The following is a 56,880-nucleotide window of genomic DNA, read 5'->3' as shown; positions in this document are numbered from 1 at the left end:
CCGTGTAGTCCGCGGCGCGCTGCCAGTCGTCGATGTACGCGACGCGGTCCGCGTCGGAGAACCGGGTCGACACCGTCGCACCGTTCACACCGGGCACGGGATCCTCGCGCGCGCCGTAGACCTCGAGTACGACCGTGTGGTCGGCGTACCGCTCGAGGGCGTCGGCGAACTCCTGGGCGAACAGGCGGGTCCGGCTGTACAGGTGCGGCTGGTGGACCGCGATGATGCGACCGTCGCCGACCACCGTGCGCGCTGCGGCGAGGGCGGCGGCCACCTCGGTGGGGTGGTGCGCGTAGTCGTCGTAGACGCTCACACCGTCGACGACACCGTGCAGTTCGAATCGACGCTGCGTCCCGCCGAAGGCGGTGATGCCCCGGAGCGCGTCCGCCGGGTCGAACCCGACACCGACGAGGACCGCGAAGGCGCCGGCCGCGTTGAGGGCGTTGTGGCGCCCGGGCACGCGGAGGGTGGCCGCATAGCTGGTGCCCTCGTAGCTGAGCTGGAACGAGACCGGACCGGTGGAGCCGACGTCGTGGAGTCGGACGTCCGCGTCGGCTGCCTCTCCGAAGGTCAGCACGCGCTTGCCGTCGGCGGCCGCGCGGAGCGCCGGGGTGATCCGGACCGCGCCGGCGTCGTCCGAGGAGATGACGACGAGTTCGCGAGCCTGCTCGGCGAAGGTCACGAACGCCTGCTCGAACGCTTCGAGCGAGCCGTAGTGGTCCAAGTGGTCGGGGTCGATGTTCGTGATGAGCGCGACGGCCGTGTCGTAGAGCAGGAACGAACCGTCGGACTCGTCCGCCTCGACGACGAACAGTTCTCCGGCGCCTCTGGCCGAGCTCAGCCCGAGGGACTCGATCACGCCACCGTTGACGAAGCTGGGGTCGGCGCCGAGTTCCAGGAGCGCCGTGATGATCATGCCGGTCGACGTGGTCTTCCCGTGGGCCCCCGCGACGGAGATGAGTCGCGTCCCGGAGGTCAGCCACGCGAGTGCCTGTGATCGGTGCAGGATCGTGAGCCCCCGTTCCTTCGCGAGCAGGTACTCGGGATTGTCAGCCCACAGCGCTCCGGTCACGACGAGGGTGTCCGCGTCGCCGACGTTCTGTGCATCGTGGCCGATGGCGACGGGGACGCCGAGCTCGCGCAGGGCGTCGATGTTCTTCGACTCGCGCACGTCGGAGCCGGTCACGCGCGATCCGGCGCTCACGAACAACCGTGCGATGCCGCTCATCCCGCTGCCGCCGATACCGACGAAGTGCACGACGCCGAGGTCGGCGGGGATCTCGACGGTGGGGTCTGGCTTGATCACGGTGTCACGCTTTCTGGGAAGACTGGATCACCGGCCGCGCACGCGCTGCACCGATGGTTGGAGCGCCTCATCGATGAGGGCGATGACGCGAGCCGTGCCGTCGGAGACACCGACGCTCTTGGATTGGGCCGCAAGGTCGTCGACCCGGTGCCGATCGCTCAGCAACGGGACGAGGTGCTCACGCACCCAGGCCGGCACGAACTGCGCGTCATCTACCATAACCGCTCCCCCGGCCCGCACGACGTCCGCGGCGTTGAAGCGCTGCTCGCCGTTACCGACCGGGTAGGGCACGTAGACGGCCGGGAGCCCGACCGCGCACAGTTCGCTGACCGTGGCGCTGCCCGCACGCGACACCGCGAAGTCGGCTGCAGCGATGGCGAGCTCCATCCTGGAGCAGTACTCGAGCAGGTGGTAGTGGTCGACACCCGGATCCGAGATCTCGCTCGTCGCACCCGTGATGTGGAGCACCTGCCAGCCGGCCGCGACGACGTCTTCGGCGCTCTGGCTCATCGTCGCGTTGATCCGTCTCGCGCCGAGCGAACCGCCGGTGACGAGCAGCAGCGGTCGGTCCGATACGAGGCCGAACTCGGCGAGGGCCGTCGGCCGGAGCGTCTCGCGGTCCAGCTCCTCGATCTCTCGACGCAGCGGCATGCCGACGAAGCGTGCGTTGCGGATGGGCGTGTGGTGGAAGGCGACACCGACGTAGGGCGTGTACCTCGCGCCGAGCCGGTTTGCGAGGCCCGGACGCGCATTCGCCTCGTGGATGACCAGCGGGACGCCGGCGCGCCTGGCCGCCGTGTACGCCGGTGCGGCCGCGTAGCCGCCGAAACCGATCACGACGTCCACCCGGTGCTCGCGGATCATCGCGACCACGGCTGCGACCGTCCGGCGGAGGCGACCGGGGAAGCGGAGGGCATCGACGTTCGGCCGACGGGGGAAGGGCAGTTTGGGGATGGTGAGCAGTTCGTAGCCGCGTTCCGGGACGAGTCGCGCCTCGAGGCCCTCCGCCGTGCCGACGACGAGGATCGTCGCTTCAGGGTCTCTGGCGCGGAGCCCGTCGGCCACCGCCAGCAGCGGGTTGACGTGGCCGGCGGTGCCGCCGCCGGCGAGGAGGTAGGTGGTCATCGGGTGGCTCCGGAGGATTGGGGACGTCGAGCGGGCGACCGACGGGACTGCTGGGACGCGGGGCGCCCCCGCTCCCGGGCGAACGACAGGACGATCCCGATCGCGACGAGGGTGGTGAGCAGCGCCGTGCCGCCCGAGGACAAGAGTGGTAACGGCACACCGAGCACCGGGAGGACTCCGAGGACGACGCCGATGTTCACGAGCGCCTGGCCGATGATCCAGGCCATGATGGCGCCGGTGGTGATCCGGACGAAGGAGTCGTCGCTGGTGCGGATCACCCGGATGAACATGACGGCGAGGAAGACGAACAGCCCGAGGACGAGGACGGCGCCGATGAGGCCCAGCTCCTCGCCGATCGCCGCGAAGATGAAGTCGTTCGAGATCGCCGGCAGCCACCCGTACTTCGCGCGCGAGTTGCCGAGACCGACTCCCCAGAGCCCGCCGTTCGCCAGCGCCCACGTGCCGTGGGTCGACTGCCAGTCGGCGTTCTCGTAGTCGCCCTTGCCGTCGCCGAAGAACGCCATGATGCGCTGCATGCGGTTGGCGCTCGTGACGGCCATGATGAGGAACAGCACGGCCCCAGCGACCACCGGGATCGCGATGTAGCGCAGTCGCACTCCGGCGAAGTACAGCGCCGAGAACACGATGAGGGCCATGATCACGACGGTACCGAGGTCGCCACCGAGCAGGACGAGGCCGATGGAGAGACCGGCGAAGGGGATGACCGGGATCAGGGCGTGCTTCCACTCGAGGAGACGCGGTTGCTTGACCGTCAGGACGAGCCCGAGCCACACGACCAGCGCGAGCTTGACGGCCTCCGAGGGCTGCGCGGTGAAGCCGCCGATCTCGATCCAGTTGCGGTTGCCACCGATCTCGTAGCCGAGCGGGGTGAAGACGAGCAGTTGCAGGCCCATGGCGACCAGGAGGAACACCCACGCCCACTTCTTCCAGAACCGTGCCGGGAAGCGGCTCACGATGAGCATGAGCGGAACACCGATCATCGCGAACGTCGCCTGGCGCCAGAACAGCCCGAAGTACCCGTCGCCGGCCTCGTAGGACTCGACGGAGGACGAGGACAGCACCATGACGAGCCCGAGTCCGACGAGGAACAGGGTGACACCCAGCAGGAGGAAGTAGTTCTTCGACTCCGGACGCAGCACCTTGCCCAGCGAGATCCGAGCACTCGACATGCCTCTCGGCGACGTCGGCGCGTCGGGTGTCCCGCTGCCTGAGGCGACCGTCGTCATCCGGGACGACGACGACCGCACGCGGCGCGGGTCAGCGCGAGGCGGATCGATCATCCGCCTCACCTCCCAGCTCTGCTTCGACGGCGGCCTGGAACAGGCGACCACGGTGTCCGTAGTCCGTGAACTGGTCCATCGAGGCGGCTGCAGGAGCGAGGAGCACGGTGTCCCCTGCCTGCGCGACCTCGGCGGCCCGGCGAACGGCCTCCGGCATGACGTGTTCAGTCTCCGCTGCGTCGACCTCGATGACGGTCAGCGTCGGCGCGTGTCGCGCGAATGCCGCGAGGACCTCCGAGCGGTCGGTGCCGATCACGACGGCTGCGCGCAGGTGGTCGGCGTGCCGCTCCACCAGATGATCGATCGAGACGCCCTTCAACAGGCCGCCGACGATCCACACCACCGAGCGGTAGGCGGCCAGCGATGCGTCGGCGGCGTGCGGATTGGTGGCCTTCGAGTCGTCGATCCAGTCCACCTCGAGGCTCCGCGCGACGAGCTGGATCCGGTGCGCGTCGAGGCCGAACGACAGCAGGGTGTCGCGCACCGCCTCGACCGTGATGCCGGCCGCCCGGGCGAGTGCCGCTGCCGCCAGGATGTTGGCGACGATGTGCGGAGCGGCGAGCCCGCGCTGGGCGAGCGCTTCGACCGTCGTGATCTCGAGGGCGCTCGTCCGACGGTCGTCGAGGAACGCGCGGTCGACCAGGATGCCGTCCACGACGCCGAAGTCGCTCGGTCCGGGGACGTCGAGTCCGAACCCGACGGCTCGCGCGCCGTCGACGACCTCCGCCTCCTCGACCATCGACATCGTCGCCGAGTCCGCACGGTTGTAGACGCACGCGACCTTCGTGTTCTCGTACACCACGGCCTTCGCCGCTCGGTACGCCTCGGCGGAACCGTGCCAGTCGAGGTGGTCGTCGGCGAGGTTCAGGCAGACGCTGGCGAGCGGTGAGACGATGCTCCGACCGCCCTGCAGGCCGAGGGTGTGCAACTGGTAACTCGAGAGCTCGACGACGAAGAAGTCGAAGCCCTGCGGATCACGGACGGCGTCCAGGACCGGGACGCCGATGTTGCCGCAGGGCGCCGCGCGGAAGCCCGCCTCGACGAGCATCGACGCCGTCAGCTGAACGGTCGTGGTCTTCCCGTTCGTGCCGGTGACGCAGATCCACTCGGCCGGGGTGCCGACCTTGTCTCGGACCCGCCAGGCGAGCTCGATGTCGCCCCAGACGGCGACCCCGGCCGCCTGCGCCCACGTGACGACGGGGTGATCGGGGTGGAATCCGGGTGAGACGACGACGAGCTCCGGAGCGAAGTCGACGAGCTCGGCCGGCACGGTCGACAGATCCCGCTGGATGAGCCGCGCACCGATGACGCCGACGAGTTCGGCGCGTTCGTCCGCGGCCTCGCCTGCCAGGACCAGTACCTCCGAGCCGAGCTCGGTGAGGGTGTCGGCGACGGAGAACCCGGTCATCCCGAGCCCCAGGACGGCGACCCGGAGTCCGCGCCAGTCGGCGTGCCAACTGCGGAGGCCGTCGAGGCGCTCAGCGCTCATCGGCTCAACCACTCGAGGTAGAAGGAACCCACGCCCGCTGCAACGAGCAGACCACCGATGATCCAGAAGCGGACGACGACGGTCACCTCGGCCCAACCCTTGAGCTCGAAGTGATGGTGGATGGGGCTCATCAGGAAGATGCGCTTGCCGTGGGTCACTTTGAAGTAGGCGCGCTGCACGATGACCGAACCGGCCTCGATGACGAAGAGACCACCGACGAGCACCAGGAGGAGCTCGGTCTTGCTGAGGATGGCCAGGGCCGCGAGCGCTCCACCGAGCGCCAACGAACCGCTGTCACCCATGAAGATCTGCGCCGGCGAGGTGTTCCACCAGAGGAACCCGATGAGCGCACCCACGATCGCCGCGGCGACCACGGCGAGGTCGAGCGGATCCCTGACGTCGTAACACTTGTAGGCCACGTCGGAGGCGAGCGAGGAGCTGAAGCACGACTGGTTGAACTGCCAGAACCCGATGATGATGTACGAGCCGATCGCGAGGATCGAGGCGCCGGTGGCGAGCCCGTCGAGCCCGTCGGTGACGTTCACGCCGTTCGACGTCGCGGCCACGATCACCGAGGTCCAGAGGATGTACAGCAGGATGCCGATCACCGGGATGCCGATCGCCATGAAGTTGATCGGGATGTCGCGGATGATCGAGATGTTGGTCGACGCCGGGGTGAACCCCTCGGTGTTCGGGAAGTTGATCGCGAGGACGGCGAACACCGTCGCGACGATGAGCTGTCCGGCGACCTTCGCCCACCCGCCGAGGCCGAGGCTCTGCTTCTTCCGCACCTTCAGGAAGTCGTCGATGAACCCGACGATACCGAGACCGACCATCATCAACAGGACCAGGAGCGCCGAGACGCCGACCTGCTCCTGGAAGATCAGATAGCTCGCGAAGAAGCCGACGAGGGTGCCGACGATGATGATGACGCCACCCATCGTCGCGGTCCCGCGCTTCGTGTGGTGACTCTGTGGGCCGTCGTCGCGGATGAACTGGCCCCAGGCCAGCTTGCGGAACGCTCTGATGAAGAGCGGGGTCAGGAAGAGGGAGAACGCCAGCGAGATCGCTCCCGCAGCCAACAGGACTCTCATGCGTACAACTCCCCCAGTCGATCGCCCAGCAACCGGAGTCCGGCCGCGTTGGACGATTTCACGAGCACGGTGTCGCCCGGGGCGATCTCCGCGCTCAAGTACGCGAACGCCTCGTCCGCGGTCGCGAAGTACACCGACTCGCCATCCCACGACCCCTCGTTGATCGCCGTGATGTGCATACGACGGGCTTCGGGGCCGACCACGACGAGGCGGCCGATGCCGAGCCGGACGACCTGGAGACCGATCCGGTCGTGTTCCTCACCCGCCCAGTCGCCCAGTTCGCTCATCGCGCCGAGGACCGCGATGGTCCGGCCGCGTTCAGCACCGATCTGGGCGAGGGTCCGGATGGCGGCCGACATCGAATCGGGGCTCGCGTTGTAGGCGTCGTTGATGATGGACACGTCGTCGCGTCCGCCGAGGGGCTCCATCCGCCAGCGCTCCGCCCGGCTCACGCTCTCCAGGGCGTCGACGATGAGGTCGATCTTCACACCGAGCTCGTGGGCGGCTGCGGCCGCGGCGAGGGCATTCATGACGTGGTGCTCGCCGAGCACCTTGAACCGGACGGGCGCAGAGGAACCGTCGGGCAGGTGCACGGTGAACGCGGTTCCGGACGCCGTCGCGACGATGTCGGTCGCTCGAACGGCGGCGCGGTCGTCGAGACCGAACCAGAGCACACGTGCCCGGGTGGCATCGGCCATACCGGCAACCCGTGGATCGTCGAGGTTGAGGACGGCGACGTCCTCCGGGAGCAGCTCGGACACCATCTCGGTCTTCGCCGTGACGGTCGCTTCGATCCCGCCGAACTCCCCCGCGTGGGCGAGTCCGACCTTCAGGACCACGCCGATGTCGGGCTTCGCCATCCGGATGAGTCGAGCGATCTCGCCGATGCCGCTGGCTCCCATCTCCGCGACGAGGAACCGCGTCTCGTTCGTCACGCGCAGCATGGTGATCGGCGCTCCGACCTCGTTGTTGAAGGAGGCTTTCGGGCTGACCGTCTCCCCGACGCGCTCGAGGACCGCGGCGAGGAGGTTCTTGGTCGTGGTCTTGCCGTTGGAGCCGGTGATGCCCACGATCCGGAGTCGTCCGAGCGCACGCACCCTCGTGATGACCTCGGTGGCGAGGGCGCCGAGCGCGGTCACCGAGTCGTCGACGACGATCTGCGGCACGGCGACGGCCAGTTCCCGCTCGACGATCAGCAGGGCGGCGCCGTTCGCGACCGCCGCATCGGCGAACAGATGTCCGTCGGTCTCCTCACCGGGCTTCGCGACGAAGATGTCGCCGGGCGTGATGAGTCGGGAGTCGGTGTCGGCGACGCCGGACACGACGAGACCGGGGTCCGCCGGACCGGGGATCAATCGGCCATCGGTCGCCGCAGCGATCTCGGTGAGGGTCAGGTCGATCATCAGAGCCACCCTGCCTCACGCAGCGCGTCGCGCGAGTCGTCGCGCGCCGAGTACGGGAGCTTCACACCGGCGACCTCGTGGTAGTCCTCGTGCCCCGGTCCTGCATAGAGGATGGTGTCACCCTGGCCGGCCAGCGCGAGCGCCGTGCGGAACGCGGTCGCCGGATCGGCGACCTCGTGCAATTCGCCGTCCGGCGCTGCTTCGCGGGCGGCCTCGAGGAGCACGCGCCGGATCGACGCAGGGTCCTCGCTCCGGGGATGGAAGTCGGTGACCACCACGACGTCGGCACCCCGGGCGGCGATCGCACCCATGTCGCGACGCTTCGTCGTGTCGCGGTCTCCGTCGGCACCGAACACCATGATCACGCGGCCCGGCGTGACGGCCCGGATGGCTGCGAGGGTGTTGAGGAACGCGTCGGGGCTGTGCCCGTAGTCGATGTACACGACCGGGCCACGGTCGCCACTGATCCGCTCGGCACGCCCGGGAATGTACGCGTCGATCCCACCGTCCCGCTCGAGGGCCTGGGCGATCATGTCGAACTCCACACCGGACTCGACGAGCATCACGATCGCGAGCGCGGCGTTCGCCGCCATGAACCAGCCGAGCAGCGGCACGCTCGTCACGAGCTCGCGGTCGCCGGGGCCGTCGAGTCGGAACGTCGTGGAACCGGCGGTCTCCTCGAGGATCGTCATGCGCCAGTCGGCGTCGACCTCCGGGCGGGTCGTCAGGGTCGTCACCGGGATCCGGCTCTGCTCGACGAGCCGGCCGCCCCACTCGGAGTCGATCGTGACGACGCCTCGTCGGGCGCGATCGGGTTCGAACAGCTCCCGCTTGGCCGCGAAGTACTCGTCGAAGTCGCCGTAGTCGTCGAAGTGGTCGTGACTGAGGTTGGTGAAGCCGACGACGTCGAAGACGATGCCGTCGACGCGGTGCCTGGTCAGTGCCTGGGCGGAGACCTCGATGGCGACCGCGCGCACCTCGGACTCGCGCATGCGCGCGAGCAGGGCGTGCAGCTCGCTGGCCTCCGGCGTGGTGAGGGAGCTCGTGACCGCGAGGTCGCCGATGCGCCGCTCCGCGGTCGAGCTCAGCCCGGAGACGATCCCGAGTTGCGCGAGCATGCCGCTCAGGAGGTAGACCACGCTCGTCTTGCCGTTGGTGCCGGTCACGCCGAACAGCGTCGGCGGCTCCTCGGCGGTGCGGTAGACCCAGGCGGCGAGGTGGCCGAGGGCGGCACGCGGCTCCGGCACGACGATGATCGGCAGGCCGGCCGCTGCGGCCAGGTCTCGTCCTGCGTCGTCGGTCAGCACGGCGACCGCGCCGCGTTCCTTCGCCTGCTCGGCGTATGCGGCGCCGTGGGCACGGACACCCGGCATGCCGATGTAGAGGTCACCGGGCTCGACGGCACCGGAGCTGAGACTGACACCACTGATCTCGACGCCGTCGGCAGAGCCGTGGAGGTCGAGGTCGAATTCGGTCACCAGCTGCGAGAGCGCCCGCTGCTGCGGATGTTCCGGCCTGAGGCTGATCGGGCCCTGATTGTTCACGCTGAGCCCATCCTTCATGAGGTCGTTCAAAAACTGAGCGGCAGATTCGGTGCCGGCTCCGTGGACGGCTGCACTCCCCTGCTCTTCAGCACCTGGGTGGTCACATCCCGGAAGATGGGAGCGACTGCAGCCGATGAATTCATCTTAACCGGGTCGGCCAGGTTCACCGAAACGACAAACTGTGGGGCCTCTGCGGGAGCGAAACCGGCCATCGAGACAAGGTAGCTCGAGCTGTAGCCGCCGTCGCCGTCGGGCTGCTGGGCCGTGCCGGTCTTCATCGCGACGCGGTAGCCGGGCACGTCGACGTTCTTCGCGACCCAGCTCTCCTGGTCGACCATCTCGAGCATGTCGCTGACCTGCTTCGCGGCATCGGCGGAGACGACCTGGGTACCGGTCGCATCGGGCACGTCGGTCACGGTGCCGTCGGCGTTCCGGCAACCCTCGACCAACTGGACGGGCATCCGGACTCCGCCGTTCGCGATCGTCTGGTACAGGCTGGCACCCTGGATGGCGGTCGTCGAGAACCCCTGGCCGAACATGGTCGCATAGTCGGTCTGGTTGTCCCAGTCCGCAGCATCCGCCATGAGGCCCCCGGACTCGCTCGGGAAGTTGACCTCGGTCTTCTGCAGTTGACCGAACTTCTGGAAGTAGGCGTAGCGGGTGTCGGCGCTCATCTTCTCGCCGAACTGCGAGATCCCGGTGTTGGACGACTGCACCATGACACCGGCCAGCGTGAGGTTCATGTCCTCGTGGAACTCGCTGTCGTTGATGTCCGCGCCGTTCGACGGCTTGTACCGGAACGGAGCGACCACCTGCGAGTTGGGGTTGGCGACGCCCTGGTCGATAAGTGCCGCGGCGGTCAGCGACTTGTACGTCGATCCGGGTTCGAACGGAGCGGCGAAGGCCCGTGAACCCCGGTCATCGGCCGGGGTCGCGCTGACGTTGCCCGGGTCGACGGACGGGTACTCGGCGACGGCGAGGAGTTTGCCGGTCTTGACCTCCATCACCGTGACGACACCCCAGCTCGCACCGACCGCTTCGGCCTGCGCGGCGAGGGACTGCTGCGCGAACCACTGGATGTCCTTGTCGAGCGTGAGTACGACGTCGCCGCCGTCCTTGGCCGGTTTGGTCACCGTGGTGCCGGGAAGCGGCAGGCCGCCGCTGCCCTTCTCGTACGTCGTGCGACCGTCCTCACCGGCGAGGCAGGAGTTCTCCATGAGCTCGACGCCCGCCTGGGCCTCGCCCTCCTCGCCGACGAATCCGACGATGTTGCCGGCGACGGCACCGTTCGGATACACGCGGAACGGGACCTCGCTGAAGGTCGTCCACGGGATCTCCAGCGCCTTGAGGGCTCGGAGCTGGTCGAGGTTCAGGTTCTTAGCGATGAGCGCGTAGAGCGAGTCCTTGTCCGCGGCGAGGGCGTCCGTGATGAGCGCGAGCACCTCAGGCCCGGGCTTGCCGACGATCGCGCCGATCTCATTGGTCGCCTGCTCGAGCGTGATGGTCTGCTCGGTTCCGTCGACATCGCGTTCGAACGGACCTGCATCCTTCGGCGAGACCTGCACCGTGTATCGCATGACCGCTTCCGCGAGCACCGAACCGTCTGAAGCGAGGATGCTGCCCCGAGTGGCCAGGATCGTGTCACCGGTCTCGGTCTTCTCGAGGGATTCGGCGCTCAAGGCACTCGCGCGGACCACCTGGATGTCGACCAGACGGAGCACGAAGAGGGTCATGACGATGGAGACCGCGACGATGGTGAACGCGAGGCGGCGGCGCGTGGTCTTCGTGTGTCTCACCATGATCCGCGTACCGCGTCCTCTCCTGACGTCGCACCTTCGAGGAGCGAGCCGTCCTCCACCGCGAGCCCTCCGGTCATCGTGTGGTCGGCGACGGCAGCCCGTCCTGCAACGGTACGGGCGGCGTGACCGCTTCCTGGCTCGACGCGCCGTCGGCAGCGGCCGCGTTCTTCCCGCCCACCAACGGAAGCGCCGCGGCCTGTGCGTTCGGCACGAGCGCGGCGTTGAAGATCGGGCTCGTGGTCGCCGACGCCGGCGTGGGCGTGCCCAGCACGGCGCCGTCGGAGAGTCGGAGGTAGGTCGGCAGCGAGTTGCCGACCATGCCGAGCGCCTGCGCGTTCACCGCGAGGTACTGCGGCGAGGCCAGGCGGTCGAGGTCCTCGGCCAACGCGGCCGAGGTGCGGCCGAGTTCGACCTGCTTCCCCTCGAGCTGCTGGATCTGGTACGCACCCTGGCTCAGCCCGACGCTGAGGAGCAACTGGCCGGCGACGATGGCGACGACCGCACCGACGACGATGACCGCGTACATCGGCCGCGGTCGGAGCTTCGAGCGCACCCCGGTCGTGACCGCACGGATGTGCTGCCGTTCTGGCGCCGTCCGGGTCGGCTGCGGCCGGGCGCGTCCGAGCCGTTCGGGCGCGAGATCGAGTGCTGCGGTCGCTCCGCTCATGCTGGCCTCCTCAGCCGTTCAGCCGCGCGGAGTCGCACGGGTTTCGCTCTGGGGTTCTCGTCGATCTCGGCCTCGGTGGCGAGTTCGGCACCCTTGACGAGGAGCTTCAGCTCCGCGCTGTGCTCCGGGAGTTCGACGGGCAGCCCCGCCGGTGTGGTCGACTTCGCCCGCGCCTGGAGCTCGCGCTTGACGATCCGGTCCTCGAGCGACTGGTAGGCCAGGAACACGATCCGACCTCCGACCCGCAGCAGGTCGAGCGCGCGGGGCACGGCGGCCTCGAGGACCGAGAGCTCCGCGTTGACCTCGATGCGCAGCGCCTGGAAGACCCGCTTGGCCGGGTGTCCGGTGCGACGTGCGGCCGCCGGAGTGGCCCGATCGATGAGCTCGACGAGCTGACCGGAACTCGTCAGGGGTCGCTGCTGGCGTTCCTCGACGATGCGGCGTGCGTAGCGCTGCGCCAGCTTCTCGTCGCCGTACTCCCAGAAGATCTTCCGAAGGGCGACCTCGTCGTAGGTGGCGAGGATCGTCTCGGCGGTCAACTCACTCGACGCGTCCATCCGCATGTCGAGGGGGGCGTCCTGCGAGTACGAGAATCCGCGTTCGGTCCGATCGAGTTGCAGCGAGGAGACGCCGAGGTCGAACAGGATCCCGTCCACCTGCGGGAAACCGAGCTCCTCGGCCGCCTCGTCGATGTCGTCGTAGACGGCTTTGACGAACCGGGCTCGCGACCCGAAGCGCGCGAGCCGCTCCTGAGCGATGTCCAGCGCGTCGAGGTCGCGGTCGAGCCCAATGAGGGTCAATTGCGGGAACCGCTCGAGCATGGCTTCGGCGTGGCCCGCCATGCCGAGCGTGGCGTCGATGAGGACCGCGCCCTCGTGGGACACGGCGGGGGCGAGCAACTCGATGCATCGCTCGAGCAGGACCGGGGTGTGGATGTCGTTGATGGCCATATGCGTATTCCGGACGGTCCCTGACCCCTGATCCCCATCCGTTCCGACCTGGCACCGGGGAAGTGTGTCAGGGCGGGCTCCGACCTGGCACCGGGGAAGTGTGTCAGGGCGGGACGGCTGGGAGTCAGGGGGCAGGGCACTAGAAGAGTCCGGGGATCACCTCCTCGGCGGTCTCGGAGAAGACGCTCTCCTGTTCGGCGAGGTAGGACTCCCATGCCTCGGCGTCCCAGATCTCCGCGCGGCTGCCGGCGCCGATGACCACGAGGTCGCGGCTGAGCCCGGCGTACTGGCGGAGGTTGGACGGAATGGTCACGCGGTGCTGCTTGTCGGGGGTCTCGGCGCTCGCTCCGGAGAGGAACACGCGCAGGTAGTCGCGAGCCTGCTTGCTGGTGACCGGAGCCTGGCGGATCTTCTCGTGGAGCGCCTCGAACTCCCGCGTACTGAAGACGTAGATGCAGTGCTCCTGGCCTCGAGTCATGACGACCCCGCCGGAGAGCTCATCGCGGAACTTCGCCGGCAGGATGATGCGGCCTTTTTCGTCGAGTTTGGGGGCGTGACTACCGAGGAACATACGCCCCCGCCCCCAATCGTTCTGGCCAACATCTTGGTTGGGCTCCACTTTACTCCACTTTGCACCACCATTGCAGCACATTCCTCCATATTGGACCACTTGCCCATGAAAAAACCCCGCAAAGTCAGGACTCTGCGGGGTGGAGGGAAATGGAGGGATATTGACGCACCCGGGACGGTCAGGGAGGGCCCGAAACGACGAAACGGGGCCGATCCGAAGATCGGCCCCGTTTGGAGTCGTGGTGCGGCGGCGCCGCGAGGGAGGGAAGTGGAGTCAGGTGGCCGGCCGCGGAGCGACCTGGAGGCCGGGTCTCGCTACTGCTCGTCGCCCGACTGGCGCTTGTCCCAGCGATCGTTGAAGCGGTCCATCAGACGCGAGGACTTCTGGCCGGCGGGAGCCGCCTGACGAGGACGCGGCTGTTCGAGTGGAGCCCGGGTCGGTTTCGTCGCCACGAGCACGCCCGTGAGCATGATCGCGAACCCGAGCAGACCGACGATGGGCTGCTGGATCACGACTCCGAGCACGAGGCCGATCGCCCCGACCACCGCGATGAGGGAGCCGAGCGCGATTCCGCGGTAACTCGGTTTGCCCGCGCCAGCGCTGACCTTGGAGACGAAATCGGCATCGCTGCGGTAGAGGTGGCGTTCCATCTCATCGAGGAGCCGTTGCTCCTGCTCTGAAAGTGGCATCTGATTCCCCTCAAGGTCACACGACGCGACGTTGTTGATCGAGTCTAGCCACCGAAGCATGACTAGGCTAGGTGCGTGATCGAAAGCAATGAACTCGCCACCCTGGTGGGCCGCGGGCTCTCCGACTTTCTCTCCTCGCGAAGCTCCATTGTCGCGCAGATCGGCCCGGAGCTCTCCCCGTTCCTCGACTTCTCCCGGGAATTTCTCAGCGGTGGGAAGCGGTTCCGTGCACAGTTCTGCTTCCGGGGCTGGCAGGCCGTCTCGACCGGGAGGCACGCCAGTGGTCAAGGTGGCCTCGAGACCGTCATCGCGACCTGTGGAGCACTCGAGCTGTTCCACGCCGCAGCGCTCGTCCACGACGACATCATCGACAACTCCGACACCCGCCGGGGCGCACCGTCGGCACACGTCTCCTTCGCGGAGTTGCACCGTCGCAGCCGATGGGACGGCGACCCGACCACCTTCGGCACCGGAGCCGCCACGCTCCTCGGCGACCTGCTCCTCGGGTGGAGCGACGAACTCCTCGACGACGGGCTCGACCAGCTCGACGACCGCACCGCCGCTCGCGCAGCGCGGGCCGAGTTCAACCGCATGCGGACCGAGGTCACGGCCGGCCAGTACCTCGACATCCTCGAGGAACGGGCCTGGCGCGACGCCGCCGACGACGAACAGCGTCGCCGCGCCGAGCGCGTCCTGATCTTCAAATCGGCCAAGTACAGCATCGAGTCCCCGCTCGCGCTCGGGGCACTCCTCGGCGGCGGGAACGAGCAGCAGCTCGCGTCGCTCCGTGGGTACGGCCTCCCCCTCGGCATCGCCTTCCAGCTGCGCGACGACCTCCTCGGCGTCTACGGCGATCCCGCCGTCACCGGCAAGCCGAGCGGCGACGATCTCCGCGAGGGGAAGCGCACCATCCTCATCGCGCTCACGAGGGAGGCACTCCAGCCGGGCGCGCGTGCCATCCTCGACGAGCTGCTCGGGGATCCCGAACTCGACGACGACCAGATCGGCCTGCTCCAGGCGACCATCCGCGACAGCGGAGCCGTCGACCAGGTGGAGAAGCTCATCCAAGACCACGTCGCACGGGCGCTCTCCGCGCTGGGTGAGGCTCCGATCAACGACGACGCCCGGGCCCACCTGCGCGGCCTCGCGGTCGCGGTCGCACGCCGCGAGACCTGAGCCGTCCACTCGGACGGCGCGGGGATCAGGCGAGCGCCTGAGCCACCCGGCGCACCTCGGAACGACGTCCCTCGCGGAGGGCTTCGATCGGCGAGGTCCCGATCGCGTCGTCGTCCTCGAGCATCCAGACCATCGCCGCCTCGTCGTCGAAGCCGTTGTCGGACAGCAGCGTGAGCGTGCCGCGCAGATTGTGCACCGGCCCGCCGTCCGCGATGAACGACGACGGCACCTGCAGCACACCGTCACGTCGGACGGCGAGGAGGTCGCGCTCCTCGAGGTACTGGCGGATACGGCGGATCGGCAGCCCGAGTTCGGTCGCCAGATCGGGAAGGGTGAACCACACGAGTTCGGAATTCTGCTCAGTCACGCACAGCAGTCTGCCACGACCTCGCTCCGCTCGGCGCCGTCGGATCGCGTTCGGGTAACGATCCAGGCACCTCGCCGCCCTCCCGGGGTGTTGACAGCTCTTCGCGCTCGACGTTCCATACACTCGACTGGTGAGTAGCAACCAGCAGACCGATCCGATGATCGGCCGTCTCCTCGACGGGAGATATCAGGTGCGCTCACGCATCGCCCGGGGCGGCATGGCGACGGTCTACCTCGCCACCGACCTCCGGCTCGAGCGGCGCGTCGCGATCAAGGTCATGCACGGGCACCTCTCGGACGACACGACGTTCAAGAACCGCTTCATCCAGGAGGCGCGCTCCGCCGCCCGACTCGCGAACCCGCACGTCGTCAGCGTGTTCGACCAGGGCCAGGACTCCGACATGGCGTACCTCGTCATGGAGCACCTGCCGGGGATCACCCTCCGCGACCTCATCCGCGACAACGGCACGCTGACCCCGCGGCAGGCTGCCGACATCCTCGACGCCGTGCTGTCCGGTCTCGCCGCCGCACACCGCGCCGGCATCGTCCACCGCGACGTCAAGCCGGAGAACGTCCTCCTCGCCGACGACGGACGCATCAAGATCGGCGACTTCGGACTCGCGAGAGCCGCGAGCGCGAACACGGCCACCGGTCAGGCACTCCTCGGGACGATCGCCTACCTCTCCCCCGAACTCGTCACCCGTGGACAGGCCGACGCCCGGAGCGACATCTACGCGCTCGGGATCATGCTCTACGAGATGCTCACCGGTGAGCAGCCGTACAAGGGCGAGCAGCCGATGCAGATCGCCTACCAGCACGCCAACGAGTCGGTCCCCGCACCGAGCGCCAAGAACCCTGCCGTCCCGAAGGAACTCGACGACCTCGTCTTCTGGGCCACCGAGCGCGAACCGGACGATCGTCCGTCGAACGCCGGCGAGATGCTCGAGCGCCTGCGGTCCATCGAGTCCAGTCTCGGGTTCACCTCGGTCGCCACCGGGGCGCAGCCCACGATCGTCATGCCGGCCTCGTACTCGAGCGAACATGCCGACGACGTCACCCAGGTCATCGGCCGCAACACCAAACCGCAGCAGGTCCCGGTGCGCGCCGACGCGACGGACGGTCCGGGCAAGCTCGCCACGAAGGCCCGCAAGCGCAGCCGCGTCGGCGTCGCGCTGTTCACGATCGTCCTCATGCTCGCCGCGCTCGCCGGCGGGACCGGATGGTACTTCGGCCAGGGCCCCGGCTCGCTCGTCGAGGTCCCGAACGTCGCCGACGGGAGTTTCGACCAGGCATCCGCCAAACTCGTGGAGCTGGGCTTCGTGCCCGTCGAAGGCGCGACGTTCAGCCTCACCGTGCCGGCCGGCACGGTCGCCGGCAGTGATCCGCCGTCCGGCTCGAAGATCGACAAGGGCAGCCCCGTCACGATCCTCGTCTCCCAGGGCCCGCAGCCGGTGGACATCCCGGTCCTCGCCGGGCTCGCACAATCCGACGCCGAACAGCAGCTGGACGCGCTCGGCGTCGCGGTCGGCACCGTGAACCAGCAGTTCGACCCGAGCATCGCGAAGGACATCGTGCTCGCGGCGACCGACGCGACCTCCGGCGCCGACTACAGCCAGGGTGGGCCGTCCTTCCAGGGCTCCACGGTGACGTTGCTCGTCTCGGCCGGACAGGTGCCCTCGGTCTCAGGGATGACGCCGGACCAGGCGCGCGACGCCCTCGAATCCGTCGGGCTCGGCGTGGGTGCCTCGGATGAGGCGTTCGACGACACGATCCCCGCGGGGCAGGTCATCGGCATCCAGGCCAAGACCGATGCCGATGGGAACGAGACGGCGTTCATCCCGGGCGACGACGTCACGCTGATCGTGTCGAAGGGCGTCGAGTTGGTAGCCGTGCCCGACACCACGGGCCAGACGATCAATCAAGCCATCAAGGCACTGCAGGACGCTGGATTCACCGTCGGCGACATCGCCGTGCAGGAGGCCTTCCGCGACATCTTCAAGGTGAAGAAGACCGATCCCCCGGCGGGTAAGTCCGTCAAGAAGGGCTCGACCGTCAACATCACCGACTTCGGTCTGTAGCCACGGCGAAGCGCGATCCACCCTCGCAGCTGCCACACGACGAAGCGCCCATGCCGGACCCGGCACGGGCGCTTCGTCGTGTGAGACCTACTTCGCGGCGGCGAGCTCCTCCGCCACGAGGAAGGCGAGCTCGAGCGACTGCATGTGGTTGAGGCGCGGATCGCACAGTGACTCGTACCGCGTCGCCAGGGTCGCCTCGTCGATCTGCTCGGAGCCGCCCAGGCACTCGGTGACGTCGTCGCCGGTGAGCTCGACGTGGATGCCACCGGGGTGCGTCCCTGCGGCACGGTGGGCTTCGAAGAACCCCTTGACCTCGTCCACGACGTCGTCGAAGCGACGCGTCTTGTAGCCGGTGGGCGTCGTGAGTCCGTTGCCGTGCATCGGATCGGTGACCCAGAGCGGCGTCGCGTCGGCACCCTTGATCGCCTCGAGCAGCGGAGGCAGGGCGTCCCTGATCTTGCCCGCACCCATCCGGGTGATGAACGTCAGGCGCCCGGGCTCGCGCTCGGGGTCGAGCTTGTCGATGAGACGCAGCATGTCGTCGGCCGAGGTGGTGGGGCCGAGCTTCACGCCGATCGGGTTGCGCACGCGCGACAGGAAGTCGACGTGCGCGCCGTCGAGCTCGCGGGTCCGCTCACCGATCCACACGAAGTGGGCCGAGGTGTTGTAGGGCGTCCCGGTCCGCGAGTCGATCCGCGTCATCGGTCGCTCGTAGTCCATGAGCAGCGCCTCGTGGCTCGAGTAGAACTCGACACCGCGCAGCTGGTCGAAGTCGGCTCCGGCCGCCTCCATGAACTTGATCGCACGATCGATGTCGCGGGCCAGTCCCTCGTACCGGTGGTTCACCGGGTTGGCGGCGAACCCCTTGTTCCAGCTGTGGACCTCGCGGAGGTCGGCGAACCCGCCCTGGGTGAAGGCCCGGATGAGGTTCAGCGTCGATGCGGAGGTGTGGTACCCCTTGACGAGCCGGGCGGGGTCGGCCGTGCGCGACTCCGGGGTGAAGTCGTAGCCGTTGACGATGTCGCCGCGGTAGGCGGGCAGGGTGACGTCGCCCCGCGTCTCGGAGTCGTTAGAGCGCGGCTTGGCGAACTGCCCGGCCATCCGGCCCATCTTGACGACCGGCATCGACGCACCGTACGTGAGCACGACGGCCATCTGCAGGACCGTCTTCACGCGGTTGCGGATCTGCTCGGCCGTCGCACCGGCGAAGGTCTCGGCGCAGTCGCCGCCCTGGAGCAGGAACGCATTGCCGCTCGCCGCCCGGGCCAACCGGTCGCGCAGGATGTCGACCTCGCCGGCGAAGACCAGCGGAGGGAGGGTCGCGAGTTCGGCGGAGGCACGCGCCACCGCGGCCTGGTCCGGCCATGACGGCTGCTGCTTGATCGGCAGCTCACGCCAATAGTCCAGTCCGGCGATCACCGAGGGTTCGGCCATGACGACTGGTTCTGTAGCGTGGGACACGGATTTCCTGTTTCTCTTCGACCGGACGCGCTCCGGAGCCCGCCCGGAAGGGGGAACGGACCGCGATCGCGGCCCGGTTTTTCAGCTTAGCGTCACGCCGACGCGGCGCGCTCCTTGACGCTCGTGGCGTAGACGTCGCGATAGTCCTGGCCCGAGAGCTTGCGGAGCTCGACCATCAACTCGTCCGTGACGCTGCGGAGGATGAAGCGGTCCCCCTCCATGCCCTCGAACCGCGTGAAGTCGAGCGGTTTGCCGATGACGATCCCGATCCGACGGATCCGGGGCAGCTTCGTGCCGATGGGCATGACCTTCTCGGTGTCGATCATCGCGACGGGGACGATGGGGACCCCGGCCTCGAGCACCATCCGCGCGACGCCGGTGCGGCCGCGGTACATCGTCCCGTCTGGACTGCGGGTGCCCTCCGGGTAGATCCCGAGCAGGTGACCGCCGCCGAGGACCGCGAGTCCGGTGTTGAGCGAGGCCTCGGAGGCCTTGCCTCCCGACCGGTCGATCGGGAGCTGCCCCGTGCCGAGCATGAAGGTCTTCGTGGCCCAGCCGCCGAAACCCTTGCCGCGGAAGTACTCGCTCTTGGCCAGGAAGGAGATCCGCCGATCGACGCACAGCGGGAGGATCACCGAGTCGATGAAGGACAGGTGGTTGCTGGCGATGATCGCGCCGCCGTGCTTCGGGATGTTCTCGGCGCCGATCACCCACGGCCGGAAGATCGACTTCAGGATCGGGCCGGCGACCAGGTACTTCATGAACCAGTAGAACATCGTGCTCCTCCGTCTTGCCGTCGTCGTCAGCCGAGGACGAGGGCGCTCCTGGCGAGATCGCCGGCGCCGATGACACCGGCGTCGTTCACGAGCTGCGCGATGCTGAAGGACGGCTCCGGGTGGAACCCGCGCGCCGGGAGGTGCGTCAGGAACGCCTCACGAACGGGGTCCAGGAGGAGGTCGCCGGCCTGGGCGACGCCGCCGCCGATCACGAAGATGTTGGGGTCGAGGATGGCCGACATGCTCGCGAGGGCCTGCCCCAGCAGATCGGCGAGCTCATTGAGGCACCGGAGGGCGCCGGGATCACCGGACTCGAGCAGGGCGGAGACGTGGTGTCCGTTCAGCAGCCCGCCGGCCGCGGCCCGGGCTCGGGCGAGGGCGGCACCGTCGCCACCGGCGTCCGCTGCCTCGTTCGCGAGTCGGAGCAACGCGTTCCCCGAGCAGTACTGCTCGACGCAGCCACGCGCGCCGCAGCCGCAGGGCAGACCGTCCGGGATGAGACGCATGTGTCCCAGTTCCGCACCGCTGCCGAAGCCACCGGTGAGGAGCCGGTCGTCGAGGACGATCGCTCCGCCGACACCCGTGCCGATCGTCACCATGACCATGCTGCGTTCCTCACGCCCCGCACCGAACCGGAACTCGGCCCAACCCGCGGCGTTCGCGTCGTTCTCGATCGTCACGACCTTGTCGGGCAACCGCGCGGCAAGCCGGGCCTGCAGGGGCTCGTTCCGCCAGGCGATGTTCGGCGAGTAGTAGACGGTCGAGCGGGTGGCGTCGAAGAACCCCGGGGCTGCGACGCCGACGCTCGAGATGCTGCCGTCGTCCAAGGACCGGACCATGGCGACGACGTCCTCGATGATGGCGTCGGGATCGGAGGCCTGCGTCGGCGTGCGTCCGGCCGCGAGGATCCGGCCGTCGTCGTCGACGACCCCGCCCGCGATCTTCGTCCCGCCGATGTCGATGCCGATCGCGTTTGCCATAACGGTGCCGTCTCCCTGTCCTGATGTCGCCGATACCGGCAGCGGCGTGCGGCCGGGCCCAGTCGGGTCGGTCGCCCGCGCGCCGCAGTCGAGTCTACTGAGCGTCTGCGCGCCACAGAAACCGCGCAAACACCCGTGCCCTAGGATGGAGCAACATCTTGCCGACCTGGTACCGAAGGAGTTGCCGTGGAACAGTTCGACGTCCCTGCAGTCGTCGCAGCAGACCCATCCGCCAATGCGACCGATCTGCTCGTGAAGCGCCTGGCTGCTGCGCCCGACGCCGCGCTGTTCGCCGTTCCCCGCGGGTCCGAGTGGGTGGACGTGACCACGGCAGAATTCCACGCGCAGGTCGTCGCCCTGGCGAAGGGGCTCGTCGCCGCCGGGATCGAACCCGGCGACAAGATCGGGCTCATGTGCAAGACCCGGTACGAGTGGACCCTCATCGACTTCGCCGTCTGGTTCGCCGGAGCACTCCTCGTCCCGATCTACGAGACCAGCTCGCCGAGCCAGGTGCAGTGGATCCTCAGCGACTCGGGAGCGACGAGTGTCCTGGTCGAGACACCCGACCAGTTCGCCCGCTTCGACGAGGTGCACGGCGACCTCCCCGAGGTGGCACGGGTCTGGCAGATCGACCTCGGCGACCTCGACAAGATCGCGGCCGCCGGCGTCGACGTCCCCGACGAGGAGATCGAACGCCGCCGCAACCTCGCGGTGGGTTCCGACATGGCGACCCTCATCTACACCTCCGGCTCGACCGGTCGGCCGAAGGGCTGCGTCCTCACCCACTCGAACTTCGTCGAGCTGTCGCGGAACTCGGCCGTCGCGCTCAAGGACGTCGTGTCCGCTCCCGGTGCCTCCACCCTCCTCTTCATCACGACGGCGCACATCTTCGCGCGCTTCATCGCCGTGCTGTGCGTGCACTCCGGCGTGAAGACGGGCCACCAGCCCGACACGAAGCAGCTGCTCCCCTCGCTCGGCACCTTCCAGCCGACGTTCCTCCTCGCGGTCCCCCGGGTGTTCGAGAAGGTCTACAACTCCTCCGAGCAGAAGGCGGAGGCCGGCGGCAAGGGCAAGATCTTCCGTGCAGCCGCCGAGACCGGGATCGCCTACTCGAAGGCCCTCGAGAGCGGTTCCGTACCGTTCGGCCTGAAGGTGAAGTTCCGGGTGCTCGACCGCCTCGTGCTGTCGAAGATCCGCACGGCCATGGGCGGCCGGGTGCGGTACGCGGTCTCCGGCAGCGCACCACTCGGTCCGCGACTCGGTCACTTCTTCCACGCGCTCGGCATCGTGATCCTCGAAGGCTACGGCCTCACCGAGACCACCGCGCCCGCGACGGTGAACCTCGCCCAGAAGTCGAAGATCGGGACGGTCGGACCGGCGCTCCCCGGCGTCTCCCTCCGGATCGCCGACGACGGCGAGGTCGAGGTGCGCGGGATCAACGTCTTCAAGGAGTACTGGCAGAACCCCGAGGCGACGGCGGAGGCCTTCGACGACGGCTGGTTCCGCACCGGCGACATCGGGTCCTTCGACGCCGACGGCTTCCTCACGATCACCGGGCGGAAGAAGGAGATCATCGTCACCGCCGGCGGGAAGAACGTCGCCCCGGCGGCGCTCGAGGACCCGATCCGCGCGACCCCGGTCGTCGGACAGGTCGTCGTCGTCGGCGATCAGAAGCCGTTCATCAGCGCCCTCATCACGCTCGACACCGAGATGCTGCCGTCTTGGCTCGCCAACAACGGCCAGGACGCGTCGATGAGCGCCGCCGAGGCTGCTCGGAACCCCGCGGTGCTCGCCGCCGTCCAGCGCGCCATCGACGAGGCCAACACCAAGGTGTCCCGTGCGGAGTCGATCCGCAAGTTCGTCATCCTCGACGACGAGCTCACGGAGGCGAGCGGTCACCTGACGCCGAAGCTCAGCATCAAGCGGAACGTGATCCTCAAGGACTTCGCGGAGACGATCGAGGGCATGTACCTCGGAGCGGGCTCGCCCGAGACCCAGGGGATGTCCCTGAAGTAGCGCCTCGACGGGCTCGGTGGACGATCGACGACCGCCGAGCCCGTCGACCGGCGTCTAGAACCAGTCGCTCTCGCGGACCTGCTTCATCGCCTCGCGGCGGTGCTCCTTCGACAGCCGGTCGAGATAGAGCATGCCGTCGAGGTGGTCGGTCTCGTGCTGCAGCGCCTGGGCGAGGAGTCCTTCACCCTCGACGACGAGCTCCTGCCCGTCGAGGTCGATGCCGACGGCACGCGCGTACGGATGGCGCGGCGTCGGGAACCAGAGCCCGGGCACAGACAGGCAGCCCTCGCCGATCTCCTCGAGTTCACCGCGCACCTCGACGAGCTTCGGGTTGATGAGGTACCCGATGACGCCATCGACGTTGTAGCTGAACACGCGGAGTCCGACACCGATCTGCGTCGCGGCGACGCCGGCACGACCGGGGAGCTCCACGCTGTCCACGAGATCGCGGACGAGGCTGCGGATGTCGTCGTCGATCGTGACGACCTCGGCCGTCGGAGCCTTCAGGACCGGGTCGCCGAAGTGTCTGATGGGTCGTGTCGTCACGGGTTGGATCCTTCCGGGCGGGACAGGTGTGGTGGACGCGGAGACCGGCCGCGTCGCCTCGAGGAGGGACGCGGCCGGTCTCGGGAGGGTCAGGCGCTCGGCTTCACGACGACGAGCAGATCGCCCGCCTCGACCTGCTGGGTCGCGGGGATGGCGAGGCGCTCGACGACGCCGGCGACGGCGGTCGTGATCGCCGCCTCCATCTTCATGGCCTCGATCGAGGCGACCGGCTGGCCGGCCTCGACGCGGTCGCCGACGGCGACCTTGACGGTCACGACGCCGGAGAACGGCGCGGCCACCTGACCGGGGACGGAGGTGTCGGCCTTCTCGGCCGCGCGGGAGTCGACCTCGATGCTGCGGTCGCGGACGAACACGGGACGCAGCTGACCGTTGAGGGTCGCCATGACGGTGCGCATGCCCTTCTCGTCGGCCGCACCGATCGCTTCGAGCCCGACGAACAGCCGGACGCCCTTGTCGATCTCGACGACGTGCTCCATGCCCGGCTCGAGGCCGTACAGGTAGTCGGCGGTGTCGACGACGGAGAGGTCGCCGTACAGGTCGCGCTGCTGCTCGAACTGCTTGGTCGGCGCCGGGAACAACAGCCGGTTGAGGGTCGAGCGGCGCTCGGCGGACTCGCCGTCGAGCGAGGCCTGGTCCTCAGCGGAGATCGGCGTGATGCCGATGTCGACCGAACGACCGGCGAGGACCTTCGAGCGGAACGGCTCAGGCCATCCGCCCGGGAGCTCCCCGAGTTCGCCTGCCATGAACCCCACGACGGAGTCCGGGACGTCGTACTTGTCGGGGTTGGCCTCGAAGTCCGCCGGATCCGCCTTGACGGCGGCGAGGTGGAGCGCGAGGTCACCGACGACCTTGCTCGACGGGGTCACCTTGGGCACCCGACCGAGGATCTTGTTGGAGGCCGCGTACATGTCCTCGATGAGCTCGAAGTGGTCTGCGAGCCCCAGGGCGATCGCCTGCTGGCGGAGGTTCGACAGCTGACCGCCCGGGATCTCGTGCGTGTACACGCGACCGGTCGGGCCCGCGAGTCCTGACTCGAACGGCCGGTACATCGCGCGGACGGCCTCCCAGTAGGGCTCGAGATCGGCGATCCCCTGCAGGGAGATGCCGGTATCGCGCTCCGTGTGGGCCAGCGCGGCGACCAGCGAGGACGCGGAGGGCTGGCTCGTCGTGCCGGCCATCGGCGCGCTCGCGACGTCGACGGCGTCGGCGCCCGCGTTGCTCGCCGCGAGGAGGGTCGCCAGCTGTCCACCGGGGGTGTCGTGCGTGTGCACGTGGACCGGCAGGTCGAACCGCTCGCGGAACGCCGCGACGAGCTTGGCCGCCGCGGACGGACGGAGGAGCCCCGCCATGTCCTTGATGGCGAGCACGTGGGCACCGGACTCGACGATCTTCTCGGCGAGACGGAGGTAGTAGTCGAGGGTGTAGAGGTCCTCGGCCGGGTTCAGCAGGTCGCCGGTGTAGCAGACGGCGACCTCGGCGACGGTCGTCCCCGTCTCCAGGACCGCATCGATGGCGGGGCGCATCTGCGACACGTCGTTCAGGGCGTCGAAGATCCGGAAGATGTCGATCCCGGTGTCGGCGGCCTCCCGCACGAAGGCGTTCGTCACCTCCGTGGGATAGGGCGTGTAGCCGACGGTGTTCCGGCCGCGCAGCAGCATCTGGATCGCGATGTTCGGCATCGCCTGACGCAGCGACGCCAGCCGCTCCCACGGCTCCTCACCGAGGAAGCGGAGGGCCACGTCGTATGTCGCGCCACCCCAGGCCTCGACGGACAGCAGTTCGGGGGTGAGCCGGGAGACGAACGGTGCGACCGCGAGCAGGTCCTTCGTCCGGACGCGCGTGGCCAGGAGCGACTGGTGGGCATCGCGGAACGTGGTCTCGGTCACGGCGAGGGCGGTCTGGGCACGGAGGGCGTCGGCGAAGCCCTTCGGGCCGAGCTCGAGCAGTCGCTGACGCGAGCCGGCCGCGGCGTCGGTCGTGATGTCGATCGCGGGCAGCTTGTCGACCGGGTCCGCGCCGGACGGACGCGACCCGTTGGGCTGATTGACCGTGACGTCGGCGAGCCAGTTGACGATCTTCGTCCCGCGGTCCTTCGAGACGTGCCCGCGGAGGAGCTGCGGACGCTCGTCGATGAAGGAGGTGCTGAGGTCGCCGGCCACGAACGAGGCGTCCTCGAGGACCGCCTGCAGGAAGGGGATGTTCGTGGAGACGCCGCGGATGCGGAACTCGGCGAGGGCGCGCTTGGCGCGCGTGACGGCCGCCTCGAACGTGCGCCCGCGGCAGGTGAGCTTCGCGAGCATCGAGTCGAAGTGGGGGCTGATCTGTGCGCCGGAGGCGACCGTACCGCCGTCGAGCCGGATGCCGCCGCCGCCCGGAGAGCGGTAGGTCGTGATCTTCCCGGTGTCGGGACGGAAGCCCGCCGTGGGGTCCTCGGTCGTGATGCGGCACTGGAGTGCGAAGCCGCGGAGGTGCAGGGACTCCTGCGTGAGGCCGAGGTCGCCGAGCGACTCGCCGGCGGCGATGCGCATCTGCGACTGGACGAGGTCGACGTCGGTGACCTCCTCGGTCACGGTGTGCTCGACCTGGATGCGCGGGTTCATCTCGATGAACACGTGCTGGCCGGCCCGCTCCCCCGCGGTGTCGAGGAGGAACTCGACCGTCCCGGCGTTGACGTAGCCGATCGACTTGGCGAACGCGATGGCATCGCGGTACATGGCCTGACGGGTGTCCTCGTCGAGGTTCGGGGCCGGCGCGATCTCGACGACCTTCTGGTGTCGGCGCTGCACCGAGCAGTCGCGCTCGAAGAGGTGGATGGTCTCGCCGTCGGCGCTCGCCAGGATCTGGACCTCGATGTGCCGGGGGCGGACGACGGCCTGCTCGAGGAACATCGTCGGGTCGCCGAAGGCGCTGTCCGCCTCGCGCATGGCGGCCTCGAGGGCGCCGCGGAGGTCCTCGGCGTTGTCGACGCGGCGCATGCCACGACCACCACCACCGGCGACCGCCTTCGCGAAGATCGGGAACCCGATGTCGGCGGCTCCCGCGAGGAGCTCGTCGATGTCGCGGCTGGCCGGCGTGGACTTCAGGACCGGGACCCCTGCCGCGATAGCGTGCTCCTTCGCGGTCACCTTGTTGCCGGCCATCTCCAGGACGGAGGACGGCGGACCGATGAAGGTGATGCCGGCTGCTCGGGCGGCCTCAGCCAGTTCCGGATTCTCGGAGAGGAAGCCGTACCCGGGGTAGATCGCGTCGGCGCCCGACTCCTTCGCGACGCGGATGATCTCCGAGACGTCGAGGTAGGCGCGCACCGGATGACCCTCCGTGCCGATCTGGTAAGCCTCATCGGCCTTCAGCCGATGCATCGAGTTGCGGTCCTCATAGGGGAACACCGCAACCGTCTTCGCCCCCAGCTCGTACGCGGCACGGAACGCCCGGATGGCGATCTCTCCGCGATTGGCGACAAGAATCTTCCTGAACATGGAACCCTTCCCACAACAGCCAACTCAGCAAACGTTGAGATTCCCTAGCCTAGTCACGGTAACGTTGAGCCTTGTGCATGTACTCAGCGTTAGCTCCCTGAAGGGGGGCGTCGGCAAGACCACCGTCACCCTTGGCCTGGCTTCCGCCGCGTTCTCGAAGGACATCCGCACGCTGGTCGTGGATCTCGACCCCCAATCCGACGTCTCGACCGGCATGGCCGTCGACGTCGCAGGGCACCTCACGGTGACGGATGTGCTGACCTCGCCGAAGAAGAAGATCGTCGAGCAGGCGATCGTGGCGAGTGGCTGGACGAAGATCCACCCGGGCAAGATGGACGTCATGATCGGCAGCCCGTCTGCGATCAACTTCGACGGCCCGCACCCCAGCATCCGCGACATCTGGCGCCTGGAAGAGGCACTCGCGCACGTCGAGGAGGAGTACGACCTCGTCCTCATCGACAGCGCCCCCTCGCTCAACGCACTCACCCGCACCGCCTGGGCGGCGAGCGACCGCGTCGCCGTCGTCACGGAGCCGGGCCTGTTCTCGGTCTCCGCGGCCGACCGCGCCCTCCGCGCCGTCGAGGAGATCCGTCGTGGGCTGAGCCCGCGGCTGCAGCCGCTCGGCATCATCGTCAACCGGGTGCGTCCGCAGTCGATGGAGCACCAGTTCCGCATCAAGGAACTGCGCGACATGTTCGGTCCCCTCATCCTCAACCCGCAGCTGTTGGAGCGCACATCCCTCCAGCAGGCGCAGGGTGCCGCCAAGCCCGTCCACGTCTGGCCGGGAGACACGGCGCAGGAGATGGCGAAGAACTTCGACTCCCTCCTCGACCGCGTGCTGCGCACAGGCCGCGTCGGCGAGTACGCCGACGGTGCTCCCCCGGAGCCGGCTGCCGTCACCAGCCCCGCTGCCGTCGAGGCGCCCTCCACCGACAGCTGAGGTCGCGGCCAGACCGTTCGGTCGCCTCACGGACCAAGCGCTCGCTCGGATCGCCCTTCGACAGGCTCAGGGACCGGGAGGGGCGCTCAGGGACCGGGAGGGGCGCTCAGGGACCGGCAGGAACGCTCAGGGACCGGCAGGAACGCTCAGCGACCGGGGACGCGTGCTCAGGGAAGGTGTGGCGCACGTCGGTGAGCCCTTCGACAGGCTCAGGGACCGGCCACTCAGGCGCGGGGACCGGCGCCTTCGGCTCGGGCTAGGCGCTACGAGCGGAGCGACGTGCTGCGAGCTCGTCCATGGGGTCGGCCGACTGTGCGTCGAACTCGATGAGCGTGGACTCCACCTCGCGCAGCACCTTGCCGACGGCGATGCCGAAGACGCCCTGTCCGCGGCTGACGAGGTCGATGACCTCGTCGTTCGAGGTGCAGAGGTAGACACTGGCGCCGTCGCTCATGAGTGTGGTCTGGGCGAGGTCGACGATGCCCGCTTCGCGGAGCTGGTCGACCGCCGTGCGGATCTGCTGCAGGGAGATGCCCGTGTCGAGCAGCCGTTTCACGAGCTTGAGGACGAGGATGTCGCGGAAGCCGTAGAGCCGCTGCGTTCCGGATCCGGATGCACCGCGCACGGTCGGCTCGACCAGACCGGTCCGGGCCCAGTAGTCGAGCTGGCGGTAGCTGATGCCGGCTGCACGGGCGGCGACCGCTCCGCGGTAGCCCTGGCCCTCTTCGAGTTCTGGAAGCCCGTCGGTGAACAGCAGCCCGAGGTCACCGTACCGTGACGCCCCGTCGCGACTGAGTTCACTCATGTCTGCTTCTCCTCGATGTTCGCTGCACGGTCGGTACGGTCTCGACGGGGGCGTCGAGCCGGCTTGACCACTCCCACCACGCTACCGATCCGCCCCGGTCAACGCTGCGACATCCGTTCGAAACGGACGGCGTGTCGTGACGAGTGATCGAACTGTGACCTGGCCGTGATGGATGAGGGCAGTCTACGCCCTGGGAGGTCGATCAGGAGGATTGGTGTCGCTCGAGTGCCGAGCGGACGAGGTTCGACCGCACACCCTCGAGCTGTGCGGCGATCTCCAGTGCCCGGTCGGCGGTACGTGCCCGGCCGGCGGCGTCGTTCCGCTTGGCGACGGCGCTCAACGCGCTCTCGATGAGCCCGACCTCGCGCTCGATCGAGGCACGGAACCCGCGGAGGTGCCGTGGTTCGATGCCGGAGCGCTGCAATTCCACCAGGATCCGCAGGAGGGACGCGACGTCCTCGCCGTAGTTCTCGGCGGGCAGGATCAGCGACGCGCTCACGGCGTCGTTGAAGAGCATCGGGGTGGCGCCGGCTTCACGGATCAATTCGTTCCGCGAGAACCTGCGGACCCCGGGATGGATCGACGGTGCGCCGACGGCTTGCCCACTGCCCGGGAACAGCGGTGACCGTCCCGCGTCGACCTCGACGAGGTAGGTGCGGATGACCTTCAGGGGGAAGTAGTGGTCGCGCTGCATCGACAGGATCAGCCGCAGGCGTTCGAGGTCCTCGCTCGAGAACTTCCGGTAGCCCGACTTCGTCCGTGCCGGGGACACCAGCCCCTGCTCCTCGAGGAACCGGAGCTTCGAATTGCTCAGCTCAGGGAACTCCGGCGTGAGGCGTGCGAGGACCTGCCCGATGCTCAGCAGCGGAGCGCCGTCGCTTCGCGCGTTCGCGCTGGCTGCCGCCACTAGCTTCCCAGCTGGGAGGCGAGGTCGATCCGCGACGCGTAGAAGGTGAGGCGGAACTTGCCGATCTGCACCTCGGCGGCGTCGCGCAGGATCGCCTTGTCGATGCGGACACCGTCGAAGTACGTGCCGTTCAGGGAGTTGAGATCGCGGATCTCGAACGCGGTCCCGTGACGGTGGAACTCGGTGTGGCGACGCGACACCGTGACGTCGTCGAGGAAGATGTCGGCCTCGGGGTGACGTCCGACGGTGGTGACATCGGCGTCGAGGAGGAACCGCGCACCGGCGTTCGGACCACGACGGACGATCAGCAGCGCGGAACCGGACGGCAGGGCCGCGATCGCCTCGTGCTCCTCAGCGGTGACGTCGGAGTCGATCGCCGCGAGGGCCGCTCCGAGGTCTTCACCGAAGGTGAGTGTCGTGTCGACTTCCCGATCGCCCGAGCCGCTCGTCGGGGCACCGTCATCGACGGCTCCCGGCGTGTACGCCCCGGTCGCGGGATACTTCTCATCGTGCTCAGCCACCGTCGACCTCCTCTCCGTCAAGCGTATCCGATGTGGCGTCGCTGTCGAGCCGCCCGGTCGAGGGTGATCCGCCGGATCCGGCCCGTTCCCGCTGCTTCGAACGGGCATCCCCCGAGATACGCACGGTCTGGAGCAGGTAGAGGATGCCGGCCCACCAGTAGAGGGTCGCTCCGGCGATCGCCGACACCCAACCGAGCGGCGTCGCGATCATCGCGACGGCGGGGAACGCCTGCCCGAGCATGAGGACCGGGAGCCCGATGAAGAGGAGCGCCGTGCCCCACTTCCCCACGCGGATGACCGGCAGCACGCCGGTGCCGGACCGGTGGAGGACGACGGCGAGCCCCACGAGCAGCAGGTCGCGGGCGAAGACGACGATGAGCAACCACCACGGGATGAGGCCGCGGGCCGCGAGACCGACCAACGCCGCGAGGATGTACAGGCGATCTGCGGCCGGATCGAGTTGACGACCGAGCTTCGTCATCTGGTCGAAGCGTCGCGCGATCCACCCGTCGAGGAGGTCGGTGACGCCGGAGAACGCGAGCGTCGCGAGAGCCAACAGGTCCTGCCCCTGCACGAGGAGGATCAGGAAGACCGGGACGAGGAGGATCCGGAAGACGCTGAGCGCATTGGGGACGGTGACGACGCGGTCTTCGCCGGTCCGTCGAACCCCTCGCCCCGCCCCGTCAGTCACGGGTCGAGTCTATCGATCGGCTGCTCTAGCATCGGAGGATGGACAGCCCGTCGAGTGTACGCGTCGACGCGTGGATCTGGGCGGTCCGGCTGACGAAGACCCGCTCGGCCGGCGCGACCGCCTGTCGAGCCGGCCATGTCCGGGTCAACGGCGACCGGGCGAAGCCGGCACAGGCCGTCAGGATCGGCGACGAGGTCCGGCTCCGCGTGGCGGGCTTCGACCGGGTCGTGGAGGTCCGGCGCCTCATCGCCAAACGGGTCGGCGCGGACGTCGCGGCGGAGTGCCTCATCGACCGCTCTCCCCCGCTGCCGACACCGGCGGAACGGCAGGTCGTCGCCGTCCGCGACCGGGGCGCCGGCCGTCCGACGAAGCGTGAACGACGCGACATCGAACGGTTGCGAGGGCGCTGACGCGCAGCTGACGACCCAGCCGACCTCATCGACGACGCATCGCCCTCGTCCAGGGAACACTCAAGCGCCGCCAAGGTGACTCGGGCATGCTGGGCCGATGTTCCGCCGCCATCCCGTGCTCAGCACCCTCACCGTGGTGTATCTCGCACTCGTGGCGGCCATCACCCTCGGCCCACGTCCCTTCGACGGCAGGACCGAGTCCCTCGTGTACCGACTCGTCGACATCCTCGCTCGATGGGAGTCGACGGCGTGGGTCACCTACGAGCGCCTCGAGTTCGGCGCGAACATCGCCATGTTCGTCCCGATCGGCGTCTTCTTCCTGCTCCTGCTCGGACGGCGGCGCTGGTGGCTCGCCATCCTCGTCGCAGCGGCACTCACGGTCGGCATCGAGGCAGCGCAACTCGCGATCCCCGGACGCGTGAGCGATCCCCGCGACCTCCTCGCGAACACGTCGGGTGCCGTCGCCGGGGTCGTCCTCGGCCTGATGCTGACGGCGGGGCGCGCCCGCCGTCTCCAGGCCTCGTCACGGCGCCGCGCGGCCCTGCAGCACTGAACCGCCCGGCACGGTCCTGATTCACAGGAGGCTGAGAGGCGTTCCAAGGCCGCTTCAGTAGAGTGCGAGCGGGCCGTCGGTCCGTCGGAGACAGAGCTGGAGTGCACGCCCATGACCGGACCAACGTCGTCGGACAACCTCGAGGAGCTGAAGCGCCTCAAGGACGAGTTCACGCGGTTCATGATGCTGTACAAGTTCGGCATCGACGAGATCACCACGAAGCTCAACATCCTCAAGGAGGAGTTCACGCAGATCCACGACTACAACCCGATCGAGCACATCAGCTCGCGGTTGAAGTCGCCGGAGAGCATCATCGGCAAGATCGAACGCAAGCAGTACGGGCAGGACATCGACGACATCCGCGAACACATCACGGACATCGCGGGCATCCGCGTCACCTGCAGCTTCATCTCCGACACGTACAAGGTGTTCGAACTCCTGACGAGCCAGCAGGACATCACCGTCGTGAAGGTCAAGGACTACATCGCGAACCCGAAGCCGAACGGGTACCAGAGCCTCCACGTGATCGTGGAGGTTCCGGTGTTCATGTCCGACGGCGTCGTGCAGGTACCCGTCGAGATCCAGTTCCGGACGATCGCGATGGACTTCTGGGCGAGCCTCGAACACAAGATCTACTACAAGTACGACAAGGCCGTGCCGGACAGCCTGCTCGCCGAGCTCAAGCACGCCGCCGAGGCTGCCTCGAGGCTCGACGCGAAGATGGAACACCTCCACGGTGAAGTCCTCGCGCTCGACCGGGCGACGACCTCGCGGACCACCGCCGACGGGCACCCGAAGCCTCCGTCACTCGCCGACCGGGTCATGACCGAGCTGATCGACGGGCTGGACCCGCGTTAGAGCGCCTTGCGCATCTGCACGGCCATCGTCTCGTAGCCGAGCGACTCGTACAGGCCGCGCGCGATCCGGTTGAATCCGAAGACGTTCAGCCCGAGCGTCTTCGCGCCCTGCTCCTTGGCCGCCGTCTCGGCGAGCTGCATGGCCTGCCGGCCGAGCCCACGCCCGCGGAACGACTCGTCGATCTCCACGTCCCAGACCCACCACTCGTCCGGGTGGCTCGTGCTCCGCGGTCCGATCCAGAGCACGCCGACCGCTGCCTCGTCGAGGACCACCTCGAAGACGAGGTGTCCGACCTGGAGCCGGCCTGCCGGGAACGTCTCGGCGAGGGACTGTGCCGCCTTCGCCGTCGCCTCTGCCTCGGTCTCCCCTGCCTCGATGCGTTCGAGGCGGTACTGCGCGTTCGCGGCGAGCATCCACCCCCGCAGTCGATCGGCGGGCATGCGGACGAGCGTGGCGTTCATGAGGACATCCTCCCAGACCGTCGCGACCCCGTCGCCCGCCGTCCCGCGCAGGGTCGTCGCCGGGCTCGGGAATAGTTCCCGCCCGAAACGAGCTGGACTCCGAAGGACACACGATTGGGACCCGCCCGTCGTCATCCGGAGAATCGAGACATGCCGATCCACACCGCCCCGCAGCCGAACGCGATCGCCGAGCACGACGCCTGGCGCGACGACCGTCGAGCCGCCGTGACCGCGCCGCTCGGCAACCTCGCCCTCGTCGAGACACGGTGGCTCGCGGACGAGACGCCCGCCACCGTCGACGAGGCCGCAGCCGCCATCACCGCCGAGCAGCCGAGCAGCGTCACGGTGACGACGCTCCGCCGCACCCACCTCGACACGGGCCAGGACGAGGTCGGCATCCGCCGATGGGACGCGAACGCGCCCGCGATCCGCGCATTCGACGGCATCGAGGTCTTCCCGTACGACCCCGCCTGGGTCCAGACGGCGCGGTTCACGCCGGTCGACGGTTCGCGGACCGTGCCCTTCGAGCACATCCGCGACAACGGCGGATCGCGAGAGCTCGTCGTCCCCGGCGACATCGTGTTCACGCGGGACGGCGTCGAGTACACGATGAGCGCCTTCGACGACGGCGGCACGCTCCTCCTCGTGTTCGGCGATGCGACGAACGGCCGCGATGACGAGTCGGGCAGCTACGGCGCCGGCCGGTTCCTGTTCGTGCAGCGGACCGACGACGGCGGCTTCGGCACGGCGGGCGAGGTCGTCCTCGACTTCAACCGCGCGTTCGTGCCGCCCTGCGGCTTCTCCGTCCAGTACAACTGTCCGATGCCGCCGCCGCAGAACCGGTTCGCCGGAGACGTCCTCGCCGGGGAACGGATCGTCCGGTTCCGTGAGGGCTTCGACCTCTACGCCGTCTGACCCCCAGCACCCACACCTGCACCTGCACCAGCACCAGCACCAGCACCAGCACCAGCACCAGCACCAGCACCAGCATCATCACCCCCACACCACAGGAGTATCCGTGAAGAGAACCATCGGGCTCGTCGCCCTGTCCGTCGCCGCCGCCGTGGCCCTCGCCGGCTGCGCCGGTGGTGGTGGCAGCGCGGCGACGGGCGACGACGCGACCATCGCCGTCGGCTCGCTCTATGAGCCGCAGAACCTCAGCAACACCGGTGGTGGAGGCCAGGGCGTCACGGAGGCCTTCACCGGCAACGTGTACGAAGGCCTGTACCGTCTCACGGACGACGGCGAGGTCGAGCCGGTGCTCGCCGCCGACAGCACGGTGAGCGACGACGGCCTGACGTACACCTTCACCCTCAAGGACGGCGTCACCTTCCACTCCGGCGACCCGCTCACCTCGGCGGACGTGAAGTCGAGCATCGAAGCCGTGACCGCCGAGGACTCGCAGTCCGCGCGGAAGAGCAGCTTCGCGGTGATCTCCGACATCGCGACCCCCGACGACAAGACCGTCGTCATCACCCTCTCCGAGCGCTCCATCTCCTTCATCTACAACCTGAGCTACGTCTGGATCGTCAACGACGCGGCGAAGGACCTCAAGACCACCGAGGACGGCACGGGTCCGTACACGCTCGGCGACTGGAAGCGCGGCAGCACCCTGAGCCTCGAGCGCTGGGACGACTACTGGGGTGAGCCCGCCAAGAACGCGGAGGTGGTCTTCACCTACTTCACCGACGCGACCGCGCTCAGCAATGCGCTCGTCACGAAGCAGATCGACATCATCACGAGCGTGCAGAGCCCCGACCAGCTGAGCCAGTTCACCGACAACGCGGACTACGTCGTCTCCGACGGCGACTCCACGACGAAAGAGGTGCTCGCCTTCAACGACCGGGTCGCCCCGTTCGACCAGGCGCTCGTCCGCAAGGCCGTGTACTCCGCGATCGACACCAAGAAGCTGCTCTCATCCATCTGGGGCGACTACGGCACGCTCATCGGGTCGATGGTCCCGCCGACGGACCCCTGGTACGAGGACCTCACGCAGGTGAACCCGTACGACCCCGAGCTCGCCAAGCAGCAGCTCGCCGAAGCGGGCTTCGCCGACGGCTTCACCTTCACCCTCGACACCCCGAGCTACGACCCGCACCCGGCCGTCGCCGAGTTCCTCCAGAGTGAACTCGCCAAGGTCGGCATCACGGTCGAGATCAACACGATCAGCGCGGACGAGTGGTACTCGAAGGTGTTCAAGGAACGCGACTTCCAGGCGACCCTCCAGGAGCACGTGAACGACCGCGACGTCGTCTGGTACGGCAACCCGGACTTCTACTGGGGCTACGACAACCCCGAGGTGACCCAGTGGGTGTCGGAGGCCGAGCAGGCGACGACCACCGACGAGCAGACGGCGAAGCTGAAGCTCGTGAACGAGCAGATCGCCGAGGACGCGGCGAGCGTGTGGCTCTACCTCTACCCGCAGATCGTCGTCGCCGCGAGCGACGTCTCGGGGTACGGGGTCAACGGCCTGAACTCGCAGTTCTTCGTGGCGGACATCGTCCGCAAGTAGTCGACGCCCGGGCCGACCGGCACCGCCCGCTCGGCCCGGGCCTCGCTACGCTGAGGTCCACCATGCTCGCTTACCTGCTGCGCCGATCCGCGTTCCTCGTGGTGTCGTTCCTCGTCGCCATGACCGTGCTGTTCGTGCTGCTCCGGCTGCTGCCGGGCGACCCGTCGAACGCCCTGCTCTCGGTGAACGCCACGCAGGAGCAGATCGACGCGGCGCGCGAGCAGGTGGGAGCCGACCGGCCGCTCGGCGAGCAGTTCGCCGCCTGGTTCGGCGGCGTCCTCACCTTCGACCTCGGTTCCTCGTTCGTGAGCTCACTCCCGGTCGGACCTGAGATCGCGTCGCGCCTCCAGGTCACCGTGCCGCTGACGCTCCTCGCGTTCCTCCTCGCCGTGGTGCTCGCCCTCGTGGCCGGTGTCGTGTCCGCACTCCGGGCCGACCGCTGGTACGGGATCGCGTTGTCCGGCCTCTCGCAGCTCGGGATCGCCGTTCCGGTGTTCTGGGTCGGCATCCTGCTCGTCAGCGTGTTCGCGGTGACGCTCCGGCTGTTCCCGTCCGGCGGCTTCCCGCGCGACGACTGGGCAGATCCTGCCGCGGCACTCACGAGCCTCGCCCTCCCGGTCATCACCATCGCCATCGTCATGAGTGCGTCCATCACCCGATACGTCCGTTCCGCCACGCTCGACGTGGTCGGCAGCGACTATCTGCGCTCCGCACGGGCGCAGGGAGCCGGCTTCGGCGAGGCCCTGCTCCGACACGGCGCCCGAAACGCCGCGGTGCCCGTCGTGGCGATCCTCGGCATCGAGCTCGCCACCACCTTCCTCGGCGCCGTCGTCGTCGAGAGCGTCTTCAGCCTGCCCGGCCTCGGGTCGATGCTCCTGACGGCGATCCAGCAGCACGACTACCCGAACATCCAGGGCATCCTCCTCGTCTCGACCCTCGTCGTCCTCCTGACGGGCTTCGTCGCCGACATCGCCCAGCGGCTCATCGATCCGCGTCTGCGCACCTCGATCTCGGGGAACGGGCTCCGATGAGCGCCGTCGACGCTCAGACCGCGCTCGCCGACCGGCGCCCGGTCCGGCGCCGCGCCCGGTCCGCGACGCTGACCGTCGGACTCGTCCTCGTCGGCGTCATCGCCGTCCTGGCGGCCGTCTCGCTCGTGTGGTTGCCCTTCGCCCCCACGGACACCTCCGGCGGTCGTCTCGAAGGCCCGACCGGCACCCACTGGCTCGGTACGGACAAGCTCGGTCGCGACCTGATGACCCAGCTCATGATCGGCGCGCGCATCGCGCTCGCGACCGGCGCCGGGGCCGTCGCGGTCGGGGCGGTCATCGGCATCGCCGTGGGACTCGCCGCGGCCTTCGCGTCGGCCTGGCTGGACGACACGATCTCCGCCGCGCTCGACGTCGTGATCGCCTTCCCGGTGCTCCTGCTCGCCATGCTCATCGTGGCAGCCCAGGGAGCGTCACTCGGCACCGCGATCATCGCGATCGGACTCGCCATGTCGGCCATCGTGGCCCGCCTGACCCGGATCCTCACCAAGCGGGTCCTCGGCGAGCAGTACGTGGTGGCGGCCAGGACCGCCGGGACGAGCTGGGCCGGTGTCATCGGCCAGCACGTGCTCCCGAACATCTGGCCCACCCTGAGCGTCAACCTCGCACTGCAGTTCGGCATCGCCGTCCTCGCCGAAGCGAGCCTGTCGTACCTCGGCCTCGGCGCGCCACCGCCGAACGCCTCCTGGGGGCGCCTGCTCCAGGAGGCTCAGGCCACCGTCACGACGGCACCGGTCGGCGCGATCGCTCCGGGTGTCGCCGTGGTGATGCTCGTGGTGGGCGTGAACTTCATCGCGGACGGCCTGCGGGACCTCGGCGATCCGACCAGGAGGCGCGGCGCATGAGTGATCTCCTCGACATCTCCGGCCTGACCATCACGCGAGGCGTCCGGCGCGGTGCTCCCGACGGCGCAGACCGGCCGCTCCTCGACGGACTGGACCTGACGATCGCCGCCGGGGGTCGCCTCGGCCTCATCGGTGGTTCCGGGTCCGGCAAGTCCTTGACCTCCCTCGCGGTGATCGGACTGCTCGGCGAACAGCTGAGCGCGAGCGGCAGCGTCGAACTGGCCGGCACCCAGGTGATCGGTGCCCCCGACCGCGCGCTGCGGCCGCTCCGCGGTCGGGTCGCCGGACTCGTCTTCCAGGAGCCGCTGACCGCACTCGACCCGCTCATGCGGGTCGGCGCCCAACTCGCCGAGCCCCTGCGTCGCCACCTGGGACTCCGGGGCGAACGGCTCGAGGAGGCCGTCGAAGCAGCCCTCCTCGAGGTGTCCCTCACCGACACTGCGCGCATCGCCGCTTCCTATCCCCATGAGCTGTCCGGCGGACAGCGGCAGCGCATCGCGATCGCCATCGCGCTCGCCGGTCGCCCGCAGCTCCTGATCGCGGACGAGCCGACGACGGCACTCGACGTGACCGTCCAGGCGGAGGTGCTCGCGCTCATCGACCGGCTCGTCCGGGAACGCGGCATGGCGCTCCTGTTCATCAGTCACGACCTCGCCGTCGTGTCGACCATGGTCGACGAGGTCGTCGTGCTGAGCGAGGGTCGCGCGGTCGAGCGCGGCCCGGTGACGCAGGTGCTGACGGCGCCGCAGCACGAGGACACCCGTCGCCTGGTCGCCAGCGCACGCGCGCTCGACGATGCGCTGGAGGACCCACGATGACCGATGCACCGATCACGACGACGCCGATCCTCGAGCTGGATGCGGTCGGTTTCCGGTACCGCGGCGGTCAGGAGGCCCTGGACGACGTGTCGCTGGCCGTCGGCGCAGGAGAGGCCGTCGGGATCGTCGGTCAGTCCGGCGCCGGTAAGAGCACCCTCCTCCGGCTGCTGCTCGGCCTGGACCGGCCGACCACGGGCTCGGTCCGGTTCGACGGCAGCGCTCTGGACCCCCGCGACCGGACACGGGTCCGTCGGTTCCGCGCATCGGTGCAGGCCGTCTTCCAGGATCCGTACTCCTCGCTCGATCCGCGGCAGCGCATCGGGCGCATCGTGGCCGAACCGCTGCGATCCCTCCGTCTGGCGACCACCGAGCAGGCGGCCGTCCGCGCGTCCGAGGCGCTCGAGGCGGTGGGACTGCCCGCCGACGCGGCGTCGCGGTTCCCGCACGAGTTCTCGGGCGGCCAGCGGCAGCGGATCGCCATCGCCCGCGCGATCGTCCCCAATCCCAGACTCCTCCTCGCCGACGAGCCCGTGAGCGCTCTCGACATGAGCACCCGGATCCAGATCATCGAGCTCCTCGCCGAGCTACGGGCCTCGAACGGTCTGGCGCTCGTCATGGTCTCGCACGATCTCGGCACGGTCGCAGCGCTGTGTGAACGCACGATGGTCCTCCGACACGGGCAGGTCGTCGAGGCCGGCGCCACCGCGCAGATCCTCCACGATCCCGCCGAGGCGTACACGAAGCAGCTCATCGCGGCGATCCCCCGCCTCCCGCGCTGATTCGACGACGAGGCCGGACGACATCGGCCCGGCCGAGCCGGGAATACCGCACCGACGGACGGTGTTCGACTCCGAGTGGCCTCGGCCGCATCGACTCTCCACAGGAACAGGACCCGTGACGCAGGATTCAGCGCAGCCCGACGACCACGACGAGGACCAGCCTGGGGCCGAGCGCCCCTGGCTCAGCGACGAGGAGCGGGCGGCACTCCGCAAGCCGCTTCCGGAGCGGGCGGTCGTCACGAGCCTCGCGTTCACCGGTCTCGTCGCGGCGTTCATGATGACGCTCGTCACCCCACTCGTGCCGACGCTCCCCACGATCCTCGGCGTGCACGCCTCCGACAGCATGTGGGTCGTGACGGCCACGCTCCTGTCGGCCGCGGTCGCGACCCCGATCGCCGGTCGGCTCGGCGACCTCTACGGCAAACGACGGATGGTGCTCGTCCTGCTCGGGATCATGATGGCCGGATCGGTGCTCGCCGCCTTCTCGTCCACGATCGTCCCGCTCATCGTCGCCCGGGCCCTCCAGGGGATGGCGATGGGCGTGATCCCGCTCGGCATCAGCATCCTGCGCGACGTGCTCCATGCGAAGCGGCTCGGCCCCGCGGTCGCGCTCGTGAGTGCCACCCTCGGCATCGGTGGTGCCGTCGGTCTCCCGATCTCCGCCGTGATCTCGCAGTACCTGGACTGGCATGTGCTGTTCTGGGTCGCGGGTGCCCTCGGGCTCATCGGCTTCGTCCTCGTCGCACGCTTCGTCCCGGTGAGCACCCTCCGGAGCGAAGGCGGTTTCGACTGGATCGGCGCGATCGGTCTCGCCGCCGGCCTCGTCCCCATCCTCCTCGCCGTCTCGAAGGGCAACGAGTGGGGTTGGACGAGCGTCGGGACGCTCAGCTGCTTGATCGGCGGCGTCGTCGTGCTCCTGCTCTGGGGGTGGTTCGAGGTACGGTCCGCCAGTCCGCTCGTCGACCTGCGGATCGCCGCCAGACGGACGGTGCTCTTCACGAACCTCGCATCCATCACGGTCGGTTTCGCGTTCTTCGGGAGCACGGTCGTCCTCCCGGGCATCCTCGAGGCGCCGGTCGGCACCGGGGTCGGTCTCGGGCAGAACATGCTCATCGCGAGCCTCTGCCTCATGCCCAGCGGTCTGATCATGTGGGCGATGTCACCGGTCGCCGCGCGGCTGACCGCAGCCAAGGGCGCCCGGTTGAGCCTGCTGATCGGCATCGCGATCATCGCGGTCGGGTACGCGATCGCGATCGGACTCATGACCGAGGTCTGGCACACCGTGCTCACGGCCACCGCGGTCGGCTTCGGGGTGGGGTTCGCCTACGCCGCCATGCCGACGCTCATCATGGGTGCCGTCCCGCCCAGCGAGACGGCGGCGTCCAACGGACTCAACTCCGTCATGCGGACGCTCGGTTCCACGATCGCGAGTGCGGTGATCGGCGCCATCCTGGCCTCCCAGGTCGTCACCGACGGCGCTGTCACGACACCCAGCGCGGACGCCTTCCGCCTGAGCTTCGCGATCTGCGCTGCAGCAGCCGTCGTCGGACTCGTCTGCACGATCCTGCTGCCGCGGCACCTGGCCAAGGACACCCGCTCCAGCCTCCACGAGGGCTGACGGGCGATCAGCCGACGATCCCGAGCGCGAACGGGAGGACCGGGCCGGATCCGGCGCGGCGGAGCGCGCGACCGGCGACGGTGAGCGTCCACCGACTGTCGGCCCGGTCGTCGACGAGCAGGACCGGTGCGCCCTCCAACGCTGCGAGCTGCGCCCGGAGCTCGGCTCCGACGGTGAAGGCGTCCCAGACGCCCGCCAGGCGGTAGGCGCTGTTGCCGCCGGGACCACCGCGCGGACCGTCACCGACGAGGTCGAGCTCCCCGAGGTACGGCAGTCGCCCGAGCGACGCGATGCCCCTCGCCACGGAGTCGACGAGCTGCGGACGCGACCGTGACGGCACACTGACCACGGCGGCCGGTCGTTGCGTCCACGGCCAATCCGCCAGGACGCGGACGCTCGCGTCGATGACCGCGCGGGAGGCGGGAGCGTCGGGTGCGCCCGCGGCGAAGAGCTCACGCAGCACACCGCCCCAGCCGAGGTCGGTGAGCCGAGCGAGCGCGCGCCCGGCCTCGAGGCGGTCCTCGAGCGCGATGCGTCCCTTCACCGCTGAGCCGTCGGCGGTGACGCCGAGGCGGTCGGCTCCCGTGGGCCACTGCGCCCGCGGTTCGAGCTCGACGCCGACCCGACCGAGCGCCTCCGACGCGGAGGCGGCCGCCGCACTGTCGAGTTCGGTGGGGAACCACGGCCCTGCGCACCGGTCGCACCGGCCACAGGGCACCGCGCTCGCGTCGTCGAGCTCCCGTTGCAGCACGAGCATCCGGCACTCGTCGCCCCGCTCGTAGGCCAGCATCGCCTGTTGCTCCGCCACCCTGGCCTCGGCGATCCGCCGGTACCGCTCCCGGTCGTAGACCCACGGCTGCCCGGTCGACACCCATCCCCCGGCCACCCGCTGCACCGCGCCGTCGACGTCGAGCACCTTGAGGAGGAGTTCGAGGGGTGTGCGACGCAGGTTGACGAGCGCCTCGAGCGCGGGCGTGGACCGCGGCTGGCTGTCGAGTGCGTCGAGGACCGCGGTGGCCCGCGCTTCGTCCGGCATCGACGCGGTCGCGAAGTACTGCCAGATCTCCTCGTCCTCCGCCCCGGGCAGGAGCAGGACGTCGGCGTGCTCGGTGGCGCGGCCGGCGCGCCCGACCTGCTGGTAGTACGCGACCGGCGAGGACGGCGCGCCGAGATGCACGACGAACCCGAGGTCCGGTTTGTCGAACCCCATGCCGAGCGCGCTCGTCGCGACCAGCGCCTTCAGGCGGTTCTCCTTGAGGAGCCGCTCGGACTCCTCGCGTTCGTCGGGATCGGTCCGGCCGGTGTAGGCCCGGACCTCGTGACCGGCCTCGCGCAGCAGCCGCGCGGTGTCCTCGGCGGCGGACACCGTGAGCGTGTAGATGATGCCGGACCCGGTGAGCCCGCCGAGGTGGCTGAGCAGCCAGGTGAGGCGGTCCCGTGACTCCGGCAGCCGGAGCACGCCGAGCCGGAGGGACGCCCTCGCGAGCGAGCCGCGGATGGTGAGCACTTCGGCTCCGTGGGAGCCTGCGGCGCCGGGTGCGGTGAGCTGCTCGGCGATGTCGCGGACGACGCGTGCGTTGGCCGTCGCGGTGGTCGCCAGGACCGGGACCTCGGCTGGGAGGCGTCCGATCAGTTCGGCGAGCCGCCGGTAGTCGGGTCGGAAGTCGTGTCCCCAGTCGGAGATGCAGTGCGCCTCGTCCACCACCAGCATGCCCGTGCGGGCCACGAGGGTCGGGAGCTGTTCATCGCGGAAGCGTGGATTGTTGAGCCGCTCGGGTGACACGAGCAGGACGTCGACCTCGTCGGCCTCCAGGCGCGCCCGGACGTCGTCCCATTCATGCGCGTTCGCCGAGTTGATCGCCACCGCGCGCACGCCGGCACGCTCGGCGGCCGCCACCTGGTCGCGCATGAGCGCGAGCAACGGCGAGACCAACAGCGTCGGCCCGGCGCCCCGTCGGCGCAGGAGGGCGGTCGCGATGAAGTAGACGGCGGACTTGCCCCACCCGGTGCGCTGGACGACGAGCGCACGACGATGTTCGTCGACGAGCGCGAGGATCGCCTCGAGCTGACCGTCGTGGAACGTGGCCCCCGGAACGCCCGTGAGTGCGGCGAGCGCCGCCGTCGCCTCGGCGACCGATCCGGTGGGGGTTGGTTCGGGGTGGGCGGGGGTGGGCGCGCTGGGGTGGGACATGCGGCAAGTCTGTCAGGAGCTGCTGACGGTGGACTCCGTCGGCGTCTCGGAGGGGCGGTGTCGCGTCGGTTGGTCGGTTGTGGAGGAGCCGCTATCGACCGTCCGCTGCGGCGACGAGTTCGGCGATGACGAGCTTGGTCTGCCCCATCATGCATTGCATGGCTCGTGCCGCGCGCTCCCGGTCGGGGTCGTTCTGCAGTTCGGCGAGGATGCCGGGCACGATCTGCCAGGACAGTCCCCAGCGGTCTTTGAGCCAGCCGCATTGGCTCGGGGCGCCGCCGTCGGCGATGAGGGCGTCCCAGAGCCGGTCGATCTCGTCCTGGGTGTCGGCTCTGACGGAGAAGGAGAACGCCTCGGTGAAGGAGAAGATGGGCCCGGCGTTCATCGCGCTGACGGGGAGTCCTTCGAGCTCGAACTCGACGACCATCGCCTGGCCGGCCGGCATGGGTCCGCCCTCGGGGTAGCGGCTCACCGAGGTGATCCGGGAGTCGGGGAACAGTGACACGTAGAAGGTCGCCGCCTCCTCGGCTTGCGAGTCGTACCAGAGGAACGGGGTGACGCGGTGCTCCATCATGTCGTGCTCCCTCTCAGCCCGGGCGTCGTCGCTCAGGCGCTCTTCTTGCGTTTCGTCGCGGTCGACGGTTTCGACGCCGCGGTCTTGGCGATGGCGGTCTTCGCGCCGCTCGTCTTCGCGGTACCCGTCTTCGCTGTACCCGTCTTCGCGGTACCGGTCTTCGCGGAGCTGCTCGTCGCGGCGGGCTTGGCGGCGCCGGATCGCTTCGTTCCACTCGCCGTCTTCGCGCCGGTCGTGCCGCGCTGCCGTTCGATGCTGCGCTGCAGCACCTCCATGAGGTCGATCGGCTCGGCGCCCGTGTCGTCGTCGGGCTCGGGCTGCTCGCCGAAGGTGGCGGCGGTGTCGAGTGCGTCGCCCTGCTCGAGTTTCGCCTCGATGAGCTTCCGGAGCTGTGCTTGGTATTCATCGACGAACGCATCCGGGCGGAAGCGGGACGAGAAGGACTCGACGAGCGCCTCCGACATCTCGAGTTCCTTGGCGGAGATGCGGACGCGTTCCTCGAGGGCCGGGAACCGCACCTCGCGGACCTCGTCCTCCCAGAGCAGCGTCTGCAGGAGGATGACGTCCTCGCGCACCCGGAGGGCGCCGAGACGCGTCTTCTGGCGGAGGGCGAACCGCACGATGGCCGTGCGGTCGGTCTCCTCGAGCGTCCGCCGGAGGAGGACGTAGGCCTTCGACGAGGAGGAGTCCGGTTCAAGGAAGTAGCTGCGGTCGAACATGATCGGGTCGAGGTCGTCGCTCGGCACGAACTCGACGACCTCGATCTCGCGGCTGCGTTCCTCGGGGAGCGACGCCAGATCGTCGGCGGTGAGGACCACCGTCTGCTCGCCGTCCTGGTACGCCTTGTCGATGTGGTCGTAGCTGACGACCTTCCCGCAGACCTCGCACTTGCGCTGGTACCGGATGCGCCCTCCGTCGGCGTCGTGGACCTGGTGCAACGACAGGTCGTGGTCCTCCGTGGCGCTGTACACCTTCACCGGGACGTTCACCAGGCCGAAGGTGACCGCACCCTTCCAGATCGCGCGCATGACCGCTCCCGTCCGCCGGCGGATCCGCCCGCGCTGTCGTGGTGACCAGTAGACACCCGGAACATCGTCAAGGGCTAGCCCTTGACGCCCCTGGGCGGCAGGCTGAACGCCATGGCGAGGACGAGCGGTGGCGGCGCGCAGACGCAGTGGGTCGACGTCGACGGACGCCGGATCCAACTCACCCATCTCGACAAGGTGCTGTACCCCGAGACCGGCACGACGAAGGCCGAGGTCCTCGCCTACTACGCCGCGGTCTCCGAACACCTCCTCCCGCACCTCGCCGATCGGCCGGTGACCCGGAAACGCTGGGTGCACGGCGTCGGGACGGCTGCGGCGGAGTCGGGGTTCTTCCAGAAGGACCTGGGTGCCTCGGCTCCCGACTGGGTCCAGCGGCTCCCCATCGAGCACAGCGATCACACGAACGAGTACCCGATCGTCGACGATCTCGCGACACTCACGTGGCTGGCGCAACTGGGTGCGCTCGAGCTGCACGTGCCGCAGTGGCGGTTCGACCGATCCGGCGAGCGCCGTCCGCCCGACCGTCTCGTCCTCGACCTCGATCCGGGTGAGGGGGTGTCCCTCGCCGAGTGCGCGGGGGTCGCGGGCCTGGCGCGGGCGGTGTTGGTGGACATGGGGTTGGATCCGGTTCCGCTCACGAGTGGCAGCAAGGGGATCCACCTGTATGCGGCGTTGGACGGCCGGCAGAGTTCCGCGGAGGTGTCGCTCGTGGCGCATGAGCTCGCGCGGGCGCTGGCCGCGGACGAGCCGGGCCTCGTGGTGAGTGAGATGTCGAAGCAGCGGCGGACGGGGAAGGTCTTCGTCGACTGGAGTCAGAACAACGGGTCGAAGACGACGATCGCGCCGTTCTCGCTGCGGGGTCGGTCGCGGCCGACGGTGGCGGCTCCCCGACGGTGGGAGGAGCTCGACGATCCGGGGCTCGCGCAGCTGGAGTTCCCTGCGGTGCTCGAGCGTCTGGCGGACGGCGAGGACCCGTTGCGGGTGCTCGGCGACCCGCGTCCGTCGATCACGATCCGCCCGTCGGACCACGAGGACCGGCTCGTGGAGTATCGACGGAAGCGGGACGCGGAGCGGACGCCCGAGCCCGTCCCGGACGGACCGCCGTCGCCTGCCGCTGCCGGGACACCGCCCTCGTTCGTGATCCAGCGGCACGAAGCCAGGAAGCTCCACCACGACTTCCGACTCGAGCACGACGGTGTGCTGGTGTCGTGGGCCCTGCCGAAGGGGGTGCCGACGGATCCGAGCAGCAACCATCTGGCGGTGCGCACGGAGGACCACCCCATCGAGTACGGCAGTTTCGAGGGCACGATCCCTGCTGGTGAGTACGGGGCCGGTGAGGTGACCATCTGGGACGCGGGCACCTACGAGCTGGAGAAGTGGCGCGACGACGAGGTCATCGGGACCCTGCACGGCCGGGCGGGAGGTGCGCTCGGCGGGCCGATGCGGTTCGCGCTCATCCGGACCGCGGGCGGGACGGGACGGGAGGCGCCGTCGTGGCTCATCCACCGGATGCGCGCCCCGGGGGACCCGCCGGCTCCGCCGGTCGCACGGCCTCGTGGGATCCCCACCCCCATGCTCGCGAGTGTCGCGGCACCCGGCGAGCTGGTCGACGACGGATCGTGGGCGTTCGAGATGAAGTGGGACGGCATCCGTGCGATCGCGAGCGTCGACGGCTCGACGGGGCGGGTGCGGTTGGCGAGCCGGAACGGCAAGGACCTCACGGCGGCGTACCCGGAGGTGGTCGAGGAACTCGCGGGGTCGCTCGCCGGCCGTGCGGTCGTCCTCGACGGCGAGATCGTGGCGTCGGGGCCAGACGGCCGTCCCGACTTCTCCCTGCTGCAGCGTCGGATGCAGCTCACCGCGGAGCGGGACGTCGAACGGGAGCGCCGTCGGACGCCGGTCCGGCTGCTGCTGTTCGACCTGCTCGCGCTGGACGACACGGATCGGACGGAGCTGCCCTACCGTGAGCGTCGCGAGCTGCTCGAGCGGACGGTCGGATCCGGGACCGTCGTCCAGGTGCCGCCGACGATCGACGGCTCGCTCGACGATGCGCTCGAGGTGAGTCGGGGGTTGCGGTTGGAGGGCGTGATGGCGAAGGAGCTCGACGGTCGCTACCGGCCGGGTCGGCGCAGCAGCACCTGGGTCAAGTTCAAGCACGAACGCATGGAGGAGGTCGTCGTGGCCGGCTGGCGGCCCGGTCGGGGCGGGCGCTCGGGTGGGATCGGGTCGCTCCTGCTCGGGGTGCCGGGCCCGGATGGCCTCCTGCACTATGCGGGGCGGGTCGGAAGCGGGTTCAGCGATCGGGAACTTGCGGCGACCGCGCAGCGCTTCGAACGGCTGGGTCGGGCGTCGACGGCCCTCGTGGGTGTCCCGCCGGCCGATGCGGCCGACGCCAACTGGGTGGAACCGGTCCTCATCGGGGAGGTCCGCTTCAGCGAGTGGACACCGGACGGACGGTTCAGGCATCCGGTCTGGCGTGGGTGGCGCCCCGATCGGACGGTGGACGACCTCGAAGCGCCGGACCGCGGACGCTGAGCCCGCGCATCGACCGCGGACGTCCGGTCAGGACAAGCGGCCGGATTCGGCGAGGAGGGCGAGGACGGCCGACACCCGTGGGTTGCTTGAGGTGTCGTGCTCGATCCCGAGTGCGGCGTAGATCGCCGTGAGGTGGTTCTGGACGGACTTCTCCGCGATCCCGAGCCTCGTCGCGATCCCCGTGTTCGAGCGACCGGTGGCGAGCAGCTGCAACACAGCGTACTGCCGATCGGTGAGCGACTCGAGACTCGACCCCGCTCTGGGCCGGGTCCGGTCGATGAGCTCGGGGTCGAGCATCGTCTCCCCGCGCGCGGAGACCCGGATGGCCTCGAGCAGGATCTCGCGCGTGAGTGACGAGGTCTTCGACAGGTAGCTCCACCCGTCGCGGACGTCCGCCGGCATCTCGAGCAGCATGTCCATGAGGTCGTAGGCGGAGAGCAGGACGACACCGAGGCCGGGTTGCGCCCGGCGGAGGGAGACGCCGAGGCTCACCCCGTTGCCGTCGGGGAGCTCGATGTCCATGGTCAGCACGTCCACCGTTCCCGGGAGGAACAGACTGCGGGCCTCGGCGACCGTACCGGCACGCCCGACGAACTCCACGCCTGGCGCCCCGTCGAGCAGCTCGGCGAGCATGCCGCCGAGCAGCGGTTGATCCTCGATCACGCCCACACGCAGCGGCCCGATGGTCGCGGCGTCCGTCGTCGCATCACCGACCGTGGACAGCGCGGCGGGCGAGGGGTCGGAGTGCGACTGGTGGTGCATGTTCCGAGTATCCCGGATCGACCGGGGAACGACCGAGGGGGAAGCTCCCGAGCGACCGCACGTCGATGTCGGCGGTGGTGCGCACGGCAGGTCAGAATGGAGCCATGACCCAGGAGGCCCGGACCGCTCGCGCTGAGCGCTGGAGCGACAGCCGGGCGTTCATCACGGCCAGTGGCGCCATGGCCGCGGTCTTCGGACTCGCGGTGTCCTTTCAGAGCGTCTACATCTACACCTGGGTCGCCCCGGGCGGGACACGTGGCATGCTCGCCGAACGGGTCACCGCCAACCTCGTCTCGTTGAGCGCGGCGATCCTCGTGCTCGCACTCCTGCTGTGGTCGAGGTGGGGGCCGTCGCTCCACGAGTGGTGGCGCCCGAAGGTGCTCGCGGGTGTCCTCCTCGTGGCGATGCTGACGGGGCTGCTGCGCAGCGGACTCCAGCTCCTGCTGGGCGTTTACCGCGACCCGAGCCTGCAGACGGTCCTCGTCGAAGCCGGGACGACGACGCTCGCCCTGGCGGTCTGCGCGACGTTCGGGTTCAGCCTCAGTGCGGCCCGGCGACGCGCCCGCGAGGAGGAGCGCGCGCACGCCGATCAGCGACACCGGGCCGACCTCGCCCTCCAGTCCCTGCAGGGTGAGGAGCTGCGGGTGAAGCGGGAGGTCGCGGAAGGACTGCACGGCACCCTGCAGCAGCACCTCGTCCTCATCAGCGCCCAGCTCGCGTCCGTCACGACAGCACTCGAGCACGGCGGCCCGGACGTCGCGTCGGATGCGGCCAGGACCCTGCGAGCGCTCGGCGAGGAACTCCGCACCGTGCGCGAGCGGGACGTGCGCGAACTCAGCCGGCTCCTGTCACCGCCGCTGCTCGAGGTCGGGATCGCCCCGAGCATCCGCGCGATCCTGCAACGGCTCCCCCCGTCGATCACCACCAGTCTCGACGTCTCTCCGGACTTCCGGCTCCTCGACGACCCGATCGACAACGTCTTCACGACCGCGGAGCGCGCGGTCGTCGTCCGCACGCTCGAGGAGGCCGTGACGAACGCACTGACCCACGGGGCGGCCGACCGACTCCTCGTGGACCTGCGGGTCTCGTCGCCCGCCAGCGAGCGGCGAGGGACGATGGCGGGCACCGTCGAGCTGCGCGTCGTCGACAACGGCTCCGGTCTCCGCGAGGACGCCGAACCGTCCGGCGGCCTGCTGCAGCTGGATCGACGGGCCGGCGCGTTCGGCGGGTCCCTCAGGGTCGGCCCGGCACCCGACGACCAGACCGGCGGCACCGTCCTGACGCTGACGATGCCCTACCGCGCGCCGGCGATCCGCTGAACCGGATCAGGCGGTCGAGGTCTCGGTCAGCAGTTCGCGGACGCGCGGGACGACCGCGGAGCCGTACAGTCCGATGCTGTCCATGAGGTGCTCGTGCGACAGCGAACCGTTGCTGATCTTCAGATCCACGCGGGACAGCCCCAAGCCGTCGACCGCGGTCGCGACCTTCCGTGCGACCGTCTCAGGCGAACCGACGAACAGTGCACCCTCCGGGCCGGCCTCCTGCTCGAAGTGCCCCCGCGTCATCGGGCTCCAGCCCCGCTCGCGGCCGATCCGGTCCATCATCGCCCGGTAATGCGGCCAGAGCTGCTCCTGCGCGAGCTCATCGGTCTCGGCGATGTGAGCAGGCGAGTGCATGCCGACGGGCTGGGTCGGCAGCTGGAACTGCGCGAGTGCGCGGTGGTAGAGGTCGACGAAGGGGGCGAACCGCAGCGGCCCACCGCCGATCACGGCCAGCATCATCGGCAGGCCGTATCGAGCGGTCCGCACGACCGACTCGGGGCTTCCGCCGACACCGACCCACGTCCTCAGCTTCCCGTGCTCCACCCGGGGGTAGACCGACTGCTCCCGGAGCGGCGCGCGCGTCTTGCCCGACCAGGTGACCGGTTCCTGCTCGAGGAGGGCGACGAACAGCTCGAGCTTCTCCTCGAAGAGCTCCTCGTACTGCGACAGCTCGTACCCGAAGAGCGGGAAGGACTCGGTGAAGGATCCGCGGCCCAGGATGGCCTCGGCCCGCCCTCCGGAGATGCCGTCGAGCGTCGCGAAGCGCTGGTAGACCCGAACCGGGTCATCGGAACTCAGCACCGTGACGGCGGAACCGAGATGGATGCGCTCGGTGCGGGCCGCGATCGCCGCCAGCACGACCTCGGGTGACGAGACCGCGAAGTCCTCACGGTGGTGCTCCCCGACCCCGATGAAGTCGAGGCCGACCGCCTCGGCATGGACGCCCTGCTCCACGACGTTGCGCAGGACCTGCGCCTGGGACAGTGGTGCGCCGTCGGCGTCGACCGTGACGTCACCGAAGGTGTCGATGCCGAACTCGAGGGGTGTGGTCATGGGGTTCTCCAACGTCGTGTGGCTCGCCGCGGGCTGTCACGACGATTGTATGTGTTTGCATACATATCGGTGAACCCCGTCACTCCGACGGGTATTCCCGATCCACCCAGGGTGGCAGAACCGGACACCCGCTGGGAGCACCCTCTCAGCCGTCCCTGGCAAGCTGGAAGACCTGCACCCCGAGCCTTGGAGCCCCTGTGTCGCCGCGCCGCCTCTTCCGCCTGATCGCGATCGCCGAGGCGATCACCTGGTCCCTCCTCATCATCGGGATGATCCTCAAGTACGTCACGAAGACGACCGACGTCGGCGTGAGCATCGGTGGCGCGCTGCACGGCTTCGTGTTCCTCGTCTACGGCGCGACGGTCCTGCTCATCGGGATCAACCAACGCTGGCCCATCGGCACGATCCTCGTGGGCCTCGTGAGCGCCGTCGTCCCGTACGCGACCATCCCCTTCGACCTCTGGGCGGACCGCACCGGCCGACTCGACGGGACGTGGCGCCGTGAGGCGGGCGCCGACCCGCGCGACCAGCGCGTGCTCGACCGCCTGACGCGCTGGCTCGTCCGACACCCGATCCTGCTCGTGGTCGTCGGTGGCCTCGTGGTCGTCGCCGTCTTCACGACCCTGCTCGTCGTCGGGCCGCCGGTCCCGAAGGGCTGATCGTCAGTATCCCTGCTGAACACTGGGGCCCACCCCCGACGCTCAGCCGAGCAGCTCGACCAGATCCCGCGTGATCTCGGAGCGGGCCTCATCACTGGAGATCGTCGCCGAGCCGTCACCGGGCTGCACTCCGTAGTCACCGAAGCTCGCGTGGTTCGCCCCCTCGATCTCGATCATCGTCGCGTCAGCGGGCAGCCGGACGCGCGCGTCGGCGACCTTCTCCGGGGTGCTCAGTCCGTCGTCGCTCCCCGCGAGGCTCAGCACCTCCAGGGCCGAGCCGGAGAGGTCGTTCGCGCAGTAACTCCCGAACAGGACGAGACCCGTCACCGCGGGATCCTCCGCGAGCTGGCAGGCGCGCACCCCACCGAGTGAGTGGCCGCCGACGAACCAGGTGTCGACGTCCGGGGCGGCGGCGGTGAACGTCTCCAGCGGCCGTTGGTCGAAGAACGCCAGGTTGAGCGTCGGCTTCGTGATGACCACGGTCACACCGGCCTCCTCGACGACGCCGGACAGCTTGTACAGGTAGGCGTAGGGGTCGACCTTCGCGCCGGGGATGAAGACGAGACCGATACCGGAGGCCGGACGCTCGGCGTCCGCGGTCGGGGCGAGGACCACCGCGTCGCCGACGTCGGTGACGGAGACCGCCGGATCCTCCCACACCGTGAGTGCGGCGGGACGGGTGCCCTGCATGACGATCTGGGTCCAGACGACGAACCCGAGGACGATCACGAGCACCGCGCCGAGGAGTCCGATGAGGATCGGCTTCAGCCGCCCCGCCCGCCGTGGTCGGCCAGGGTGCTCGGTCACATCGCTCATGTCGTTCCTCCACGCTCGGCGCCCCGCGAGGATCACGGCGGACCGGCTCCCTCCAGTATCCCAAACGCTGCCCGGCGCGCGTCGGCCGCGAGGCCCGCCGCTGCCCGCTGGCTGCCGGGTCCCGGTCGCGCTGTCAGGCGATCGGCCTATGCTCGACGGGTGACCACCACTCGCACGAAGCACCCCACCGGGCCGTCGATGACGATCGGCCTCATCACGCACCCGACGAAGAACATCGACGACTCCGTCCGCATCCTCCGCTCATGGCAGCTCGAACACGGCGCGCGCCTCGTCGGACTCCGTGCGGAGGCCAACCGGCTCGGCGACGACGTCGAACTGCTCGACGAGGACGCCTTCGCGTCGTCGGTCGACGTCGCCGTGGCGATGGGCGGCGACGGCACGATGCTCGGGGCGATGCGGCTGCTCGCCGGCCGATCCGCACCGGTGCTCGGCGTCAACTACGGCAACGTCGGCTTCCTCGTGGAGGTCGAACCGGCCGCACTCGCGGAGGCGCTCCAACGGGTCAGCGACAACGAGTTCTCCCTCGAACCGCACCACGGCCTCGAAGTGACGATCACCACCGGCGAGCAGGTCGCCCATCTCCTCGCCTTCAACGACGTGTCCATCGCCCGGCGCCCGGGAACCGGCGTGGTCATGGCCGACCTCGCCGTGGACGGCACCGCCTACGGGTACTTCAAAGCCGATGCGATCGTGATCGCCACCCCGACCGGATCGACGGCCTACAACTACGCGGCCGGCGGGCCGGTGCTCTCCCCCGCCGTCGCCGCCACCGTTGTGACACCGGTCGCCCCGATGTCGGGCATCGACCGATCATTCATCCTTGGGCCGGCGGAGCGTCTGCAGTTCTCGATCGGGACGGCGACCAAGCAGGCCGCCGTCGAGATCGACGGCCAGGTCCTCGCCGATGTCGCGAGCGGCGCGGTCGTGACCGTCCGGCTCGTGCGCGACGCAGCCAACGTCGTCCGTCTCGACCCGAGCCGGCACTCGCGCAAGGGCCGGATGAAACTCAGCCTGCTCGACCTCCCGTTGCGACGCGATCAGCTGCTCGACCTCGTTCCCCCGGACATCCGCGCACGCGTCGAGCGTCCGTCGCGGGTGCGCCGGACGCGGAACAAGCCGGCCGACCCCTCGCACTGAGTCCCGCGCGCGCCCGCAGCGCGGCGCCGGGGCGGGGCGGGCGTCACGAGGTCGGCAGGACGACCCCGATCGGTTCGCGCTTCTCCGCCTGGAAACGGTCCTCCGTGCGTCCGTAGGCCCAGTACCCGGACAGTGAGAGCTGGGAGCGGTCGAGCCCTCGTTGGGTGAGGAACACCTCGCGCAACGCCTTCATCGACTCCCGCTCGCCATGGGCGAAGACCTGCACGCGTCCGTCGGGCCACGGGTGTCCGGTGATGGCGGTCGCCAGGAGCGCGGCCGTCGATTCGTCGCGGGCCGCACGGCCGACCCAGATCAGCTGCACCCCGGACGGGTGGTCGAGGTCGACGAGGTCGTCCCGGCCACCGATCTCGAGGAACGCAAGCCCTTTCGCGTCCGCCGGGAGCGCCTCGAGGGCGGCGGCGATCGCGGGGATCGCCGACTCGTCGCCCGCGAAGAGGTGCCAGTCGGCGGTCGGGTCGGGCCGGTAGGCACCCCCGGGGCCGGCGAGCACGACGCGGTCTCCCGGCTGCGCGGCAGCGGCCCACGGGCCGGCGATCCCCTCGTCGCCGTGCACCACGAAGTCGATGTCGATGGTGCCCGCCGCCTGATCCACGCGTCGCACCGTGTAGGTGCGGGTGACCGGGAGGTCGGCGGGTGCCAGCGTCTCGCGGAGCGCCGCGAGGTCGTACGGCGGCTCGAGGCCGAGTTCGGGCTTGGCGAAGGAGATCTTCACGTAGCTGTCGGTGGCGTCCTTGGGCTGGAAGTCGGCGAAGCCGGGACCGCCGAGGGTGAGGCGCACGAGGTGCGGCGTGACCCAGGAACTGCGGACCACCTCGAGGATGATCTGTGGACGTGGGGCTCGAGGTCGCGGTGTCGTCGTCATGATTGTCTCCATTCTGCCGCCCATCGGACGGTCTCGGCATCCCCGATCCCGCTGTCATACTTGAGGGATGGCTACGACCGCAGGCTGGTACCCGCACCCCGACGACCCGACGAAGGAACTCCACTTCGACGGCGAGACCTGGGGCGACTCGAGGGTGCTGCGGTTCCAGCGGGACAAGCCGTCGCAGGCCGAAGCCGCCGGCTGGTACCCGCACCCGACCGACGAGGAACGCCAGGTCCACTTCGACGGACGAGCTTGGACGGACACACGGGTGCTGCAGCTCAGCGGCGGCGCGTCCGGCGACGGTGGGCAGGCTCCGGTCTACGTGTCGCCCGCCGAACTGCCGGCTCCGGAACGCGAGAGCCGCGCCTGGACGATCACCAAGGCCGCCCTGTCGTTCGGCCCCATCATCGCCATCGCGGTCGTCGGCGTGCTGGCGATCATCAGCGGCAACACCGGGGGCTGAGGCAGCTTCCACGACGACGAAGAGCGCCCCGCCGAACCGGCGGGGCGCTCTTCGTCTGCAGGGGTCCTACTTGGCTGCGACGGCCTCGGGGGTCGCGATCGACGAGGCGAGCACCTCGTCGAGGCCCGCGGACGCCTCTTCATCGGTCATCGACTGCGCGAGCGCGAGTTCGGAGACGAGCACCTGGCGCGCCTTCTGGAGCATGCGCTTCTCGCCGGCCGACACACCGCTGTCCTGGTCGCGACGCCACAGGTCGCGGACGACCTCGCCGACGCGGTGGACGTTGCCACTGGCCATCTTCTCCTGGTTGGCCTTGTATCGACGCGACCAGTTGCCGGGCTCCTCGACGAACGGCTCGCGGAGCACGCCGTAGACGGCCTGGACGCCGTCGTGGTCGATGACGTCGCGCACACCAACGAGGTCGGCGTTCGCGATCGGCAGCTTGATGGTGAGCTCGGACGTGTGCACGCGAAGCGTCATGACGTCCTGCTCGACACCCTTGATCGTCACCTTCGACAACTCGGTGATGGTGACCGCTCCGTGGTGCGGGTAGACCAGGGTCTCTCCAACGATGAACTGCATGGTTCCTCTTCTCTTCTCAGGTCGTCACCGGTACTCGCGCACCGGCGTCGTCGTGCTCCGGCGGCTCAGCGGCCGGATGGTTCGGGGGTCGGTGGGGGCGGCGATGCGCCGACGGGTCGTTCGTCGAGCAGCCAGGCGGGCAGCAAGGCGACCAGGGCATCGACCAGCTCGTCGTCCGAGACGTCGATGCGTCCGCGGCGCCAGCCGTCGACGAGGGAGAGCGTGCCACCGGCGACATAGGCGGAGACCAGGCCCGCCGGGATACCGACCGGGACCTCGGTGCGCTCGAGCAGCGAGCCGATGAGGTGGTCGGCGTGCTCGCCGACGAGGTCGTCGAACGCACCGCGGGCGACGGGGAGCTCGAGCACGCTCGAATAGAGCGGTGCGTCTTCGAGGAGCTGGGCGACGAGGCGTCGGTAGGCTTCGCGGGCGCGCTCGGCGCTGCCCAGCGACTCCCCTGCGGGACGCACCGCGGCGCCGGACGCGGCAAGGCCGGCGAACTGCACCCGCAGGTAGGCCGCGGTGAGGTCGTCGAGGCTGGAGAAGTGGGCGTAGAACGAACTCCGGCTGATGCCGGCGACCCGGACGATGTCGCCGACGGACACGCGCTCCGGTCGACCGGCCAGGATGGTGGCGACGGCGTCGAAGATCGTCTGCCTGGTGCGCTCGGCACGGGGGTCGCCCGTCACTCGGAGGACGGGGGCGAAGCGCTCGACGCGCGACGGCGGAGCGGGACGTTCAGTGGTGGACTGCTCGACACCGAGGGCGGGAACTCCTGATGTGCGAGGCATTCCCACCAGTGTACCACGACTTCTCGGACAGCTGTCCGAGACAGGTGTCGCCTCGGGACCGAGCGTGTCCGGCTGACTCCTTCAGATCACCGAGCTTGTCGACGCGCCAATGGGCAACCCTTCGACAGGCTCAGGGACCGGCGTCTCCCGGGCACACCTCTCCCGCCCACCGAGGCAGCGCCACCCGAGTGCCCTTCGACAGGCTCAGGGTCCGGAACGGTCACGGTGATCTCCTTCCGGTCAGTGAGCTTGTCGAAGCACGGCACGGCTCGAGGACCGAAACGGTGCGGACAGACTGTTCCCGGTCACTGAGCTTGTCGAAGTACGGCACGGCTCGAGGACCGAAACGGTGCGGACAGACTGTTCCCGGTCACTGAGCTTGTCGAAGTGCCCACGAGGAACCCTTCGACAGGCTCAGGGACCGGTGGAGGTCAGAACGGTGCGGGGTCTGGTTCGGTCCGGTGGTGTTTGCCGTCGGGTGTCGTCCAGTCGAGGACCCCGCCCGGCTGGTGGTCGAGGTTCCATCCCGGGAGATGTTTCATGCGATGGTGATGTCGGCAGAGGCAGGCGAGATTGCCGACATCTGTCGCCCCGCCGTCCTCCCATGCGACCGAATGATCGAGGTCGCAGGCCCTGGCGCGCCTGCCGCACCCCGGTGCCCGACAGGTGCCGTCCCGAAGCCGGACCGCGCGTTGGAGGTCGGCCGGGACGCGGTACTGATTCCGCCCGACGGAAAGGACCGCGCCGGTTTCCGGCTGGACAAGGATCCGGGTGAAGCTCGGCGCGTTCACCGCGATGCGGGCGGCGGACTCCGGGTCGATCGGGCCGTAGCCGTTCAGCGTCGCCGGGGCGTCTGAGACGCCGGCCATGGTGAGCGCCGGGACCGTGATCTGCACGGTGGGCTTGATGTGGTCCTGGACCTCGATCGGGTGCGGAAGCACCGGGCTCGACATCACATCTTCCGGAGTCACGCCGGTGAGGGCGAGTGCCGCGAGGGCGTCCGCCTGGAGCTGGGCGCAGGTGCGGGTGTCGCCCGCCTTGCGTGACTCGGCGGCGGCGGCTTCGACCCGCTCGATGAGCCCCTGCGCGATCGGGGCCGTGGTGAACAGGTGCACCCACGCCATGCCGTCGGCCGCGGGCTCGAACTCGACCCGGCGGTCGGCCTCCGAGCGGGTTGCTCGTGCGGTGATCGATTCGGGGTGCAGGCGCTCGCGCAAGACGCGGGCGCGTTGCCGAAGGTACGAAGCGGTCGCGCTCTCCGCGACCGGCAGCACCTGTTCGAGGAACGCCGCCCGCCCAGCAGCAGGGACGTCGCAGAGCTGGTCGGTGATCACCTGCGCATGCCGCGCCGAGATCCGGCCTGCCTCCAGCGACGCCAGCACGGCCGGCGCGTCATTGACGAGACGCTCGGCGTCGTTCGTCGCAAGCTGGACCGTCCGCT

General features: G+C 69.3%; 52 protein-coding genes (1 of these 52 only partly in view). 19 read left to right on the top strand and 33 right to left on the bottom strand.

What is annotated here, in order from left to right:
• The 12 genes from murC to CCK91_RS05140 all read right to left on the bottom strand — a co-directional run.
• Positions 1-1,306: the 5' portion of a UDP-N-acetylmuramate--L-alanine ligase gene (gene murC, locus CCK91_RS05195; protein WP_086473219.1), read on the bottom strand. It extends 107 nt beyond the left edge of the window; only the first 1,306 of its 1,413 coding nucleotides appear in the window; its start codon is at positions 1,304-1,306; its stop codon lies beyond the left edge, outside the window.
• A 27-nt stretch (positions 1,307-1,333) separates the two neighbouring features.
• Complete coding sequence (locus tag CCK91_RS05190) at positions 1,334-2,431, bottom strand: UDP-N-acetylglucosamine--N-acetylmuramyl-(pentapeptide) pyrophosphoryl-undecaprenol N-acetylglucosamine transferase (RefSeq protein WP_086473218.1); 1,098 nt, start codon at positions 2,429-2,431, stop codon at positions 1,334-1,336.
• Complete coding sequence (ftsW, locus tag CCK91_RS05185) at positions 2,428-3,732, bottom strand: putative lipid II flippase FtsW (RefSeq protein ID WP_086473217.1); 1,305 nt, start codon at positions 3,730-3,732, stop codon at positions 2,428-2,430. The genes CCK91_RS05190 and ftsW overlap by 4 nt, the downstream gene beginning before the upstream one ends.
• Positions 3,710-5,221 carry a UDP-N-acetylmuramoyl-L-alanine--D-glutamate ligase gene (gene murD, locus CCK91_RS05180; protein ID WP_086473216.1) on the bottom strand — a complete coding sequence of 504 codons (1,512 nt, stop codon included), beginning with the start codon at positions 5,219-5,221 and terminating at the stop codon, positions 3,710-3,712. Before murD ends, ftsW begins: the two co-directional genes overlap by 23 nt.
• The gene (gene mraY, locus CCK91_RS05175; protein ID WP_086473215.1) at positions 5,218-6,315 is read right to left on the bottom strand and encodes a phospho-N-acetylmuramoyl-pentapeptide-transferase; all 1,098 of its coding nucleotides are present in this window, start codon (positions 6,313-6,315) and stop codon (positions 5,218-5,220) included. The genes murD and mraY overlap by 4 nt, the downstream gene beginning before the upstream one ends.
• Positions 6,312-7,718 carry a UDP-N-acetylmuramoyl-tripeptide--D-alanyl-D-alanine ligase gene (locus CCK91_RS05170; RefSeq protein ID WP_086473763.1) on the bottom strand — a complete coding sequence of 469 codons (1,407 nt, stop codon included), beginning with the start codon at positions 7,716-7,718 and terminating at the stop codon, positions 6,312-6,314. Before CCK91_RS05170 ends, mraY begins: the two co-directional genes overlap by 4 nt.
• Entirely contained in the window at positions 7,718-9,262 is a 1,545-nt protein-coding gene (locus tag CCK91_RS05165; protein WP_242664395.1) for a Mur ligase family protein, read from the bottom strand. Before CCK91_RS05165 ends, CCK91_RS05170 begins: the two co-directional genes overlap by 1 nt.
• 26 nt (positions 9,263-9,288) lie before the next feature.
• Positions 9,289-11,061 (bottom strand): peptidoglycan D,D-transpeptidase FtsI family protein, encoded by a 1,773-nt coding sequence (locus CCK91_RS05160; protein ID WP_086473213.1) that lies wholly within the window; start codon positions 11,059-11,061, stop codon positions 9,289-9,291.
• 73 nt (positions 11,062-11,134) lie between these two features.
• Complete coding sequence (locus tag CCK91_RS05155; protein ID WP_086473212.1) at positions 11,135-11,728, bottom strand: hypothetical protein; 594 nt, start codon at positions 11,726-11,728, stop codon at positions 11,135-11,137.
• Positions 11,725-12,678, bottom strand: a complete 954-nt coding sequence (gene rsmH, locus CCK91_RS05150) for a 16S rRNA (cytosine(1402)-N(4))-methyltransferase RsmH (RefSeq protein ID WP_086473211.1) — start codon at positions 12,676-12,678, stop codon at positions 11,725-11,727. Before rsmH ends, CCK91_RS05155 begins: the two co-directional genes overlap by 4 nt.
• Before the next feature lie 139 nt (positions 12,679-12,817).
• Positions 12,818-13,249: a division/cell wall cluster transcriptional repressor MraZ gene (gene mraZ / locus CCK91_RS05145; protein ID WP_064297003.1), complete on the bottom strand. Its 432-nt coding sequence runs from the start codon at positions 13,247-13,249 to the stop codon at positions 12,818-12,820.
• A gap of 314 nt (positions 13,250-13,563) precedes the next feature.
• Positions 13,564-13,938, bottom strand: a complete 375-nt coding sequence (locus tag CCK91_RS05140) for a DUF3040 domain-containing protein (RefSeq protein ID WP_079002572.1) — start codon at positions 13,936-13,938, stop codon at positions 13,564-13,566.
• A gap of 75 nt (positions 13,939-14,013) precedes the next feature.
• Between CCK91_RS05140 and CCK91_RS05135 the strand changes: the two genes are divergently transcribed.
• Complete coding sequence (locus tag CCK91_RS05135) at positions 14,014-15,114, top strand: polyprenyl synthetase family protein (RefSeq protein ID WP_064297005.1); 1,101 nt, start codon at positions 14,014-14,016, stop codon at positions 15,112-15,114.
• A gap of 25 nt (positions 15,115-15,139) precedes the next feature.
• Here CCK91_RS05135 and CCK91_RS05130 read toward each other — a convergent pair whose 3' ends face one another.
• A complete protein-coding gene (locus CCK91_RS05130) occupies positions 15,140-15,481 on the bottom strand; it encodes an Rv2175c family DNA-binding protein (RefSeq protein WP_086473210.1) in 342 nt (113 codons plus the stop codon).
• Between the two features lie 130 nt (positions 15,482-15,611).
• On the opposite strand from CCK91_RS05130, the gene pknB reads away from it, so the two are divergent.
• Positions 15,612-17,558 carry a Stk1 family PASTA domain-containing Ser/Thr kinase gene (gene pknB / locus CCK91_RS05125; protein WP_242664394.1) on the top strand — a complete coding sequence of 649 codons (1,947 nt, stop codon included), beginning with the start codon at positions 15,612-15,614 and terminating at the stop codon, positions 17,556-17,558.
• 87 nt (positions 17,559-17,645) lie between these two features.
• Here the strand turns inward: pknB and CCK91_RS05120 are convergent, their stop codons facing one another.
• The 3 genes from CCK91_RS05120 to CCK91_RS05110 all read right to left on the bottom strand — a co-directional run bounded on the left by CCK91_RS05120 (position 17,646) and on the right by CCK91_RS05110 (position 20,775).
• Positions 17,646-18,992 carry a class II 3-deoxy-7-phosphoheptulonate synthase gene (locus CCK91_RS05120; RefSeq protein WP_056005400.1) on the bottom strand — a complete coding sequence of 449 codons (1,347 nt, stop codon included), beginning with the start codon at positions 18,990-18,992 and terminating at the stop codon, positions 17,646-17,648.
• Between the two features lie 119 nt (positions 18,993-19,111).
• Entirely contained in the window at positions 19,112-19,795 is a 684-nt protein-coding gene (locus tag CCK91_RS05115) for a lysophospholipid acyltransferase family protein (protein ID WP_086473208.1), read from the bottom strand.
• A 26-nt stretch (positions 19,796-19,821) separates the two neighbouring features.
• The gene (locus CCK91_RS05110) at positions 19,822-20,775 is read right to left on the bottom strand and encodes an ROK family glucokinase (RefSeq protein ID WP_085510971.1); all 954 of its coding nucleotides are present in this window, start codon (positions 20,773-20,775) and stop codon (positions 19,822-19,824) included.
• Positions 20,776-20,961: 186 nt separating this feature from the next.
• Between CCK91_RS05110 and CCK91_RS05105 the strand changes: the two genes are divergently transcribed.
• A complete protein-coding gene (locus CCK91_RS05105; protein WP_086473207.1) occupies positions 20,962-22,791 on the top strand; it encodes an AMP-dependent synthetase/ligase in 1,830 nt (609 codons plus the stop codon).
• A gap of 54 nt (positions 22,792-22,845) precedes the next feature.
• Here the strand turns inward: CCK91_RS05105 and CCK91_RS05100 are convergent, their stop codons facing one another.
• Both CCK91_RS05100 and CCK91_RS05095 read right to left on the bottom strand, forming a co-directional pair.
• Positions 22,846-23,337 carry a peptide deformylase gene (locus CCK91_RS05100; RefSeq protein ID WP_064297012.1) on the bottom strand — a complete coding sequence of 164 codons (492 nt, stop codon included), beginning with the start codon at positions 23,335-23,337 and terminating at the stop codon, positions 22,846-22,848.
• An 89-nt stretch (positions 23,338-23,426) separates the two neighbouring features.
• Complete coding sequence (locus CCK91_RS05095) at positions 23,427-26,834, bottom strand: pyruvate carboxylase (protein WP_086473206.1); 3,408 nt, start codon at positions 26,832-26,834, stop codon at positions 23,427-23,429.
• Between the two features lie 73 nt (positions 26,835-26,907).
• On the opposite strand from CCK91_RS05095, the gene CCK91_RS05090 reads away from it, so the two are divergent.
• Entirely contained in the window at positions 26,908-27,774 is an 867-nt protein-coding gene (locus CCK91_RS05090) for a ParA family protein (protein WP_079002579.1), read from the top strand.
• 256 nt (positions 27,775-28,030) lie between these two features.
• Here CCK91_RS05090 and CCK91_RS05085 read toward each other — a convergent pair whose 3' ends face one another.
• The 4 genes from CCK91_RS05085 to CCK91_RS05070 all read right to left on the bottom strand — a co-directional run bounded on the left by CCK91_RS05085 (position 28,031) and on the right by CCK91_RS05070 (position 30,698).
• The gene (locus tag CCK91_RS05085) at positions 28,031-28,579 is read right to left on the bottom strand and encodes a MerR family transcriptional regulator (protein ID WP_064297014.1); all 549 of its coding nucleotides are present in this window, start codon (positions 28,577-28,579) and stop codon (positions 28,031-28,033) included.
• 202 nt (positions 28,580-28,781) lie between these two features.
• Positions 28,782-29,486, bottom strand: coding sequence for a transcriptional regulator FtsR (gene ftsR, locus CCK91_RS05080; RefSeq protein WP_064297015.1), 705 nt, complete (start codon positions 29,484-29,486; stop codon positions 28,782-28,784).
• Positions 29,486-30,007: an FHA domain-containing protein gene (locus CCK91_RS05075; RefSeq protein ID WP_086473205.1), complete on the bottom strand. Its 522-nt coding sequence runs from the start codon at positions 30,005-30,007 to the stop codon at positions 29,486-29,488. The genes ftsR and CCK91_RS05075 overlap by 1 nt, the downstream gene beginning before the upstream one ends.
• On the bottom strand, positions 30,000-30,698 hold the full coding sequence (locus tag CCK91_RS05070; RefSeq protein WP_086473204.1) for a CDP-alcohol phosphatidyltransferase family protein: 699 nt from the start codon (positions 30,696-30,698) through the stop codon (positions 30,000-30,002). Before CCK91_RS05070 ends, CCK91_RS05075 begins: the two co-directional genes overlap by 8 nt.
• A 38-nt stretch (positions 30,699-30,736) precedes the next feature.
• Here CCK91_RS05070 and CCK91_RS05065 point away from each other — a divergent pair, with 38 nt between their 5' ends.
• From CCK91_RS05065 to CCK91_RS05055, 3 genes are all read left to right on the top strand, one after another.
• A complete protein-coding gene (locus CCK91_RS05065; RefSeq protein WP_086473203.1) occupies positions 30,737-31,108 on the top strand; it encodes an RNA-binding S4 domain-containing protein in 372 nt (123 codons plus the stop codon).
• Positions 31,109-31,205: 97 nt separating this feature from the next.
• A complete protein-coding gene (locus CCK91_RS05060) occupies positions 31,206-31,661 on the top strand; it encodes a VanZ family protein (protein WP_086473202.1) in 456 nt (151 codons plus the stop codon).
• 111 nt (positions 31,662-31,772) lie between these two features.
• Positions 31,773-32,519 carry a GTP pyrophosphokinase gene (locus CCK91_RS05055; protein WP_082916274.1) on the top strand — a complete coding sequence of 249 codons (747 nt, stop codon included), beginning with the start codon at positions 31,773-31,775 and terminating at the stop codon, positions 32,517-32,519.
• Here CCK91_RS05055 and CCK91_RS05050 read toward each other — a convergent pair.
• The gene (locus tag CCK91_RS05050) at positions 32,516-32,980 is read right to left on the bottom strand and encodes a GNAT family N-acetyltransferase (protein WP_086473201.1); all 465 of its coding nucleotides are present in this window, start codon (positions 32,978-32,980) and stop codon (positions 32,516-32,518) included. The genes CCK91_RS05055 and CCK91_RS05050 overlap by 4 nt on opposite strands.
• A gap of 150 nt (positions 32,981-33,130) precedes the next feature.
• On the opposite strand from CCK91_RS05050, the gene CCK91_RS19795 reads away from it, so the two are divergent.
• The 7 genes from CCK91_RS19795 to CCK91_RS05020 all read left to right on the top strand — a co-directional run bounded on the left by CCK91_RS19795 (position 33,131) and on the right by CCK91_RS05020 (position 40,601).
• Positions 33,131-33,895 carry a DUF1684 domain-containing protein gene (locus tag CCK91_RS19795; RefSeq protein ID WP_207568191.1) on the top strand — a complete coding sequence of 255 codons (765 nt, stop codon included), beginning with the start codon at positions 33,131-33,133 and terminating at the stop codon, positions 33,893-33,895.
• Between the two features lie 103 nt (positions 33,896-33,998).
• Positions 33,999-35,492: an ABC transporter substrate-binding protein gene (locus CCK91_RS05045; RefSeq protein ID WP_242664393.1), complete on the top strand. Its 1,494-nt coding sequence runs from the start codon at positions 33,999-34,001 to the stop codon at positions 35,490-35,492.
• Between the two features lie 62 nt (positions 35,493-35,554).
• On the top strand, positions 35,555-36,523 hold the full coding sequence (locus tag CCK91_RS05040; RefSeq protein WP_086473199.1) for an ABC transporter permease: 969 nt from the start codon (positions 35,555-35,557) through the stop codon (positions 36,521-36,523).
• The gene (locus CCK91_RS05035) at positions 36,520-37,386 is read left to right on the top strand and encodes an ABC transporter permease (RefSeq protein WP_086473198.1); all 867 of its coding nucleotides are present in this window, start codon (positions 36,520-36,522) and stop codon (positions 37,384-37,386) included. The genes CCK91_RS05040 and CCK91_RS05035 overlap by 4 nt, the downstream gene beginning before the upstream one ends.
• Positions 37,383-38,204 carry an ATP-binding cassette domain-containing protein gene (locus tag CCK91_RS05030; RefSeq protein WP_086473197.1) on the top strand — a complete coding sequence of 274 codons (822 nt, stop codon included), beginning with the start codon at positions 37,383-37,385 and terminating at the stop codon, positions 38,202-38,204. The genes CCK91_RS05035 and CCK91_RS05030 overlap by 4 nt, the downstream gene beginning before the upstream one ends.
• Entirely contained in the window at positions 38,201-38,983 is a 783-nt protein-coding gene (locus CCK91_RS05025; protein WP_086473196.1) for an ABC transporter ATP-binding protein, read from the top strand. Before CCK91_RS05030 ends, CCK91_RS05025 begins: the two co-directional genes overlap by 4 nt.
• Before the next feature lie 115 nt (positions 38,984-39,098).
• Positions 39,099-40,601: an MFS transporter gene (locus CCK91_RS05020; RefSeq protein ID WP_242664392.1), complete on the top strand. Its 1,503-nt coding sequence runs from the start codon at positions 39,099-39,101 to the stop codon at positions 40,599-40,601.
• A 7-nt stretch (positions 40,602-40,608) separates the two neighbouring features.
• Here the strand turns inward: CCK91_RS05020 and CCK91_RS05015 are convergent, their stop codons facing one another.
• The 3 genes from CCK91_RS05015 to ku form a co-directional block, all read right to left on the bottom strand.
• A complete protein-coding gene (locus CCK91_RS05015; RefSeq protein ID WP_086473195.1) occupies positions 40,609-42,792 on the bottom strand; it encodes a RecQ family ATP-dependent DNA helicase in 2,184 nt (727 codons plus the stop codon).
• A gap of 91 nt (positions 42,793-42,883) precedes the next feature.
• Positions 42,884-43,366 (bottom strand): VOC family protein, encoded by a 483-nt coding sequence (locus CCK91_RS05010; RefSeq protein ID WP_369821872.1) that lies wholly within the window; start codon positions 43,364-43,366, stop codon positions 42,884-42,886.
• A gap of 32 nt (positions 43,367-43,398) precedes the next feature.
• Positions 43,399-44,394 carry a non-homologous end joining protein Ku gene (ku, locus tag CCK91_RS05005; protein ID WP_086473194.1) on the bottom strand — a complete coding sequence of 332 codons (996 nt, stop codon included), beginning with the start codon at positions 44,392-44,394 and terminating at the stop codon, positions 43,399-43,401.
• 111 nt (positions 44,395-44,505) lie between these two features.
• Between ku and CCK91_RS05000 the strand changes: the two genes are divergently transcribed.
• Entirely contained in the window at positions 44,506-46,947 is a 2,442-nt protein-coding gene (locus tag CCK91_RS05000; protein WP_086473193.1) for an ATP-dependent DNA ligase, read from the top strand.
• 27 nt (positions 46,948-46,974) lie between these two features.
• Here CCK91_RS05000 and CCK91_RS04995 read toward each other — a convergent pair whose 3' ends face one another.
• Complete coding sequence (locus CCK91_RS04995) at positions 46,975-47,709, bottom strand: response regulator transcription factor (RefSeq protein ID WP_086473192.1); 735 nt, start codon at positions 47,707-47,709, stop codon at positions 46,975-46,977.
• Between the two features lie 104 nt (positions 47,710-47,813).
• On the opposite strand from CCK91_RS04995, the gene CCK91_RS04990 reads away from it, so the two are divergent.
• On the top strand, positions 47,814-49,028 hold the full coding sequence (locus CCK91_RS04990) for a sensor histidine kinase (RefSeq protein WP_086473191.1): 1,215 nt from the start codon (positions 47,814-47,816) through the stop codon (positions 49,026-49,028).
• Positions 49,029-49,034: 6 nt separating this feature from the next.
• On the opposite strand, the gene CCK91_RS04985 is transcribed toward CCK91_RS04990, so the two are convergent.
• Complete coding sequence (locus CCK91_RS04985) at positions 49,035-50,084, bottom strand: LLM class flavin-dependent oxidoreductase (RefSeq protein WP_086473190.1); 1,050 nt, start codon at positions 50,082-50,084, stop codon at positions 49,035-49,037.
• Between the two features lie 197 nt (positions 50,085-50,281).
• On the opposite strand from CCK91_RS04985, the gene CCK91_RS04980 reads away from it, so the two are divergent.
• The gene (locus CCK91_RS04980; protein WP_086473189.1) at positions 50,282-50,743 is read left to right on the top strand and encodes a DUF3817 domain-containing protein; all 462 of its coding nucleotides are present in this window, start codon (positions 50,282-50,284) and stop codon (positions 50,741-50,743) included.
• Between the two features lie 42 nt (positions 50,744-50,785).
• Here CCK91_RS04980 and CCK91_RS04975 read toward each other — a convergent pair whose 3' ends face one another.
• A complete protein-coding gene (locus CCK91_RS04975; protein WP_086473188.1) occupies positions 50,786-51,559 on the bottom strand; it encodes an alpha/beta hydrolase in 774 nt (257 codons plus the stop codon).
• 159 nt (positions 51,560-51,718) lie between these two features.
• On the opposite strand from CCK91_RS04975, the gene CCK91_RS04970 reads away from it, so the two are divergent.
• Complete coding sequence (locus tag CCK91_RS04970) at positions 51,719-52,717, top strand: NAD(+)/NADH kinase (RefSeq protein WP_234993980.1); 999 nt, start codon at positions 51,719-51,721, stop codon at positions 52,715-52,717.
• 43 nt (positions 52,718-52,760) lie between these two features.
• On the opposite strand, the gene CCK91_RS04965 is transcribed toward CCK91_RS04970, so the two are convergent.
• Positions 52,761-53,600: a siderophore-interacting protein gene (locus CCK91_RS04965; protein WP_086473187.1), complete on the bottom strand. Its 840-nt coding sequence runs from the start codon at positions 53,598-53,600 to the stop codon at positions 52,761-52,763.
• Positions 53,601-53,667: 67 nt separating this feature from the next.
• On the opposite strand from CCK91_RS04965, the gene CCK91_RS04960 reads away from it, so the two are divergent.
• Positions 53,668-54,066, top strand: coding sequence for a hypothetical protein (locus CCK91_RS04960; RefSeq protein ID WP_086473186.1), 399 nt, complete (start codon positions 53,668-53,670; stop codon positions 54,064-54,066).
• Between the two features lie 66 nt (positions 54,067-54,132).
• Here the strand turns inward: CCK91_RS04960 and CCK91_RS04955 are convergent, their stop codons facing one another.
• The 3 genes from CCK91_RS04955 to CCK91_RS04945 all read right to left on the bottom strand — a co-directional run.
• A complete protein-coding gene (locus CCK91_RS04955) occupies positions 54,133-54,648 on the bottom strand; it encodes a CarD family transcriptional regulator (protein ID WP_064296128.1) in 516 nt (171 codons plus the stop codon).
• Between the two features lie 65 nt (positions 54,649-54,713).
• The gene (locus tag CCK91_RS04950; RefSeq protein WP_086473185.1) at positions 54,714-55,439 is read right to left on the bottom strand and encodes a TetR/AcrR family transcriptional regulator; all 726 of its coding nucleotides are present in this window, start codon (positions 55,437-55,439) and stop codon (positions 54,714-54,716) included.
• 431 nt (positions 55,440-55,870) lie between these two features.
• Positions 55,871-56,880, bottom strand: a 1,010-nt coding sequence (locus CCK91_RS04945; protein ID WP_086473184.1) for an HNH endonuclease signature motif containing protein, incomplete at its 5' end; no start/stop codon positions are given.

It is taken from the genome of Plantibacter elymi (nom. nud.) (assembly GCF_900177795.1).
Lineage (GTDB): Bacteria > Actinomycetota > Actinomycetes > Actinomycetales > Microbacteriaceae > Plantibacter > Plantibacter elymi.
Note: the sequence above shows the minus strand (reverse complement) of the source record. Positions and strands in the feature narration are given on the sequence as shown.

Coding starts and splice junctions, on each gene's coding strand:
- CCK91_RS05190 (WP_086473218.1), bottom strand. CDS start 2,431: ATGACCACCTACCTCCTCGCCGGCGGCGGCACCGCCGGCCACGTCAAC.
- ftsW (WP_086473217.1), bottom strand. CDS start 3,732: ATGATCGATCCGCCTCGCGCTGACCCGCGCCGCGTGCGGTCGTCGTCG.
- murD (WP_086473216.1), bottom strand. CDS start 5,221: ATGAGCGCTGAGCGCCTCGACGGCCTCCGCAGTTGGCACGCCGACTGG.
- mraY (WP_086473215.1), bottom strand. CDS start 6,315: ATGAGAGTCCTGTTGGCTGCGGGAGCGATCTCGCTGGCGTTCTCCCTC.
- CCK91_RS05170 (WP_086473763.1), bottom strand. CDS start 7,718: ATGATCGACCTGACCCTCACCGAGATCGCTGCGGCGACCGATGGCCGA.
- CCK91_RS05160 (WP_086473213.1), bottom strand. CDS start 11,061: ATGGTGAGACACACGAAGACCACGCGCCGCCGCCTCGCGTTCACCATC.
- CCK91_RS05155 (WP_086473212.1), bottom strand. CDS start 11,728: ATGAGCGGAGCGACCGCAGCACTCGATCTCGCGCCCGAACGGCTCGGA.
- rsmH (WP_086473211.1), bottom strand. CDS start 12,678: ATGGCCATCAACGACATCCACACCCCGGTCCTGCTCGAGCGATGCATC.
- mraZ (WP_064297003.1), bottom strand. CDS start 13,249: ATGTTCCTCGGTAGTCACGCCCCCAAACTCGACGAAAAAGGCCGCATC.
- CCK91_RS05140 (WP_079002572.1), bottom strand. CDS start 13,938: ATGCCACTTTCAGAGCAGGAGCAACGGCTCCTCGATGAGATGGAACGC.
- CCK91_RS05120 (WP_056005400.1), bottom strand. CDS start 18,992: ATGGCCGAACCCTCGGTGATCGCCGGACTGGACTATTGGCGTGAGCTG.
- CCK91_RS05115 (WP_086473208.1), bottom strand. CDS start 19,795: ATGTTCTACTGGTTCATGAAGTACCTGGTCGCCGGCCCGATCCTGAAG.
- CCK91_RS05110 (WP_085510971.1), bottom strand. CDS start 20,775: ATGGCAAACGCGATCGGCATCGACATCGGCGGGACGAAGATCGCGGGC.
- CCK91_RS05095 (WP_086473206.1), bottom strand. CDS start 26,834: ATGTTCAGGAAGATTCTTGTCGCCAATCGCGGAGAGATCGCCATCCGG.
- CCK91_RS05085 (WP_064297014.1), bottom strand. CDS start 28,579: ATGAGTGAACTCAGTCGCGACGGGGCGTCACGGTACGGTGACCTCGGG.
- CCK91_RS05065 (WP_086473203.1), top strand. CDS start 30,737: ATGGACAGCCCGTCGAGTGTACGCGTCGACGCGTGGATCTGGGCGGTC.
- CCK91_RS05060 (WP_086473202.1), top strand. CDS start 31,206: ATGTTCCGCCGCCATCCCGTGCTCAGCACCCTCACCGTGGTGTATCTC.
- CCK91_RS05055 (WP_082916274.1), top strand. CDS start 31,773: ATGACCGGACCAACGTCGTCGGACAACCTCGAGGAGCTGAAGCGCCTC.
- CCK91_RS05050 (WP_086473201.1), bottom strand. CDS start 32,980: ATGAACGCCACGCTCGTCCGCATGCCCGCCGATCGACTGCGGGGGTGG.
- CCK91_RS19795 (WP_207568191.1), top strand. CDS start 33,131: ATGCCGATCCACACCGCCCCGCAGCCGAACGCGATCGCCGAGCACGAC.
- CCK91_RS05040 (WP_086473199.1), top strand. CDS start 35,555: ATGCTCGCTTACCTGCTGCGCCGATCCGCGTTCCTCGTGGTGTCGTTC.
- CCK91_RS05035 (WP_086473198.1), top strand. CDS start 36,520: ATGAGCGCCGTCGACGCTCAGACCGCGCTCGCCGACCGGCGCCCGGTC.
- CCK91_RS05030 (WP_086473197.1), top strand. CDS start 37,383: ATGAGTGATCTCCTCGACATCTCCGGCCTGACCATCACGCGAGGCGTC.
- CCK91_RS05025 (WP_086473196.1), top strand. CDS start 38,201: ATGACCGATGCACCGATCACGACGACGCCGATCCTCGAGCTGGATGCG.
- CCK91_RS05015 (WP_086473195.1), bottom strand. CDS start 42,792: ATGTCCCACCCCAGCGCGCCCACCCCCGCCCACCCCGAACCAACCCCC.
- CCK91_RS05010 (WP_369821872.1), bottom strand. CDS start 43,366: ATGATGGAGCACCGCGTCACCCCGTTCCTCTGGTACGACTCGCAAGCC.
- ku (WP_086473194.1), bottom strand. CDS start 44,394: ATGCGCGCGATCTGGAAGGGTGCGGTCACCTTCGGCCTGGTGAACGTC.
- CCK91_RS05000 (WP_086473193.1), top strand. CDS start 44,506: ATGGCGAGGACGAGCGGTGGCGGCGCGCAGACGCAGTGGGTCGACGTC.
- CCK91_RS04995 (WP_086473192.1), bottom strand. CDS start 47,709: ATGCACCACCAGTCGCACTCCGACCCCTCGCCCGCCGCGCTGTCCACG.
- CCK91_RS04990 (WP_086473191.1), top strand. CDS start 47,814: ATGACCCAGGAGGCCCGGACCGCTCGCGCTGAGCGCTGGAGCGACAGC.
- CCK91_RS04985 (WP_086473190.1), bottom strand. CDS start 50,084: ATGACCACACCCCTCGAGTTCGGCATCGACACCTTCGGTGACGTCACG.
- CCK91_RS04975 (WP_086473188.1), bottom strand. CDS start 51,559: ATGAGCGATGTGACCGAGCACCCTGGCCGACCACGGCGGGCGGGGCGG.
- CCK91_RS04965 (WP_086473187.1), bottom strand. CDS start 53,600: ATGACGACGACACCGCGACCTCGAGCCCCACGTCCACAGATCATCCTC.
- CCK91_RS04960 (WP_086473186.1), top strand. CDS start 53,668: ATGGCTACGACCGCAGGCTGGTACCCGCACCCCGACGACCCGACGAAG.
- CCK91_RS04955 (WP_064296128.1), bottom strand. CDS start 54,648: ATGCAGTTCATCGTTGGAGAGACCCTGGTCTACCCGCACCACGGAGCG.
- CCK91_RS04950 (WP_086473185.1), bottom strand. CDS start 55,439: ATGCCTCGCACATCAGGAGTTCCCGCCCTCGGTGTCGAGCAGTCCACC.